The following is a 48,315-nucleotide window of genomic DNA, read 5'->3' on the forward strand; positions in this document are numbered from 1 at the left end:
GGGGGGGGGGGGGGGGGGGGGGGGGGGGGGGGGGGGGGGGGGGGGGGGGGGGGGGGGGGGGGGGGGGGGGGGGAGTGAGCAGCCGCCCGGCCGGGTAGCTGCGCCACTCGTCGGGCCGCCAGGGGGCGATGGTGCCGCGCAGCTGCCAGCCGGTCGGCCGGCCGACCGGGGTCGGGCCCGGGGGTGCGGTGAGCGCGAACTGCACCAGCAGGCCGGCCGTCTCGGGCGCCTCGACGGCGGCGCGCAGCCGGTCCACCAGCGGTGAGCCGGGCGCCCAGTCGAGCGCACCGGCCGGCACCGCGAACTGGTGCACGGCGCACCGCGGCAGCCGGGGCCGGGCGGCCGGGCCCGGCGCGAAGCGCTGCCAGCGCGGCGGCGCGAAGCCCGTCACCTCGCCGCCGCACAGGTAGCCGACCCAGTGCGAGGGGCCCTGCCGGCCGAAGCCGAACCAGCCGATCATCAGCGTGGTGGTCCAGGAGGAGGCGGGGTCGACGTCGAAGACCCGGGCCCGGTTGGCGGTGGTGGCCAGGTACTCGTTGTAGTGGCCGAAGAAGTCCACGCTGCGACCCACCACCGGGTCGGCCGGCGGCGGTTCGCCGGGCGCCAGTTCGGCGCCGACCACGGTGGCGGTGACCGCGAAGTGGCCGTTGCCGGCCAGCTGGGCGCCGGGGTCGGCGAGCAGGCCCAGGTCGGCCAGCTCGTGGTGGTAGGCGGCGGCCGGGCGCTCCGGCGGGACGGGGCGGCGGTCGGCGTCCAGCACGGTGTTGGTCGCCAGGTCGACCAGGCCGGTGCGGGCGCCGGTGGGCAGCCGGGTGGTGGCGGTACCGGCGAAGTGCAGCCGGGGCAGGTCGAAAACGCTCATTGCGCAGGCTCCTTCCCGCGCCGGTCAGGCCGGTTCCTCGATCACGGTAGCTGCCCGGGCACCGTCCACCGGTGCTCCGCCGCGCTGGTGACCGTCGATCAGCCGAACCGCCTGCTGCGCGGACTCGATCGCACCCTCGATCCAGGCCGGGTGGCCCGAGCAGTGCTCGCCGGCGAAGAAGAGCCGCCCCTGCGGCCGGGCCATCAGCTGCCGCTCCTCCTCGCAGGCGTCCGCGTCCTTGCCCCAGCGCACCGCGGCCGCGCCCTGCGCCCCGGGCTCGGTGCCCCAGACCCGGTCGACCACGCCGAGCACCATGCCCGGCCGGCGCAGCTCGGGGTGCACCACGGCGGCCTCCGCGAGCACCGCGGCGAGCCGCGGGCCGCGGCCCAGCCGGGTGAGCCGGTCGGCGTCCGCGCCGATGGTGTAGCTGGCCAGCAGCGCGGCGCCGAGCCCGGGGTCGCCCTCCACCGGCGGGTAGTAGGTCTGCCGGATCAGCCCGCCGGTGAACGAGGCGCCGCCGCGGATGCCGTCCCGCTCCCAGAACGCCTCCCGGCAGTGCAGCGCCACCTTGGTGGCCGCCCAGTAGCGCTGGCCGTGCACGGCGGCCAGCTTCTCCCGGTCCAGGCCGTGCAGTTCGAGGCCGCGCAGCACCGAGAACGGAATGGTGCAGAGCACGTAGTTGCAGGCGCGGGTGGTGCTGCCGAAGCCCTGCCGGACCCGGACCGCGACCTGGTCCCGGCGCACCTCGATGCCGAGCACCTCCTGGCCGAGCCGGACGGGGCCGCGGATCCGCTCGCGCAGCCGCAGCGGGAGCTGGTCGAGCCCGCCGGCAAGCCGCAGCAGGGTGGAGCCGGTCTCGTTGACGATGTCGTCGACGAAGCGGTGCAGCCGGCCGCGGCAGCCGGCCCGGATCTGCGGGTGGTCGGCGAAGAGTGCGGCCAGGTCGATCGGTTCGCCCGCGCTGCCGGGGCGGCGCAGGTAGCGGGTCAGGTCGATGCCGGCGACCAGGTCGAGCAGTTCGCGCTCCAGCCCGGGCCGCAGGCCGTCCCGGAAGTCGCCGGGGGCCAGCGCCTCGACCCGGACCGCCATCCAGGCGCCGAAGAGCAGGGCCTCCGGCGGGTGCGCGGCGGCCTCCGCGGCGGGCAGCCGGGCCCGCAGCTCGGCGACCAGGGCCGGGGTGGCCTCGCGGATCCGCCGGTGGCCCCGGGCGGTCTGCACGTAGGCCGCGTCGTCCTGGAAGAGCGTGGTGAACTCCCGTAACCGGTCGCCGAGTCCGAGCTTGCGCAGGTACCGCAGGGTGCGCTGGTGGCCGGTCGGGATCCGCATCGCGCCGAGCTCGACCGACGGGCCCGGGCGGCCGGGCAGGAAGCGGTGGGTGTGCACCCGGCCGCCGACCCGCAGGTGGCCCTCCAGCACCTCGACACCGTGGCCGAGCCGTTCCAGTTCGTACGCCGCCACCAACCCGGCCACCCCGGCGCCGAGGACGGTGACCTGCTTGCGCGGTTGCCACGGGCCCGGCGGGCGGGCCGGCGTGGCCGTCGGTTCCGGCGACATGGGCGTCCCCTCGATCCGGCCGGGTGTTGCGGACCGCCCCAGTGTCGGGACTGCCGGGGTTCGCCCACATCCCCGGTCCGGCCGGCGGGTTGACGGGTTTCGGCGGTCGCCCGGCCGGCCGGCGGGTGGGCCGGGGGCGCCAACCCGGCCCGACCGGATGGACTTCGCCGGCCCGGCCCTACAACCGACCCGAGGCGTCAGCCGGTGAGCGCGCCCAGCGGCATCAGGCGTCGCGGCTGCTGCTCGGCGAAGAAGTCCAGCAGCAACCGGCCGACCAGCTCCGGCTTCTCCAGCGGCACGGCGTGCGAGGTGCCCGGGACGACCGCGAGTTGACCGTCCGGCAGCGCGCGGGCCATCGCCGCGGCGTGCTCGATGGTGACCCCGTCGTCGTCGCCCTGCAGCACCAGCGCCGGCACGGCCAGCCCGCGCAGCGCGTCCAGGCCGATCTCCGGCTCCTCCCGCCACATCCGCAGCCACTTGGCGAAGACCACCGGGAAGTGCTCGGGCCCGTCCGGGGAGAGCGGTTCGTACTGCGGGCGGAAGAGCGACTCCAGCAGCCCGGTGTTCTCCTCGGCCAGCATCGCCCGGTCCGCCTCGGTGCCGCCGGCCCGGCACACCCCGGTGCCGATGGTCACCACCTTGCGGACCAACTCCGGGTGCCGCAGCGCGAGGTGGAGCGCCACGGTGCCGCCGGCGCTCCAGCCGACCAGGTGCACCGGGCCGGTGTCCACCGCGGTGAGCAGCGCGGCCAGGTCCGCGGCGAGCAGCGCGCTGCTCACCGGGCCGGGCAGGTCGTGGGTGCGCCCGTGGCCGCGCAGGTCGGGCGCGTAGACCCGGTGGTGCTCGGCCAGCTGCGACAGCTGCCCCCACCAGCTGTCGGCGGTGGCGCCGCCGCCGTGCAGCAGCAGCACCGGGTCACCTCCGCTGCCCTGCACCTCGTAGTAGGTCCGCAGACCGTCGACCGTCAGGTACTCCCCCATGTTCCGCCCTTTCCGTGCAGTGCGTCCCGGACGACTTGAGCAGTGCTCAGGTCGATCATAGGCATGCGACCTGAGCTAAGCTCAAGTGTCATGCCGCTGAATCGTGCAGATGTCGTCCGGGGCGCCCTCGACCTGCTGGACGAGGTGGGTCTGGACCGGCTCACCACCCGGGCGCTGACCACCCGGCTCGGCGTGGCCCCCGGCGCGCTCTACTGGCACGTGCGCAGCAAGGCCGAGCTGCTCGCCGCACTGGCGGAGGAGATCATGCGGGAGGCCTTCACAGCCCCCGACGAGCCTGGCCCGAGGGCGGTCGAACCGGTCGGCGACTGGGCCGCGCAGACCGCGGCCTTCGCCCACCGCACCCGGCGCGCGATGCTGGCGCACCGCGACGGCGCCCGGGTGGTGGCCGGCCACCTGCCGCTCACTGCCGCCGCACTGGACGCGAGCGAGGCGGGGCTGACCCTGCTGCGGGCCGCCGGACTGCCGCTGGACCGGGCCGCCTACTTCGGCAACGCGGTGGCCAGTTACGTGACCGGCTTCGTGCTCCAGGAGCAGGCCCAGCCGACGCCGGAGGCCGTGCCGGCCGCAGCGCTCGCCGAGCTGAGCGCGCAGCGGCACCCCAACCTGACCCGGTGGACGGCGAGCCGCCCCACCGACCGGGAGGCGGCCTTCACCGCCGGCCTGGACCTGATCGTCAACGGCCTGCGCGCCGAGCTCGCCACCGGCTGAGCCGCGCCCGGCACCGGGGATCAGGCCGAGAGCAGTTCGGCGGTCTCCGGCTCCACCGGCGCGCAGTGCCGGACCACCTCGTCGAGCGACAGCCCGAGGACCGCGGCCAGGGCCGCGACGGTGAAGAAGGCGGGGGTCGGCGCCCGCCCGGTCTCGATCTTGCGCAGCGTCTCGGCGGACAGCCCCGCCGCCGCGGCGATCTCGACCATGCTCCGCTCGCCGCGAGCGCGCCGCAGCAGCGCGCCGAGCCGTTCGCCGCGTTCGCGTTCCAGGGGGGTGAGGGGGGTGCGCACCATGCCCGCATTCTACGTCCCGCCGAGCCGCCGGAGCGGGGATACAAATACCGCCGACCGTGATACAAATACCGGTATAAGAATTGGTGGATGACCGACGAGGAGACCTGACCATGGTGGAGATCAAGACGGACGCAGCCCTGACGGCGATGCGCGAGGCCGGCCGGGTGGTCGGCGACGCACTCCAGGCCGTGCGCCGGGCCGCCGACGTGGGCGTCACCCTGACCGAGCTCGACCAGGTGGCCCGCGCGGTGCTGCGCGAGGCCGGCGCCGACTCGCCGTTCCTGGGCTACCGGCCCGACTTCGCCTCGACGCCCTTCCCGGCGGTGATCTGCACCTCCGTCAACGACGCGGTGGTGCACGGCATCCCGACCGACTACCGGCTGCGCGACGGCGACCTGGTCAGCGTCGACTGCGGCGCCCGGGTCGGCGGCTGGACCGGGGACGCGGCGCTCAGCTTCACGGTGGGCGAGGCCCGGCCGGCCGACCTGACCCTGATCGAGACCGCCGAACGCGCACTGACCGCCGGCATCGCCGCCGCCGTGGTCGGCGCCCGGATCGGCGACATCTCGCACGCAATCGGCCGGGTGGGCCGCGCCGCCGGCTACGGCATCCCCGAGGACTTCGGCGGCCACGGCATCGGCCGGGCGATGCACGAGGACCCGCACGTGCCCAACGACGGGCGACCGGGACGCGGCCTGCGCCTGCAGCACGGGATGGTGCTGGCCATCGAGCCGATGTTCCTGGCCGGCGGCAGCGGCGACTACCGCACGGCGGCGGACGGCTGGACCCTGGTGACCCTCGACGGCAGCCGCGCCGCCCACGCCGAGCACACGGTGGCGATCACCGAGGACGGCCCGCGGATCCTGACCCTGCCGTCCTGACCGCCCCGCCGCCCCGGACACCCACCCGGCCTGGACACCCACCCGACCCGGACGCCTACCCAGCCCACTCGGCCGTCCGACCCGCTCGCCCGTCCGGCCCAATGTCTCTTGACATCAAGATATCCCGTTGGGCATGCTCGTTCCGGTAGATATCTTGACGTCGAGATACTTGGGAGTGCCGATGACCGCCCCCGCCTGGGACCCGCGCCAGTACCTCCGGTTCGCCGACGAGCGCACCCGCCCGCTGCGCGAACTGCTCGCCCGGGTTCCCGAACTCCCCGCCCGGCCCACGGTGTTGGACATCGGCTGCGGGCCCGGCAACTCCACCGCCGCGATCCGCGAGCGCTGGCCCGCAGCCGAGCTCACCGGGATCGACAACTCCGCCGAGATGCTGGACACCGCGCGCAGCGAGCAGGGCGAGCCGAGCGCGCACTACCTGCTGGCCGACGCGGCGACCTACGACCCGGCCCCCGCCGCCCCCGACCTGATCGTCTCCAACGCCACCCTCCAGTGGGTCCAGGGCCACCTCGACCTGCTGCCGCGGTGGGCCGCCGCGCTGCAGCCCGGCGGCGTGATCGCCTTCCAGGTGCCCGGGAACTTCGACGCCCCCAGCCACCTGCTCCTCAGCGAGCTGCGGACCAGCCCCCGCTGGCGGGCGCAGCTCGGCGCGGAGGCGGTCCCGCCCGGGGTGCACCAGCCGGCGGCGTACCTGGCGGCGCTGCTCGCCGCCGGCTGCACCGCCGACGTCTGGGAGACCACCTACAGCACCCTGCTCACCGGCCCGGACCCGGTGCTGGAGTGGACCAAGGGCACCGCCCTGCGCCCGGTGCTGGCCCGGCTGACCGACCCGGCCGAGCGCGCGGCCTTCCTCGCCGAGTACGCCGCCCTGCTGCGCGAGGCCTACCCGGCCGGTCCGCACGGCACGGTCTTCCCGTTCCGCCGCATCTTCGCGGTGGGCGTGCGGACCTGACGGCCGGCCCCGGCTGACGACCCCGGCGGACGACCCCAGCCGCGAGCGCCGGCCGCGGCCCTGGAGCCTTCAGCCCCCGTGCCCTCAGCCCCCGAGCGCCTTGCCCAGCCGGTCGACGCCGATCGCGATCTCCGCCGGGGTGTGGGTGGTGAAGGAGAGCCGCAGCGTGGCCTGGTCGGCCGGCCCGGCGTAGAACGGCGCCCCGGGCACGTAGGCCACGTCGTGCGCGACGGCCGACCGCAGCAGCTCGGTGGCGTTCCGACCGGCCGGCAGCCGGCACCAGAGGAACATCCCGCCGGCCGGCCGGCTCCAACTGCTGCCGGCCGGCAGCGCCGTGGGCAGTGCGGCGAGCAGGGCGTCCCGCCGCTCGCGGTAGGCGGCCCGGACGGTGGCCAGGTGGGCGTCCAGGTCGTGGTCGGCCAGGTACCGGGCGGCCGCCGCCTGGTCGATGGTGGAGGTGTGCAGGTCGGCGGCCTGCTTGGCGATCACGCAGGCCCGGCGGAGCGCGGCCGGCGCCCGCAGCCAGCCGAGCCGCAGCCCGGGAGCCAGCACCTTGGAGAAGCTGCCCAGCAGCACGGTCCGGTCCGCCACCGCCGGGTCGGCGGCCAGCCACGGCTCGGGCTCGCCCTCGAACCGCAGCTCGCCGTACGGGTCGTCCTCGACCAGCCAGAGGCCGTGCCGCTCGGCCACCTCGGCGACCTCGCGCCGGCGGGCGGCGGGCATGGTCCGCCCGGTCGGGTTCTGGAAGGTGGGCACCAGGTAGAGCAGCTTGGGCCGCTCCCGGACCACGAGCTCGGCCAGCGCCGCCGGGTCCACCCCGGAGGCGTCCGTGGGGACCGGCAGCACCCGGGCGCCCGCGAAGCCGAAGCTCTGCAGGGCGGCCAGGTAGCTCGGGTCCTCGACCAGCACGGTGTCGCCGGGCTCCAGCAGCGCGGTGGCGACCAGGGCCAGCGCCTGCTGCGAGCCGGTGGTGACCAGCAGGTCCTCGCCGGGGGTGAGCAGACCGCGGCCGGTCAGCCGGGCGGCGACCGCGGCCCGCAGGTCGGGGTCGCCCTCCGTGGTCGAGTACTGCAGGACCCGCTCGGGCCGCTCGGCGAGCACCCGGTCGTAGGAAGCGCGCAGGCCGGCCGCGTCGAACAGCTCCGGGGCAGGCAGCCCGCCGGCGAAGGAGATCACCTCGGGCCGGGCGGTCAGGGCCAGGATCTCGCGCACCGGCGAGGCGCCGACCCGGGCGACCCGGGCGGCGAGGGCTGGGGTGTCGGCTCGTCGCGTCATGCCACGGCAGCCTAGGGACACCGACAGTGCGGCATCCCGACTGCCCGCATGGCGGGCGGCGGGGCCACGGTCGCGCACTGACGCGGTGTCAGACCGTGACCGACGCGAGCGGGAGCGCCCGCTCAGTACACCAGGTAGGCCGGCCGCCGCCCCTCGTCGTCGATCTCGCCGGCCGCCTGGGCCCGCAACTTGTGCGCCAGGTCGTCCAGCGCCCGCCAGGCGGCCACCTCCTCGCCGATCCTGGCCAGCGGCCGGTCCTCCGCGCTGCGCAGCGCCTCGCCGTGGCCGGACAGCCCCGGCGCCCGCGACCCGATCAGCCGGGCCTCGCAGCTCGTGTGCACGCCGTCCTCTTCGAAGCTCAGCTCGACATCCCACTGGTTCCGCATGGTGCGCCTCCTGCTCCCTACCAGCGTGAACCCGGCGCCCGGGGGTCGGCAAGCGGCACCGTCTTGTCGGCACCGGGGCCGGGCCGGGATGATCCGAGGACACCTCGCCACCACCACGACCACGACCGCCGCCAAGCCCACGCCCGCCACCAAGCCCACGACCACGACCGCCGGACCAGGGAGCCGCCGTGCCGATCCTGCCCGAACCCCCCGAGCTGCCCGAACCCTCCGACCTTCCGGAGCCGCCCGACCTCCCGGTCCCCGGGCACCTGCCGGACATCCCGCACCCGCAGTTCCGGCACCTGGCCTTCCCCTCCCACCTCCCCGAGCCGCCGGACCTGCCCGAACCCCCCGACCTCCCGGAGCCGCCCGAGCTGCCCGACCCGCCGGAGCTGCCCGAGTAGGGCTGCCGCCGCTGCGGCCACAGCTCAGTCCAGGGCGGGCACCACCAGGCCGTTGGCCCGCAGCAGGTCGGCCAGACCGGCCGGCGCGGTCGCGATCGAACCGGCCCGGTAGGGCGGCTGCGGGTCGTACTCCAGCACCAGCTGGACCGCCTCCGCCGTCCGGTCCCCGGCGATCGAGCCGGCCAGCCGCAGCGCCATGTCCAGACCGGCCGAGACCCCGGCGGCGGTCAGGTACTTGCCGTCCGGCACCATCCGCTCGTCGCCGACCGGCTGCGCCCCCAGCCGGGCCAGTCCGTCCAGCGCCGCCCAGTGCGAGGTGGCCCGACGGCCCGTCAGCAGCCCGGCGGCGGCCAGCAGCAGCGAGCCCGAGCAGACCGAGGTGGTCCACCGGGTGGTCCGGTCCACGCTGCGCACCCACGCCAGCACCTCCTGGTCGGCGAGCTGCGCCGCGGTGCCGGGGCCGCCCGGGACCAGCAGCACGTCGGGCCGGGTCACCTCGCCCAGCGGCCGGTCGACGGTCATTGTCAGGCTGCCCAGGTCGGTGCGGACCGGGCCGGCCTCCTTCGCGGTGAACACCACCTCGACGCCGGGCAGCCGGCCGAGCACCTCGTAGGGGCCGATCGCGTCCAGCGCGGTGAGGTCCGGGTACAGCAGGATGGCGATCTGCACGGTGTCGTCCATTCGTCTCGTCGTCGGATTCCGGTACTGCTCCTGCACGTGCGGTCCCGCTCGCCGCTCAGACCCGCCGGTCGGGCCGGCCCTCGGCCCGGGAGCGCCGGCGGTACTCCAGCGGTGACACCCCGAGGGTCCGCACGAAGGCCCGCCGCAGGCCCTCCGGCGTGCCGTAGCCGGCCGCCCGGGCAACCTGCTCGATGCCCGGCGCGCCGTCCTCCAGCAGCCGGCGTGCGGTCTCCAACCGCACCCGGTCCACATAGCGGCCCGGCGGCACCCCGACCTCGGCCCGGAAGAGCCGAGCGAACTGACGCGGTGACAGCGCCGCCCGCTCGGCCAGCGCGGCCACCGACAGGTCGGCCGCCGGGTGCTCGGCCACGAACCGCTGCACCTCGCGCAGCGGCTCGCGCTCGGCGAACTGGGCCGCCAGCTGGGTGCTGAACTGGGCCTGTCCGCCGGGCCGGCGCAGGTACACCACCAGCCCGCGGGCCACCTGCAGCGCGGCCTCCCGCCCCAGGTCCTCCTCGACCAGCGCGAGCGCCAGGTCGATCCCGGCGGTCACCCCGGCCGAGGTGGCGACCGGCCCGTCCCGCACGAAGATCGGCTCGGGGTCCACCACGACCTCCGGGAACCGCCGGGCCAGCGTGCCGCAGTACGCCCAGTGGGTCACCGCGCGCCGCCCGGCCAGCAGCCCGGCCTCGGCGAGCAGGAAGGCCCCGGTGCAGACCGACACCACCCGCCGCGCCCCGGCCGCCAGCGCCGCGATCCGGGCCACCAGCTCGGGGTCCGGCGCACGGGTGCCGGTCCCCCCGGGCACCAGCAGGGTGTCCGGGGGCGCCGCCCGGGCCAGGTCCAGGTCGGGCAGCAGCCCGAGCCCGGCCGAACTGCGCACCGGGCGGCCACCCGGCGCGGCGGTCCGCACCCGGTACGCCCCGGCACCCTGGAAGACCTCCAGCGGCCCGGTCACATCGAGGCTCTGCACCCCGTCGAAGAGGACGAGGAGCACGCTGCGGTCGTCGGTCACAGGGCCAACTCTGGCTGCTCGGCGCCGCCGTGGGCAAGGTCGGGCTCCCCACCTTTCCTGCCATCGCGGCGGCGCGCGGTGCGGCCGTCGCCGCTCGGATCCCGGGCTGCCGACTGACCGTCGTGCCCGGCGCCGACCACCTGCTGCCGCTGCGCGCCCCCGCGGCCACCACCGCCGCGATCGCCGAGCTGAACCCGTGACGGGCCACGGCTGAGCCGACCACCCCGCCTGCTGCCCGCGCCGACCGTCAGCCGGGCGACGGCGTCCCGTCCGGCGCGCCGACCGCCCCGCCCACCGTCAGGCTCGGTCCGCCACCGGCTCCGTCCCCAGCGCCGCCACCGCGCGGCCGCGCACGGCGGCCACCGCCGGGCAGCCGGCGAAGGCGGTGGCGACCCGGATCAGCCACTCGGCCTCGGCGTCCACCGTGCCCGGGCCGGGCTCCGGGACGGCGGTGACCGTGGCGGTGCGACAGCGCTGCCCGGCCCGGGCCGCCTCCAGGGCGGCGGCCAGGGTGGCGGCCTCCAGTTCGGCGCCGGCCAGCGTGGTGGCCGCGGGGGTCTGGGCGACCCAGGCGGCCACCTGCTCGCCGGCGTAGGGGCGCAGTGCCAGCTGGCCATCGCGGATCTCGATGATCCGCCGGTAGAGCGCGAACTCGGCGTCGCGCAGCGCCGGGCGCCGCCCGCCGCCGGCGCCCTCGCCGAGCGCGATCTGCGGCATCACCAGGTGCAGCGCGGCCCACAGCGGCTCGAGCGCCGCGTACCGGCGCCGCGCCTGCCACCAGCGCACCGGCGCGGTCAGCCGGGCGCCCCACCGGGTGCCGCCCCAGACCGTGGCGGTCGCGCCGCTCACCGTGAGGGCGGCGCAGAGCACGCCGATGGCGTCGGAGACGGTGTCCTCGCCGCCCTTCTGTTCGGCGTACAGCAGCACGTCGCGGACGTCGTCCAGGGTCCAGCAGCTCCACGCCACGCCGACCGCGGCGGCCAGCGTCATCAGGCGCAGCCCGGTGCGCTTCAGCCCGGGGTCGACCCACCGGGCCTGCCGGGCCAGCACCGAGCCGAGCACCACCAGGCAGCAGACCGACCAGCCGCCGAACAGCAGGTTGTAGCCGGCCAGCGGCAGCCGGTGCCACCCGCTGACCACGAACTGCTCCCCGCGGTCGCTGATCCGGGAGCTCCAGAAGAGCAGGGTCAGGCAGAGCGGCACGCAGACCAGCCCGGCCGTCCAGCGGCGCAGCCGGGCCCGGACGGCCGCCGGGTCGCCCGGCGGCCCCTGCAGCAGCAGCCCGATCAGCACCAGCAGACCGACGCCGCCGGTCTTCAGCAGGTCGCCGAGGAGCAGCGTGGCCTCCCGGCTGGAGCCGATGCTGACGGCCGCCAGGGTGCTGGGGGCCAGCGCCACCAGCCCGCCGCCCATGCAGAGCGCGAAGCCGCCGGCGTACAGGCTGACCTGGTCGCCGCGGTTGCGCCGGACGGCGGTCAGCCGCTGGCCGGCGAAGGCGAGGAAGAGCGCGGCGGAGCCGTAGGCGGCCAGGTCGGCCGGTGCGGGCCCGCTCATCGGGGCCCGCCCGCCGGCATGCCGCCCGCCGGTCCCCCGTCCGCACGCCCGCTGTCCGCCGGTCCCCCGTCCACAGGCCCCCCGCCCACCGACCCCCCGTCCACGGCTTCCCCCTCCGCGGCCCCACCGACCGCCCGCCCGAAGACCGACTCGGTCCAGCTGCCGGCCGGCGGCCCGCCGCGGGCCCCGTCCCCGGCGGTGGCCCGGTGCAGGATCATCGAGGCGACCAGCTCCGCCTCCCGCTCCTGCGGCTCGGTGTAGACGGTCCGGCCGAGCACCCGCTGCACCAGGTCGGTGCCGAGGTTGGGCAGCAGCACCCGGCCGGCGGGGGCGCTCTCGTCGTGCCGGCAGATCAGGTGCGCGGCCTCGTGCAGCAGGATGTGCCGCTGGTGCAGCGCGGTGGTGTCGGCGGAGTACATGATGCAGTCGGCCGCGTCGGTGGTGATCAGCAGTCCGCAGGGCAGGTTGGGCCGGCCGCTGACCGGGATCAGCTCGATCGGCCGGCCGCGCCGTTCGGCGAGCGACTCGATGAACCGCACGGCGTCGAAGGGGACGGGTATCTCCAGCGCGTCGACGGTCTCCTGGCACCGTTGCCAGATCCGTCCGCGCCGCGACCGCCGCCCGAACACCCGCGCTCCCCTCCTCCCGGCCGCCGCGCTCCCCGTGCGACCGTCCCCCGTCCCGTGCCGCCCCGCCGGGGCGGCACGGTCAGGCCTTGCCGCTGCTGCCCTCGCGCCGCGCGATGACGTCGATCATGTCGCTGATCGTCCCCACGCCCTCCGGCGAGAGGTTGACGGCGCGCAGCGCCATGCTGCGCACCCCCGCGTCACGCAGCGCGCCCAGCAGCTCGAGCTCCTGGGCGATGGCCGCGCCCTGGTCGTCGTCGAAGAAGTAGGCCACCGGTACCTGGAAGAACTGGGCCAGCGCCTCCAGGTGCCGCTTGGTCGGATTGTCCCGCCGACCGGTGCGCAACTGCCAGAGGTAGGTGGCCGAGAAGGTCTCGCCGGTCGCCTCCCGGCAGGCCTTGGCGACCTCCTCGTGGCTGTACTGCTCGCGGTTGGGCCGGCGGACCACCCGGAAGAGGCCGTCGATCTTCTCGGCCAGGGTGGTGCCGCCCACCGGTGTGCTTCCTCCCACCGGCTCCGCGCCGTGCTGTGCTGCTTCCCCCGTCATCGATCCCCCGGTCGTCGAAGTCCCGGTCCCGGCGTCAGGCGCCGTTCCCCGTCCCGTGTCCTCGGCTTCCGCCATTCCGCACCTCCTGGCCCGTCTGGCGTGCACGGGCCCGACGTCAGATGCCGTTCATCCTAGTTCACGTGGTGACCCGCTGTCATCGTGGTGGTTCCGGTACTGTCGAACCGCTCCAGCAACGCGCGTAGCCCGTCATCCAGGGGCGGCAAGTGATCCGACCAGTGCTGCTGACACCGCGTCAGCGGGAGATCCGGATACCGAGCGTAGACCTCCCGGCGGAACCCTAGGCCCTTCGCTGCCATCCGGCGCAGGTTCGCCACAGTCTCCTCACCGAGTCGCTGCGCGATCGCCCCCAGCTCTCCGCGCCCTGCGCGTCCTGCGCGTCCTGCGTCCGCGCGCCCGTCAGCGCGGGGTGTCCTCCCGGTCCGCCGGGTAGGCCAGGTACGGGTAGCGGGACCGGTGCTCGCGCAGGAAGCCGAGCAGCGGGGCCGCGAAGCGGGTGAACGGCACCGGAGTGAAGCCGAGTTCGGCGGTGGCCCGGGTGTTGTCGAAGACGGCGTTCCAGGTCAGGTGGGACCAGGAGGCGCGCAACAGCCGCACCGCGCGCGAGCGGTCGGCGCCGGGCAGCGCGGTGAGGCCGCGCACCAGCCGACCGGCGGCGGGCAGGAAGCGCGGATCGGCGCCGAGCGCGGCGGTGACCTCGCGCAGGGTCGGCGCGGCCTGCCCGGCGGTGAGGTGGTAGGCCTGGTGCCGCAGCTGCGGGCGGCGGTGCAGCTCGGCCACTGCGGTCGCGACGTAGTCCACGCCGACGGTGTCCAGCCGGTGCTCGCCGGCCAGCGGGAGCACCGGCAGCCGGACGAGCGCGGCCAGCAGCCGGGCGAGGTCCAGCTGGGTGGTGGCCGCCCGCCGGCTGTCGCCGAGGATCACGCTGGGCCGCAGCACGGTGCGCGGCACCTCGGGCGGCAGCAGCCGGGCGGCCAGCTGCTCGGCGAGCAGCTGGCTGCGGCCGTGCGGGCCCAGGTCGGGCCGGTCCCAGCTGCCGTCGGCGGTCTCCTCGGTGACCAGGTCGTCCTGCCGCCGGCCGGCCACCGCCGTGGTGGAGAGCTGGGTGAACCGGCGCAGCCCGTGGTCCAGGTGGGCCAGGTGGGCCAGCCGGACCAGCTCGATGGTGCCGCCGACGCTGTTCAGCTGGCAGTTGCGCTCGGCGCGGCGGCCGGGGGCGGCCGCGCAGTGCACCACCGACTCGGTGCCGGTGATCAGCTCGACCAGTTCCTGGTCCGGCAGCCCGAAGCCGGGTTCGGTCAGGTCGCCGCAGTGGATCCGCACCCGGTGGCGCAGCAGCTCCCGGAAGGTGGCGAAGTCGTACTCGACCTGCCAGGCCCGCCAGAGCCGCTGCCGCGCCTGCGCCGGACTCGGTGCCCGCACCAGCACGGCCAGCTCGACCGGCTCGGCGGGCTCGATCCGCTCCACGGGCGCGATCCGCTCGGCGGGCTCGACCGGCCCACTCGACGCGGCCGCTGCGGTCGCCGCGCCCGCCCGGCCCACCCCCGGCGCCAGCAGCCGGGCCGCCACCTGGGCGCCGAGGAAGCCGGTGGCCCCGGTCAGCAGCGTCCTCACCCCGTCACCGCCGCACCGTCGTCGCCACGCCCATGCCCGACACCCTCCCGTTGCCGCCGTTGCTCCCGTTGCCGCCGCTCGCCGGGGCGGTTGACACAGCGTCGGGCAGCTAGGGCCGACCCGGCCGGGTGGGCCCCGCTCCGGACAGGAGGGTGCCGCGCCCGGCGACGGCCCGGCGCGGCGATCTTGAGTCTAGGAGCCTGCTCCCGGTGGCCCATCCGGTCCCACTCGGACGAGTGACCGTCCGACCCGAAATGGTGAAAGGCGAGAGAAGTTGACCGATCATCCTTTCTCCCGACGGATCGACGTCCGAAGCGCCCCCGGCCCTTGCCACCGGCAACCGATCGGAGTTGTATTGACCGGTACGGGACGAAAAGCGCCGATTGGCCCGACCGGCGCCTGCCCGGCCCCGAGGAGTGTCGCCATGATCACCGAACTGGCCGTGGAACACGTCGAGTTCACCTGCGGACACTGCTGGCACCGGTGGACCGCGGACTACGACGTCCAGCACTACCGCGACGAGGACGGGACGGACTGGGAGAGCTTCTACCGTTCCGGCATCCCGGCCGCCTCCCCGTACTCGACCGCCGGCGCCCCCGCCTGCCCGCAGTGCCACCGTCACTGGGTCGGCCACCTGACCGAGCGGCACCTGCTGCCGCTGCCGGACGCCAAGGCCTGAACACCCGATCCCGAGGCCCGAGCGCCGGACACCGAGGCCCGAGCGCGCCCGCCGGGCCGGCCGCGGCGGCCGACCCGGCGGGCGGGGCTCACCCGGCGAGCGCGGCGCACGCGGGCGAGTGGGCTCAGACGGCGAGCGCCTGCTCCTCCTCTTCCATGACGTCCTCCGCGACGTCCTCCGCCCCGGCAGCCTCCGCCGCCGCGCCCGCAGCCCGATCGGCGGTCGTCCCGAGCGCCGCCGCCCGGCGCCGCTCGACCCACGCCGCACCCGCCAGCGCCAGCAGCCCGGCCACCAGCCAGCCGACCAGCGAGAGCACCCGGCCGCCGAGACCCGCACCGCCGTCGAAGTAGAGGATCGAGCGGGCCCCCTCGACGAAGCCGGCGCCGTTCCAGAACCGGTGCAGCCCGCCGAAGAGCCCCGGCTGCAGCTCGGGCCGGAAGATGCCGCCCGAGCTGGTGAAGTTGAGCATCACGAAGAGCACCATCAGGGTCAGCGTGGTCCACCGCTTGAGGAAGGTGTGCAGCCCGATCCCGAGCAGCACGATGCCCGTCGCGTAGAGCCAGGCCAGCGCCCAGATCGCCGCGTAGTCGTGGTCCACCACGTGGAAGACCGGTCCCGCGGTGACGATGCCGATCACGCTGATCACCAGTGCGGTGGCCACCCCGACCGCCGCCCGGCCCCGCACGCCGAGCGCCGCACCCGCCGTGCCGAGCACCGCCACGCTGCCGTAGGCACCGACACTGAGCGCCACCAGCAGGAAGAACAGGCCCTGCCCGGTCGGGTCGCCGGGTGCGGTCGGCACCAGGTCGACCACCTTGAGCGGGGCCCCCTGTACCGCCGCGACCTGCTGGAACACGTCCTCGACCGCGGTCGCCGAGGTGGCCGAGGAGGCACTGGCGACCAGCAGCTCGGGGCTGGGGGCCCGGCCCGTGCCGTCGTCGACCAGGTAGGCGCCGGTCAGCGTGCGGTCGCGCAGCTGCTGCTCGGCGACCGCCCGGTCCGGCAGCGTCCGCACGTCCAGCGCCGGGCCGGCCTTGGCCTGCAGGCCCGCGGCCAGCTGCGCCGCCTGCGGCGACCGGCCGACCACGGCGACCTGCAGGTGGTGCGGGGTCGGCTGGTGGAAGGCTCCTTGGTAGGCGAGCGCCATGCCGAGGCACATCAGCACCGGGGTGAGCAGGTGGGTGACCAGGTGGCGCAGCGTGTGGCGGAGATCGGCGGCGCCGGCCGGGGCGGCGGGGGCGGGGGCGGTCATGGGGCACGACCTTTCGAACAGCAGCGGAACAAGTAGGTGGTAAATACAACCTATGCAGATGTACTTTACAACCACTTCCTCCCGGTGGCCATTCCCGGCCCGGATCGCGGCCAGGGCCTCGGTGGGTCCGATCCCGACTCGGTGAGAAAATGGGCCAGGCGGGGAGCGCGCCTCCGGAGGGAGGGCCCGGGCATGACCGAAGTCGAGCACGAGAGTCACGGGGGCGCTGCCGAGACCCGTCCCGAGCCGCTGCTCATGGTCCCGATCGCCACCGCCCTGGTGCAGTACGACGGCCGGATCCTGCACTGGAGCGACGACGCGCGGGCGCTGCTCGGCTACACCGCCGAGGAGGCGGTCGGCGCCCCTGCCGCCCAGCTGCTGGCCGGGCCGGAGCACCGGGCCGAGGTGCTCGAGCTGTTCGAGCGGATCCTGGCCGGCGAGTCCTGGTCCGGCGTCTTCCCGGTCCGCCACCAGGCCGGCCACTACGTCAACCTGGAGTTCCGCACCCATCCGGTGACCGGCCCGGACGGCCTGCCGCTGGTGCTCGCGGTGGCCTCCGACGTGACCGCGCTGCGCCGGGTGCAGGCCGACCTCGCGGTGCTGGACGGCTTCTTCACCCAGTCGCCGGTCGGCATGGCGGTCTACGACGACCAGCTGCGGTTCGTCCGGCTGAACGAGGCGCTGGCCCGGATCAACGGCGTCCCGGTCACCGACCACCTGGGCCGCAAGGTCACCGAGATCCTGCCCGGGATCAACGCCGCCGAGATCGAGGGCGTGATGCGGCACGTGCTGGCCACCGGCGAGCCGGTGCTGGACGCCCGTTCGCACGGCCGCACCACCGCCGACCCCGGCCACGAGCACGCCTGGTCGGCCTCCTACTTCCGGCTGGAGGACCCGCCTGGGCGGGTGCTCGGCGTCAGCTCCACCATCGTCGACGTCACCGGCCGCTACCTGGCCGAGTCCCGCGCCGCCCGGGCCCAGGAGCGGCTCACCCTGTTGGTCGATGCCACCGCCTCGATCGGCACCACGCTCGACCTGCACCGCACCGCCCGCGAGCTGGCCGAGGCGATGGTCCCCCGGGTGGCCGACCTGAGCGGCGTCTTCGCGCTGGAACGGCTGGTCACCGGTGACGCCGACGACACCGACAGCAGCATCACCCGGGTCCGCCGGCTGGCGCTGGCCAGCACCGATCCCACCTACCCCAACGAGTTCCTGCCGGTGGACGCGGTCTACACCATCGACCCCGGCTCGGCCTACGCCCGGGCGATGACCACCGGGCGGACCGTGGTGGTGCCGTCCTGGGACCTGCCGCCGCTCACCCACGACATGCGGGTGGAGTCGCTGCAGGGCTACTGGGGCGGGCGGTCCCGCTCGGTGCGGATCACCCCGCTGACGGCCCGCGGCACGGTGCTCGGCATGGTGGTCTACTCCCGGCGCGGCGAGCGCGAGTCCTTCGCCGAGGCGGACATCACGCTGGGCGACGAGCTGGCCTCGCGGGCCGCGGTGGCGATCGACAACGCCCGCCTGTACACCCGCGAGCGGGAGGCCGCCGAGGACCGCCGCCGGGCGCTGGACGCGGCCCAGACGGCCACCGAGCGCCTCGCCCTGCTGAACGAGGCCAGCTCGCGGATCGGCACCAGCCTGGACCTGGCGCGCACCGCCGAGGAACTGGTCGAGGTGGTGATCCCGCGGTTCGCCGACTTCGTCACGGTCGACCTGCTGGACGCGGTGCTGCAGGGCGAGGAGTCGCCGACCGTGCCGGCCTTCGGCAGCGCCACGATGCGCGCGGTGGCGGTCGGCGAGCTGGGCCCGGGCGGCACCCTGACCGGGGCGGCCGACCCGGTGGGCGGCACCTCGCAGTCGGCCCAGCTGTACGCGCAGAGCCTGCGCAGCGGCCGCTCCATCCTGGTCGCCGAGGTGGACCGGGAGAGCCTGGCCCGGATCGTCGCCTCCCCCGACCGGATCCAGCCCGCGCTGGACGCCGGGATGCACTCCTACCTGATGGTCCCGCTGTTGGCCCGCGGCCGGGTGCTGGGCGGGGCCGAGTTCATGCGGCTGCGCAACCCCGAGTCGTTCACCGCCGCCGACGTCGCGCTCGCCGAGGAACTGGCCGCCCGGGCGGCGGTGGCGATCGACAACGCCCGGCTCTACCGCCGCGAGCGGGACACCGCGCTCACCCTGCAGCGCAGCCTGCTGCCGCAGCGGGTGCACAACCCGCCCGGCCTGGAGATCGCCTACCGCTACCTGCCGGCCAGCCAGCTCAGCGAGGTGGGCGGCGACTGGTTCGACGTGGTGCCGCTGTCCTGCGGGCGGGTGGCGCTGGTGGTCGGCGACGTCACCGGGCACGGGCTGCGGGCGGCGGCGACCATGGGTCAGCTGCGCACCGTGGCCCGGACGCTGATCACCCTGGACATGGACCCGGCCCGGGTGCTGCGCCGGCTGGACGAGGCGGCGGAGATCGCCGGCGAGGGCGCGGGCGAGGGGCAGTACGCGACCTGCGTCTGCGTGGTGCTGGACCCGGTGGAGCGGGCCTGCACCGCGGCCTGCGCCGGGCACGTGCCGCCGGTGATCTCCGCCCCGGACGGCTCGATCCAGGTGCTCGACCTGCCGCCCGGCGCCCCGCTCGGGGTGGGCGGGGTGCCGTTCGAGAGCGTGGAGTTCGCGCTGCCCGAGCACGGCCTGCTGGTGCTCTGCACCGACGGGCTGATCGAGCGCCGGGACCGCGACCTGGACGCCGGGCTCGACCTGCTGCGCGAGACCGTGGCCGCGCAGCGCGACGGCGGGCTGGAGCGCTCCTGCGACGCGGTGCTGGCCTCGCTGGTCACCGGCAGCCGGGAGGACGACATCGCGGTGATCATGGCCCGGTCGCGCCCGATCGGCCCGGACCGGATCGCCACCCTGGCGCTGACCGGCGACCGCGCCATGGTCGGCCACGCCCGCCGGTTCGCCCGCCGCACCCTGGCCGACTGGGGCCTGACCGCGCTCACCGACCAGACCGAGCTGCTCACCAGCGAACTGATCACCAACGCCCTGGTGCACGCCGGCGCCCCCACCCAGCTGCGGCTCTTCCGCAACCAGGCGCTCACCGTGGAGGTCGCCGACGTGGACAGCCACGCGCCCAAGCTGCGCCGCGCCCTGGAGGACGACGAGGGCGGGCGCGGGATCCACCTGGTCAACGAGCTGGCGCACCGCTGGGGCAGCCGGGCGACCCGGCTGGGCAAGGTGGTCTGGTTCGAACTGGAACTGCCGTTGGGCGTGCCGGACTGACCTGCCGGCGGGCGCGCCGGGCCGAACCACCGCGGGGCGTGCCGGACCGAACCACCGCGGGGCGTGCCGGGCCGAGCCGGCGCCAGGCCTGCCGGAGTAGGCGTGCTGAGCGTCGGTCAGTCCGCCCCGCCGGGCGCCGACCCGCCCAGCCGCTCGCGCAACTCGCGCTTGAGCAGCTTGCCGGAGGCGTTCTTCGGCAGCTCGGTGGCGAAGTGCACCGCCTTGGGCGCCTTGTAGCCGGGCAGCCGCTCGCGCGCGTAGGCGATCAGCTCCTCGGCGCCGACCGGCTCGCGGACCACCACCACGGCGGTGACGGCCTCGACCCAGCGCGGGTGCGGGGTGCCGATCACCGCGGCCTCGGCCACCGCCGGATGGCCGTAGAGCACGTCCTCCACCTCGCGCGAGGAGACCAGCACGCCGCCGGTGTTGATCACGTCCTTGAGCCGGTCCACCACGAAGAGGTAGCCCTCGGCGTCCCGGCGCACCAGGTCGCCGGAGTGGAACCAGCCGCCGTCGAAGGCGGCCACGGTCTCCGCGGGCTTGCCCCAGTAGCCGGTGCAGAGCTGCGGCGAGCGGTAGAGCACCTCGCCGACCCGGTCCGGGCCGACCTCCGCGCCCTCCTCGTCGACCACCTTGACCTCGACGAAGAGCACCGGGCGCCCGGCCGAGTCGGGCCGCTCGGCGTGCTCCTCCGGGCGCAGCACGCAGGTCAGCGGGCCGGCCTCGGACTGGCCGAAGGCGTTGTAGAAGCCGGTGGCGGGCAGCGCCGCGCGCAGCCCGGCGAGCACCGGGGCGGGCATGATCGAGGCGCCGTAGTACGCCTTGGTCAGCCGGGTCAGCCCGGCTGCCGCGGCTGCCGGGAAGTCGGGGTGGTTCAGCAGCGCGGTCCACACCGTGGGCGGCGCGAAGAAGCTGGTCACCTGCTCGCGCGGCAGCCGCCCGAGCAGGTCGGCCGGGTCGGGTGCGGCGATCAGCCGGTTCTCGGCGCCGAGCGCCAGGTAGGGCAGCAGGAAGACGTGCAGCTGCGCGGAGTGGTAGAGCGGCAGCGCGTGCAGCGGGCGGTCCCGCTCGGTCAGGTCCAGGGCGGTGATGGCGGACAGGTACTCGTGCAGCAGCGCCCGGTGGGTCATCATCGCGCCCTTCGGCGCGGCGGTGGTGCCGGAGGTGTACAGCAGCTGCGCCAGGTCGGTGTCCGCCACCGCCACGTCGAGCGCGGGGACCGGTCCGGCGGACGCGGCGGTGCGCAGCTCGTCCAGGTCGGCCGTGGGCAGCGGGGCCAGCGCGGCGGCCGCCGCGGCGAACTCCGGGTCGTGCAGCAGCAGGGAACTGCCCGACTGTGCGGTGAAATAGCGCAGTTCGTCCGCGGTCGCGTGGAAGTTGACCGGTACGTGCACCAGGCCGGCCCGGCCGCAGGCCAGGAAGAGGATCAGGTAGCCGTCGGAGTTGCGGCCGAGCGCGGCCACCCGGTCGCCCGGGCGCAGGCCGCGGGCCAGCAGCCAGGCGGCCGCCCGGGTGACCGCGGCGTCCAGCGCGCGGTAGGTCCAGCGGCGGTCGGCGAAGTGCAGGGCGGTCCGCTCCGGCACCCGGGCAGCAGAACGGCGCAAAACGTCCGGAACAGTACTTGCGTGCGTCAGATCCATGCCGGTGGGTATATCCGCCCGCACCACGGGTGACGCCTGATCGAGGGGGTCCGCCATCCCCGCTTGGCCTGACGTTCCGTCAGCGTACGGGAGAACGTCATCGTCACCATATTGCGATCTTCATAAAAAACTCACGGCGCGTCGGACTGCGACAGGGCCTCTGATCTGCAATTGTCCGTCTATCGGACGGTCAACTCCGCTCTGCCTGCCGTTTCGTGTCGGTCAACCCTCTTGTCGTGGCGGGCGTGGACACGATGGAATGCGTGAGCTTGTCGGGACGGGCGTTCCAGAAGCACGCGTGCGTCCGACCCCGGTACGCGCGATCTGGCTCACGCCCCCTGACGTCTTATCAGACGAAGGGATGTTCATGATCGGCTGGCGCAAATCGCAGCTCGCAGCCGTCACGCTCACCGCCTCCGCCGTCGTCCTGGCCTTCGGGACCAGTGCGATGGGCGCCCCCGCCGTCCCCACTCCGAACGCCCAGGCGGCGTCGGACAATGGTGCGCCGGCCCCGGTGATCGTGATCCTGAAGGACCAGCTCTCCAGTGCCCCGGCCGACGCCGGCCACCTGGACGCGCGCAAGCAGGACGCCGCCAAGGCCCAGGCCCCGCTGCTGGACCAGGTGAAGAAGTCCGGCGGCACCGACATCAAGAGCTTCGTGGTCGGCAACGCCTTCTCGGCCACGGTCAGCCCGGCCCTGCGGGCCCAGCTCGCCGCCAACCCGGCGGTCGCCTCGGTGGTCGACGACCAGACCATCAAGGTCACCCCGCCCGCCCCGACCAAGCCCGGCACCGACAACGGGACCAGCACCGGCACCGCGCCCGCCGCGGGCAATGCCCAGGCTGACACCAAGGCCGCGGCCGCGCCGGACACCAAGGGCAGCTCCTACGACCCCAACGCGGTCTGCCCGAGCGACCCCAGCCAGCCGCTGCTGGAGCCCGAGGCGCTCTACTCCACCCACACGGAGAGCACCCCCGGCCAGCCGGGTGCGCACGAGATCGCCGACGGCAAGGGCGTCAAGGTCGCCTACATCGCGGACGGCCTGGACCCGAACAACGCGGACTTCATCCGTCCCGACGGCACCCACGCCGTGGTGGACTACCAGGACTTCTCCGGTGACGGCTTCTTCGCCCCCTCGGGTGCGGCGGAGGCCTTCGGCGACGCCTCGGCGATGATCGCGCAGGGTCGGCAGAGCTACGACGTGTCGAAGTTCGTCAACCCGAGCCACCCGCTGCCGGCCGGCTGCAACATCCGGGTCGAGGGCATCTCGCCCGGCGCCTCGCTGGTCGCGCTCAAGGCCGGTGGCGAGCTGTTCCCGAACTCGGCGATCCTGCAGTCGATCGACTACGCCGTCACGGTCGCCCACGTGGACGTGCTGAACGAGTCCTTCGGCAGCAACATCACCCCGGACAGCGGCGCGCACGACACCATCTCGCTCTTCAACGACATGGCGGCCAAGGCCGGTGTCACCGTCACCGTCTCCTCCGGTGACGCGGGCATCAACGGCACCATCGGCACCCCGGCGACCGACCCCAACGTGATCACCGCGGGCGCGTCGACGGACAACCAGAACTACGCGCAGACCGGCTACGCGGCCTTCCAGTTCTCCAACGGAACCTGGGCCAACAACCGGATCTCGGCGCTCTCCTCCGGTGGTGTCACCCAGGCCGGGCGGACCGTCGACCTGGTCGCCCCGGGTGAGTCGGACTGGGCGCTCTGCTCGCCCGACATCACCATCTACACCGAGTGCACCGACTTCAACGGCAAGGGCTCGGGCATCCAGCCCTTCGGTGGCACCAGCCAGGCCGCCCCGATGACCGCCGGCGCCGCGGCCGACGTCATCCAGGCCTACCGGGACAGCCACAACGGCGCCTCCCCCTCGCCCGCCCTGGTGAAGCAGTTCATCACCGGCACCGCCAGCGACCTCGGCCTGCCGGCCGACGAGCAGGGCGCGGGCCTGCTGAACGTGCGTGCCGCCGTCGAGGCCGCCCGCGGCTACAAGAGCCCGGCCGGTTCCCAGGACAGCAGCACCGTCGCGGTGACCACGGGTCAGCTCGACGTGACCGGCCAGGCCGGTTCGACCCACACCGAGAACGTCACGGTGGTGAACACCAGCGCGAAGCCGCAGACGGTCACCGCCAGCACCCGCAGCTTCGTGGCGCAGGGCGACGCGCAGCAGACGGTCCAGATCAACTCCTCGACCGACCCGCAGTTCCCCTACGCCACCAACGGCGCCCCGTGGGTCGCGCACAAGGTCACCTTCAACGTGCCCGCCGGCGCCGACCGGCTCGCCGCGTCGATAGCGTGGCAGGGCGCGCCGCAGGCCTCCGGCAGCAACACCGTGACCCCCGTGGTCCGGCTCACCCTGCTGGACCCGTCCGGCCGCTTCGAGACCAACACCCGCCCGCAGGGCGGCGCCACCTCGCCGAACTTCGGCATCGTGGACGTCCCGCACCCGGCCCAGGGCACCTGGACCGGCATCCTCTACACCCCGGCCGGCACCAACGGCTTCACCGGCCCGGTGCTGTTCGACGCCTCGACCCAGCGCGCGGTCCCGGCCAGCGAGGTCTCCCCGCAGGTCACCGACCTCAAGCCGGGTCAGACCAAGACCCTGCACGTGCAGGTGACCACCCCGGCCGCCGGCGGTGACGACACCGAGTCCGTCGTCGTCGCCAGCTCCAACGGCACCACCACCAGCGTCCCGGTCGTGCTGCGCAGCCTGGTCCCGCTGAACGGCGACACCGGCACCTTCACCGGCACCATCACCGGTGGCAACGCCCGCGCCTCGTCCCCGGCCCAGTCCTTCGCCTGGTCCTTCGACGTGCCGAAGGGCAAGAAGGACATCCGGGTCGGCGTGACCGTCGCCCAGGACCCGAAGCTGGTCATGCAGGGCGTGCTGATCAGCCCGAACGGCACCCCGATCGACGCCGAGAGCAACGCCGTCGCCGACGCCTCCGGCAACATCACCTCCACCGGCGCGGGCGTCTCGGCCACCACCGTCGACCCGGCCGCCGGCCGCTGGCGGTTCGTGCTGAACGTGCTCAACCCGGTCAGCGGCGCCGAGCTCGGCCAGTCCTTCACCGGCACCGTCGGCCTGGACCAGAACCAGGTCACCGCCACCGGCCTGCCGAACAACAAGGCCGACAAGCTGGCCGCCGGCCAGCCGGTCACGGTGAACGTGCAGTACACCAACAACACCGCGGCGACCCAGCAGGTGCAGGCGGACGGCCGCCTGACCAACCGGGTCAACCTGCCGCTGGTGCCGATCGGTGCCTCCGCCACGGTCGCCCTGCCGCTGACCACCAGCACCCCGGTGCCGAGCTTCCTGGTGCCCCCGGGCACCGACGCGCTGACCGGTGTGGCGGCCTCCACCACCCCGGGCCAGTTCGAGTTCAGCGGCCCGACCGGCTCGCCGGACATCTTCGGCGACCTGAAGAAGGCCCAGGACGGCTCGACCATCTCCACGGTCACCGACAAGGGCAACGCTTCGCAGCCGATCGTCCCCGGCTTCTGGGGCACCTACGTGCAGCAGATCGGCCCGTTCCCGACCACCGGCGCCCCCAAGGGCAGCTCCACCATGACCGCCTCGGCGCACACCCTGGCGTTCGACCCGGCGCTGACCTCCAGCACCGGTGACCCGTTCGCCGCGGCGTACAACGCCACCGCGCCGGCCGTGACCCCGGTCGCGGTCAAGCCCGGTGACACCGGCACCCTGCAGGTCACCCTGACCCCGAAGGGCGCCAAGGGCAGCGTGGTGCACGGCGTGCTCTACCTGGTCTCCGGCCCGGGCGGCGGCGTGCTGTCGAACAACCAGTACGCGACCACCGGCTCGGTGCTGGCGGAGATCCCGTACAGCTACACCGTCAACTGACGACGCACCACCCGGCAGTCCGTACCAAGCCGAGGCCGTCCCCGCAGCTCGCGGGGGCGGCCTCGGCCGTTGTCGGAGACAGCCTCGGCCGTTGTCGGGGCCGTCTCGCGGGGCGGCCTCGGCCGTTCTCCCCGGCCGCCGCTGTGGCACCCTTCTGGGGTGAATCCCGCAGCTCAGACCCCCAGCGCCGACCGGCTCCGCAACCCGATCGGCGCCCACGTGCCGGTGGCCGGGCGCGGCCTGGTCGGCACCGGGCTCGCCTACAACGAGAAGATCGGCGGCGAGGCGGTCCAGGTCTTCGTCGCCAACCCGCGCGGCTGGGCCACCCCCACCGGCGACCCTGCCCAGGACGAGGCCTTCCGGGCCGCCTGCGCCGCGGCCGCGGTCCCCGCCTACGTGCACGCGCCCTACCTGATCAACTTCGGCTCCGACAGCGCCGCCACCCGGGAGCGCTCCACCGCCTCGCTGCGCCACTCGCTGCTGCGCGGCCACGCCATCGGCGCGCTCGGCGTGGTGGTGCACACCGGCTCGGCGGTCGGCAGCGGCCGGCGCCGCGAGGCGATGGCCCAGGTGCGCGCCGACGTCCGCCCGCTGCTGGCCGAACTGGACGGGCTCGGTCCGGACGCACCCTGGCTGCTGCTGGAGCCCACCGCCGGCCAGGGACAGTCGCTCTGCTCCCGGCTGGAGGACCTGGCCGAGTACGCCGAGGCGCTGGACCACCACCCGCGGGTCGGGGTCTGCCTGGACACCTGCCACGCCTTCGCCGCCGGCCACGACCTGGCCGCCCCGGGCGGGGTGGCGCAGGCCCTGGACGCGCTGGAGGCGGCGATCGGCCCGGACCGGCTGAAGCTGATCCACGCCAACGACTCCAAGGACGTGGCCGGCGCCCGCAAGGACCGGCACGCCAACATCGGCGACGGGCACATCGGCGCCGACCCGTTCCGCGAGCTGCTGGCCCACCCCGCCACCGCCGGCGTCCCGCTGATCCTGGAGACCCCCGACCGCAGCGCCGCCCCCGGCTTCGGGCACGCGGCCGACGTGGCGACGCTGAAGCGGCTGCGGGCGGAGGCCGCGGCGGGGGTTCCAGCGGCGAGCTGACGGCGACGGGGCTGCCGGCGGCGGAGCGCGGGTCGCGCCGTAGCGCCGGGCGACCGGGGTGGTACGCCAGCCGGCCGGTCGACCACCCGCCGCACTCCCCCGTGCTTCCGGTACGCCCGACCCGGCACCTGCGGTGCAAGGATTCCGCAAGGCTCCGGCAGGGCTTTCGCCAGCCCGCCGGGAAACCCCCCTCCCGGCCGCGCGTCCGGCGGCCGACCTCCGGGGCTCCGTGCGAGCCCCACCGTTCGAGGCTCCAGAGGGGGAGATGACCATGTCGTCGGTCCAGCAGTCGTCCGGCCCGGCCCAGCGGGACCCGGGGCAGTGGGCGACCGTACCCGACTGCAAGAAGGTCCTGGTGGTGATCCACACCCTGGTCTACGGGATGCGGATCAGAGACCTGCTCGTGCTCTTCCACGGCGACCTGCGGGTCAACGTGGTCTTCACCGTGGCCCCGCACGCCTTCAACGACGGCACCGAGCGCGTCCTCGCCGACCTGGGCGGCGCCGTGCTGCCCTGGCAGCGGGCCGTCGAGACCGAGTTCGACCTGATCCTGACCGCCGGCTCGCAGGGCATGGAGCAGTTGCGCGGACCGCTGGTCCGGCTGCCGCACGGCGCCGGCCACATCAAGCTGTCCCGGCCGGTCGACGGCCTCGCGGGCACCATCGGGGGGATGGGCCGCGGCTACCTCACCTGGGACGGCCGCCTGGTGCCGCGCGCCTTCGCGCTGGCCCACCGCGAGGACCTGGCGACCCTGGCGGACTCCTGCCCCGAGGCGCTGCCGATCACCGAGGTGGTCGGCGACGCCGGCTACGACCGGCTGGCCGCCGGGCTGCCGCACCGCGCCGCCTACCGGCGCGCCCTCGGCCTGCGCGCCGACGAACGCTTCGTGCTGGTCTGCTCCACCTGGGGCCTGGGCTCCGCCTTCCACCGGCTGGACGCGCTGCTGCCCCGGCTGCTCGGCCTGCCGCCGGAGCGCTACCGGGCCGCCCTGCTGGTGCACCCCAACGTCTGGTCCGGGCACGGTGGCTGGCAGGTGCGCTCGTGGCTGTCCGGCGGCGCCCAGGGACAGCTCACGCTGCTGCCGCCGGAGACCGACTGGCGACCACTGCTGATCGCGGCGGACTTCATCATCGGCGACCACGGCTCGGTCACCCTCTACGGGGCGATGACCGGCGCGCCGATCCTGATCTCGCAGTACCCGTTCCGCACCGTCAACCAGCGCTCCCCCGGGGCGCAGCTGGCCCGGACCGCGCCCGCGCTCTCCCCGGGCCGGCCGCTGGAGGAGCAACTCGCCTACGCCGCCGAACGGTACCGCCCGCAGGAGTACGCCGAGATCGCCGCCCGGATCTCCTCCGAACCGGGCGCCTTCCATGCGAACATGCGCCGACTGCTGTACCGGATCCTGGAGTTGGGCGAACCCGCGCACCGGCCGGAGACCGAGCCGCTGCCGCTGCCCGGGCGGCTCGACGGAAAGGCGGAGTGAGAGCTGATGTCCAGTCAACTGACCGGCCACGTCCGCGTGCTGCTCGGCGCGCCGGCCGACGCGCCGGAGGGGCTGCTGGCCCATCTGGAACCGCCGGTTGCCGCCGATGCCGCGCCGCTGCTGGTGCGGGTGGACTGCGGGGCGCCCTACCGCGGGGCGGGGGTGGTCGACGAGCACCTGAGCGTGGGCCTGGCCGGCCCCGCCGGGCTGCGCCCGCTGGCCGACGTGCTGCACGGCGACGGGGCGGGCGGGGGTCTGGTGGCCGGGGGCCTGGTGGCTACTGATCTGCCGGCCGGGGGTCTGGTGGCCGTTGATCAGCCGGACGTTGATCCGCCGGTCGGGGACCTGCTGGCGGTGCACCCCGGCGCGCTGGTGGTGGCCACGGCGCAGCCGGACGGCGCGGTGCTCACCCGGGCGCGGGGCCACGCCCCCGTGCGCTGGGTACCCCGGGCGGACGGGCCGGCGGTGCCCCCGGGGGTGCTCGGCTCGCTGCTGCACGCCTGCCTGGTGGCGGGGCTCGCGCCGCGGGTGCTGCGCTCGGTGGCGGTGCTCGGGCCCGGCGGGGTGCGCTGGGCGGACGTTCAGCCGGTGGGCGGGCCGGGCGGGGCGGGTGGGCCGGGCGGGGCGGGTTCACCGGCGGTGCCCGCGGTGCCCCCCAGCCGCTCCAGCCTCCCCGCCAGCCGGGCCACGTCCGGGGCGCCCGCCTGCTGGTAGAGCGCCAGGGCGACCCGGTAACAGTCCCCGGCCCGCTGCGGGGCACCGGCGGCCTCCGCCGCCTCGCCCCGCAGCTCCGCCGTCCGGGCCTCCCAGGTGCGGGAGCCGGCCGTGCGGAACATCGCCCCGGCTTCCTCCAGCACCTCCTCGGCGGCCGCCGGACGACCGAGCGCGGTGTACGCGCGGCCCAGGTGCGCCAGCGCCCGGGCCGCCTCGTAGGGCTCGCCGATCGCCAGCAGCGCCCGGTGGGCCTCGGTGAGCTCGGGCAGTGCCTGCTCGGGTCGGCCCTGGGAGACGTAGACGTCGCCCAGGGTCACCCGGGTCAGCGCCGCACCCCTGGCGTAGCCCACCGAGAGCCGCAGCTCCAGGTCGCGGCGGAAGCAGCACACCGCCGCCTCCAACCGCCCGGCCAGCAGGTGCGCCTGGCCGATCCCGTGCAGCGCCTGCGCCTGGGCCTTGGCGTCACCGTCCGCCTCGGCCAACTGCTGCGCCTCCTGGTACCACTCGATCGCCTCCGCCGGGCGACCCAGGTTGCGCAGCCGCCCGGCGCCGTCGGTGAGCATCCGCGACAGCGCCGCGCGGTCGCCGGTCCGCCGGGCCGCCGTCAGGCCCAGGCGGTGCGCCTCGTCCTGGAGTTCGAAGGCCCGCAGGCGGTGGAAGAGCGGGTACATCGCGTCCACCAGCTGCCAGGTGAGGGCGTCCCAGCCCTGCTCGTCCGCCGCCCGGACGGCCTCCAGCAGGTGCCGCCGCTCCTGCTCCAGCCAGCGCAGCGCCGCCGGCTCGTCGGCCGGGTCGAAGGGCGCGGGCGGGCGCTCGGCCGTGAAGTGGCGGGCCAGCCTGGCGTGGTTGGCCGCCAGCAGCTCCTCGGCGGTGGTCGCGGCGGCCAGGTAGTGCTCCAGCAGCCGGCGCAGCGCGGCCTGCCGGTCGGCCGGGGTCTCCCGGGCCCGGGCGCGTTCGGCGGCGTGCAGGCGGACCAGGTCGTGGAAGCGGAAGCGGCCGGTGCCCAGGTCCTCGACCAGGTTGGCCTCGGCGAGTTCGTCCAGCTCCTCCGCCGCGTCCAGTTCCTCCGCCGCGTCCGGGGCCGGGACCGCGAGCAGGGCGGCCGCGTCATCGGCGGTGAAGTCGGTGAACGGCAGCAGGCCGAGCAACTGGTAGAGCCGGGCGGCCGCGGGGGCCAGCCCGGCGCAGGAGGCGTCCAGGGCACCCTGCACGGCGAGTTCTCCCTTCAGGCGCAGCGCGGCCAGCCGTTCGCCGTCCCGCTCCAGCGCGGCCGCCGTCGCCGCCAGGGTGAGCCGCGGGCGGGCCGCCACCCGGGCGGCCACCAGCGCGACGGCCAGCGCCAGGCCCCCGCAGCGGGCCGCCACCTGCCGCACCGCCTGCGGCTCCAGGCGGGCCCGCTGCTCGCCGATCCGCTGCACCAGGATCTGCTCCACGGCGCTCGCGTCGAGCAGGCCGAGCGGGTGGAAGACCGCACCGTCCACGCCCAGCCCCGAGAGCCGGTAGCGGCTGGCGACCACCACCAGCGCGACGTCGGTGCCCGGCAGCAGCTGGCGCACCTGGGCGGCCGTCACCACGTTGTCGAGCATCACCGCGATCCGCCGCCCGGCGCTGACCGACCGCCAGAGCGCCACCGCCTCCGCCTCGTCCCCGGGCACCCGCTCGACCCCGAACGCGCGCAGGAAGGCCCCCAGCGTCTCCACCGCCGGCGCCGGCCCGCCGGGCGCGTGGCCGCGCAGGTCGGCGTAGAGCAGACCGTCCTGGTAGGCGGGGGCCAGGGTGCGCAGCCAGTGCAGCACCAGGGCCGTCTTGCCGACCCCGGCCGGCCCGTTGACCACCACCAGCCCGCGGGCGGCCCCCAACGCGGCGAGCGCGGCCAGCTCGGCGGTGCGCCCGACGAACGGACCGGTGGGCGGCGGCAACTGGCGCGGCACGGGCGGCGGCGCGTGCGCGGGCGCGGGGGCGGCGTGCAGGTGGACGGTGCCGTGCACGTCCCGCGCCTGCAGCACGCCACCGGCGAGGTGGGCGGCGCCGGCGATCCGGTTGTGGGTGGTGGCGGCGGGCTCTTCGTCCGTCGTTCCCATGAGCGTTCCCCCCGGTCCACTCAGTCGGCGGTCACGGTCCTTCCAGTTGGCGCTCCGTCCCGGTCGATTCAGATTCAGTACTGTTCACAACTCGCAAGAGGTGATGCAGTGTTCTCTACCCCGCACGCACACGTGATATAGCCACGGCCGCCCGTCAATCCGTCATGCACACCATCAGGACCGGGCGGCACCGACCGAAGGGGGGAGCACCTTGCTCGAAGTACGACTCCTGGGGACGGTCGAACTCAAGGCCGCCGGGGAGCGCTGCCCGGTCGGCCCCGAGAAGATCCGCTGCCTGCTGGCCGCCTTCGCCTGGGACGCGGGGCGGCCGCTGTCCGTCGGTACCTTGGCGAACCGGCTCTGGGACTCCCAGCTACCCGCGGATCCGGCGGCCGGTATGTACGTGAACGTCTCCAAGCTCCGCCGAGCGCTGCGCACTGCGGCCCAGACCGACGGCGCCGCCGCCACCTCGCTGATCGTCTCGCACGGTCACGCCTACACCCTCGACATCGACCCGGGCATCGTCGACTACCACCGCTTCCGCCGACTCGCCGGCCGCGCACGGGAGGCCGCCGACCAGGGCGACGACCCCACCGCGCTGACCTTGCTCACCCAGGCCGACGCCCTGTGGACCGGCGAACCGCTCGCCGACCTGCGCGGCGACTGGGCCAACGCCGCCCGCGCCACCATGAACCGCGAGTGGCTGGCCACCACCCTGGCCCGAGCCGAAGTCGAGATGCGCCTCGGGCGCTTCTCGGACCTGGTGACCGTCCTGGCGCCGCTGGTCTCGGCCCACCCGACCCACCAGACCCTGGTGGCCCGGCTGATGCTCGCCCTGCACGGCGCCGGCCGCCAGGACGAGGCCCTGGCCAGGTACCGCGGCACCTATGAGCTCCTGGGCGACCAACTCGGCATCGCTCCGGGTCCGGAGCTGACCGAGCTGCACGCCCGCATCCTGGCGGGAGCACCGGCAGCGGACCTGGTCCCACGCTCGGCGGCGAAGCCCACGGAGCCGTCGGCGCCGCCGACCACGGCCGCTCCCTCCAACCTCCGCCCGCTGCGCCCCCTGATCGGCCGCGAACGCGAACTGGCCGAGCTGACGGCCGGCTCGGGCGTCGTCTCCATCAGCGGCATGGGCGGCATCGGCAAGACCGTGCTGGCCCTGCACGCCGCCCGGCTGCTGGCCGAGCGCTACCCGGAGGGCCAGTACCTGGTCAACCTGCACGCGAACTCGGCGGCACAACCGGCGCTCACACCACAGGCCGCCCTCGCCGAGCTGTTCCGCGCCCTGGGCTTCCCCTCCGGCGCGGTGCCCGCGGAGCAGGAGGAGCAGCTCGCCCTCTGGCACCGCGTCCTCGACACCCACCGCTACGTGATCGTCCTGGACGACGTCGCCGACGGCGCTCAGGTCCGCAACCTGATCCCCGCCAATCCACGGTCCTTCGTGATCCTCACCAGTCGGCGCCGGCTGAACGAACTGACGGGTGTCCAACAGCACCTCATCGACGGCCTGGCCTGGGAGCACGGCGTCGCCCTCTTCCAGCGCCTGGTCAACAACGAGCGCGCCGATGACGGTGACAAGATCCAGGAGGTGCTCGGCCGCCTGCGATACCACCCGCTCGCGACCGAGATCCTGGCCAGCCGCTTCCGGGGGCGGACGTCCTGGGACCTGGCCTACCTGGCCCAACGACTGGCCTCGTCAGCCCGCCTGGTCGACGAGATCCACGATGCGGAACAGGACCTGCGCCTGGTGTTCGATTTCTCCTACCGGTCCCTGACGCCCGATCACCAACGCGCCTTCCGCATGCTCGCGGACTTTCCCGGGCCCCGGTTCGCCCTGCACTCCGCGGCGGCGCTGCTCGGCCTGCCGCCCGCCGAGGCAGAGCGGTCCCTGGAGGAACTGGTGGACGCCAGCCTGCTGGAGGAACCGTCCCCGGAGCTCTACGCGTACCACGACCTCCTCGCCGCCTTCGCCTCGTCCCGGGCCGAGACCGAGGACACCGAGTCAGCGCGCGCCGAGGCGCTCTCCCGACTGCTGCGCTTCGAACTGGCCGCGGTGGACCGCGCCGACCGGCTCCTGTACCCGCACCGCCTGCGCCTCGACCAACCACGCTGGGACCGTACCGGCCTGCCCCACTGGGACTCCCCCGCGGAGGCACGTCGGTGGCTCGCAGCGGAACTGCCGGCGCTCCTGGCGATCCATCGCCGCACGATCACCGACCGGACGGCCGAGGCAACCTGGCTCGCCTGTTCGCTGGCCGGCTTCCTGGACGTCGAAGGCTTCTGGCAGGAGGCGATCGAGCTGCACCAGAGCAGCGTCGAGCACTTCCGGGCCGTGGCCGACCAGCGGGGCCAGGCCCGGGCGCTGCTGGATCTGGGCAACGCCTACCAGCGGGCCGCTCAGCCGCACAACGCGTTCGCCGCGACCCACCAGGCGCTGCGACTGGCCCGGCTGGTGGACGATGCCGGCGGAGAAGCCGAGGCCCTGAGTCAGCACGGGGTGCTGCACGGAGCCACCGGGGAGTTCGAAGCCGCCCTCGCACTGCAACGGGAAGCACTGGCGATCAATCGCGCCGAAGGCGACCGCCGTCAGGTCGACCGCTCGCTCAACAACCTCGGCATCCTGATGATCTTCCTGGGAGACCTCTCCGCTGCGCTCGCCTTCCTGGAAGAGGCCTTCGCCGGGTTCCACCGGCGGGGCGACCTGCGCCTGGCGGCCAGGACGCTGAGCAACATCGGTCAGGTCCTGCTGGAACAGGGCGACAGCAGTGCGGCCCGGGCCGCCCTGGAACGCTGTCTGACCGTCGGCGCCGACACCCTCTCCGCCATCGACCAGGCTATAGCTCGCAGCAACCTGGCCGCCGCCATGGACCACCCGGACGACCTGCCGACCGCTCTCGCCCTGGCCGAGGACGCCCTGGTCACCTTCCGGCAGTTCAACGACCGCCAACACGTGCTCCCCGCGCTCATGACCCTGGGCATGGTCCAACTCCGGTCGAGTCGGGGCAGGGTGGCGACAGAGACCCTGCAGGAGGCACTCGTCCTGGCCACCGCCATGGGAGCCGACCGGGAGCGTGCGATCACCGAGCGAGCCCTTGGCGTCGCCGAGATCTCTATCAACCAGTACCGGTCCGCCGAGGGACACCTCAGGTCAGCCCTTGCGCTCGCACAGCGCCTTCACGATCAAAAGACGGCAGCCGAGGCCTTGCAGGCCCTGGAATCGCTAGCCTCCCAGCAGGCGGGGTGCGACGGTGATCCAAGCACGGCCAACCCCCGCTTCGAGACCTGAAGTCAGGGCGGTCAGGGCCTCGCCGATCCGAGCCCTGCACCCGCACCGGCCCTGACAGTTGATCAAGCCTCCGACCAGACAAACCTTCTCCGCAAAGGGCCATTGTCGATCACTAGGCAGTGCGCTAGGGTGCGATCACTCTCAGTGAAAGCATCAAAAAGTAGAAGGAACTGGTACCCATGACCCGGATCGAGGGCAGCGCCCCCGTCGCTGGCCCCGTCACCGAACACCGGTCGGCCCTCCCGGCAAGGATCGGCACGCGAACGACCCGCCTCAGGCGGGCCGCAGGGCGCTTGCTGCTGCTCACGCCCGCCATCGCTCTCACGGCCGCGGTGTGCTACTGCACCTGGTGTTGGATTCCCTGCTGGAGCTGACCGGCAGGACGTGCGGTTCCCGACGGGTGGTCGGCGGAGCTTCCTCCGCCGACCACCCGCCGCGTTTGAGCCCCCACGAGGGCTCAGCGATCGCGGCCGTCGAACACACCGGCGCGAACACCCGCCAGGAAGGCCCGCCACGCGCCGGCCGAGAACGCCAGCGTCGGCCCGCCGACATCCTTGCTGTCCCGCACCGGCATGACACCGGGGAGCCCGTCGGCCACCTCCACACAGTTGTTCGTCGACCCGCTGTGACTCGACCTGCGCCAGGCCATCGACCGCTCTGCGGCGTCCATCAGCTCGCCCCTCTCATCTCTGCCAGAATGCTACGGATCACGTCACAGCTGTCGCGCGGATTCAGGGCGGCCGACCTCAGGTTCTCGAAGACGGTCCGATACCTCTCGGCTTCGTCCGGGCCGTCCAGGTAGAGCGACGAGGTCAGGTTCTCCAGGTACACCACGTCCCCGGCAGTGGGGAGCGGGTAGGAGAAGACGACGAACGGCCCGGACATCCCGGCGTGTGCGCCGACCTCGAACGGGAGCAGCTGAACCGTGGTGTTCTGCAGCTCCGCCACGGCCAGCAGATGCTCCAGCTGTTCGCACATCACCTCCCGCCCGCCGACCGGTGTGCGTAGCGCGGCTTCACCGATGATCGCCGACAGCCGCACGGGAGTCGGCGACGTCAGAACCTCCTGACGCGCCAGCCGGACAGCGGCGAAGGCCTCCAACGCACCCTCGTCGAGAATCGAGGGATTCGCGCGAGTCACCGCGCGGGTGTACTCGGCCGTCTGCAACAGCCCCGGCACCAGCGCCGTTTCGAACGTCCGGATCTGCGAAGCCTCCGCCTCCAAGGCGATCAGATCCGCATACTCCGGCGACAGGGTGTCCGCGTACTGCTGCCACCAGCCACGCTTGCGACTGTCCCGCGCCAGGGCCTCCAGGGCCCGTGCCGCCTCGGGGTCCGCGACGCCGTAGTAGCCGAGCAGCGGAGCGATGTCGCGCGGCCGGATGCCGGTCTGGCCGAGCTCGACCCTGCTGACCGTCGCCTTGTGGACCTCCAGGTAGCCGGCCACCTCCTCGACGGTCTTCCCGGCCGCCTCGCGCAACCGCCGGAGCTGCGAGCCGAGCCTGCGCCGCCGGAGCTCCGCCATGCCCGAAACGCCCGCCCGACCGCCCTCCCCCGCCACCCGCGAGCGCTGCTGGCTCCCGCGCAGCCGCCGCGCCCCGGCCACGGCCAGGGTCCTGCTCCGCTCCTTCCTCAGCCGGCAGCAGGACGGCGAACACTTCATCGACAAGGCCGAGTTGCTGGTCAGCGAACTGGTCACCAACGCACTGGTGCACGGCACCCGCGCCGACCAGCTGATCCGCCTCACCCTTGAGGTCGAGGACCGCCTGCTCCGGATCTCGGTCGAGGACGCATCAGCCGACCCGCCCTGCCTGGGCAGCGGCATCGAGGCCGAGACCGAGGCCGTGTCGGGACGCGGCCTGCTGCTCGTCGACCGGCTCGCCGAGAAGTGGGGCTGGGGCCCGCGTGACGGCATCGGCAAGCTGGTCTGGTGCACCTGCACGCCCGCGTCGGACGTCGGGTAACGCCCTGCAAGTTCGCGCAAGCCGCTGGCACCGCTGTTGCTCCCCCTGCAAGCCTGAACACGGGTATCGTCTGCCTCACCGCGGAGGTCGTCATGGCACTGCACAAGCTGGGCAAGGACCCCGAGTCGCCGGTCAACAACTCGCCGACCCTCTACTACGACGACGAGACCGACACCTACCTGGTCCAGTCCTGGAAGGTCACGGACCAGAAGCGACTCGAGCAGTTGGACATCCCGGACCACGAAACGGTGATCGAGTGGCCCAGGCGCATGATGCAGTTCTTCCCGGAGGTGAGTGGTGACGCTGGACCCGAACAGGTTTGACGACCTGCTGCGGCAGTGCGGCCGCTCCGCCCTGCACCTGGAGATGCGCGACGGGTACATGCACTCCGATCCGGCGTTCGTCGACTGGAGGGCGGGCCGGCCGGTGGACCCCGCGGCCCGGTGGCCGCAGTGGTTCGCCATGGTGGCCGAGGCCGGCGAACGTGGCGTCGTCGTCCGTCGACTCCGGATCGTCTCCGAACCGGTCAGCGACTACGTCCGCTTCGAGTACGAGATCACCGATGGCCTGAACGTCGCCGCCGGCGAGGAGGTTCGCTGGCTGCCTCGACGACTGGCCACCGACATCGCGCTCCCCGGCAACGACTTCTGGCTGTTCGACGGCCGGTTGCTGCTGGTCAACCACTTCGACGGCAACGGGGAGCCGACACCACCGGAGCTGACGAAGGATCGGCACGTGCTGCAGCTGTGCGCTGCCGCCTTCGAGACAGCCTGGGCACGAGCCACCCCACACGCGGAGTACCGACCCGCGTGACGGGCATCAGCCGACCGTGACCCCGCAGTACTCGACCGTGCAACAGGCCCGGCAGGACCTGGGCCGACGCCTGCGCGAGATCAGGAAGGACTCCGGTCTCACCGCACGCGCACTGGCCCTTCGGGCCGGCTGGCACGAGTCGAAGTGCTCGCGGATCGAGCACGGCCGCACGCCGCCGTCGGATGCCGACCTCAGGGCGTGGACGCTGCACTGTGCGGCCGAAGACCAGCTGGCCGACCTGATCGCCACGGCCCGCGGGATCGAGGGCACGTACGTCGAGTGGCGACGGTTGGAGCGCGCAGGCCTCAAACGTGCCCAGGAGTCCGCAAGCCCGCTGTTCGAACGGACCCGACGGTTCCGCTCGTACTCGTCGTGGTTGATGCCCGGCCCCTTCCAGACCGCCTCCTACACCCGGGCGGTGCTCCGCGGAACCGCGCGTCGGCGCGGCCTGTCGGAGGACGTCGAGGACGCGGTTGCGGTGCGGATGCAGCGGCAGCGCGTGCTGTACGAGGGCGCGCACCGCTTCGCGGTCCTGATCGAGGAGTCCGCGCTGCGGAAGTCCGTCGGTGGAGCGGATGTGATGCACGGTCAGCTCGACCGCCTGTACGGCGCCGACGCGCGTCAGCTGATCGCGGCAGCAGCCACTGCCCTCGGGTGAACGGGTGCAAGTTCGTGCATGCTCCTGGAGGGCCTGCGCAGCTCGTCCTTACCGTCATCGGCATGACAGATCCCGCGGCGTCCGCCCCGCAGCACCCCACCCTCGGCGACCGCCGGCACGCCGACCTGCACGCCGCCGTGCACACCTGGTTGGAGACCCACCGCCTGCATCCCGACCCCGGGACCTACCTGTCCCACGGATACCTGCGGCTGTGCCTGCGGGCCTGGCCCGCCGCGAGCGGCGCCCCGCTGCTGCTCGCGGCGACGTGGGCGGTCTGGACCTGGCTCGCGGACGACGTGCTCGAGGTCTGGGTCGTCGCGGCAGGAGAGAGCCGCTGGGTCCTTCGAGATCACCTACCGCGGCGCCGTTCCGGCCTGCGGCCCGTAACCAGGCCCAGCCGGCGACAAGAGGGCGGCCCGACCGGCCGTCGGTAGGATGACTGGTATGGCAACAAAGAAGTACACCGTGACACTGCCCGAGGAGCTGGCAGAGGAGATCCGCGCCGAGGTGGGGTCCGGTGGATTCAGCCGGTACGTCACGCAGGCCATAGAGCGCCAGCGCGAGCGCGACCACCTGCACGAGTTCGTCGGTTGGTGGGAGGGCGAGCACGGCAAGGTGACCGACGAGGAGCTGGCGGCAGCAGAGGCGGAGCGGCTCGCGCTCCAGCGGCAGCATGCGGAACGCAAGGCTCGCTCAGCTCCTGAACGCAAGGCGGGTTGATGTCAGAGCTCGTCTACCTGCTCGACAGCGAGGGTCTCTCCCAGGCGGTCCTCGGGCATCGCGGGATGGGTGCCCGGCTCAAGGACGCGGATCGATCCGGTATCCGGGTCATGACCACGTCGATGACCCTCGTCGAGGCCCATCACGGGCGCGTCAAGAGGGCAGCATGGACCTGGACCCTGTCCAGGATCGCAGTCGAGCCGGTGACCAGAGAGATCGCCGGAGAGGCGATCGAGCTGCTGGCGACCGCGGGTCTACACGGACACAAGTACGCCATTGACGCCGTCCTCGCCGCCGTAGCGCTGCGTCAGCGCGGGGACGTCACGATCTTCACCTCCGACGAGGAGGACATGCGCCTGCTCTGCGGGGACCGCGTCGTGGTCAGGGCGATCTGACGCGCGTGTCGGGTGGGCGTAGCCCGGCGGGCGGGACGAGGCTGGGTGGGTGGGGGTCGACCTAGGAGGTAGTGATGGCTGGCGACGGGTTCACCACGTGTCTGTGGTTCGACGGGCAGGCGGAGGAGGCGGAGGAGTTCTACCTGTCCGTGTTCAAGGGTGGGAGGCTCGGGCGGGTCGGGCGGTACACCGAGGCCGGGCCGGGGCCGGCGGGGAGTGTGATGGCGGTCGAGTTCGAGGTCAACGGGCAGCGGTTCGTGGGGCTGAACGGTGGGCCGCAGTACACGTTCAGTCCGGCGATCTCGTTCCAGATCGAGTGCGCGGACCAGGCCGAGGTCGACTACTACTGGGACCGGCTGACCGACGGCGGGCAGCCGGTGCAGTGCGGGTGGGTGACCGACCGGTACGGGGTGTCGTGGCAGGTGGTTCCGGCCGGGGTGGTGGAGCTGGTCGGGGATCCGGATCCGGAGAAGGCCCGGCGGACCACGGAGGCGATGTTCAAGATGGTCAAGCTGGACATCGCGGAGCTGCGGCGGGCGCACGACGGCGGGTGAGGGAAAGCGGGTGAGGGAAAGCGGTGGCCGAGTGCGTCGACGGGTCGACGCACTCGGCGCCGGCTCAGCCCACCGGCTGCACCTCAGGGGCCGACGCCGCCTCCGAGGCCGCCGCGGACGCCCCCGCGCCGCGCCCCCGCCCCAGGTGGTTGAAGAGCAGGTTGAGCACGATCGCCGAGAGGCAGCCCGCCGAGATGCCCGAGCTCAGCACGGTGGCGACCTGCTGCGGGAAGGCGTGGTAGAAGCCCGGGTAGGCGATCGGGAAGATGCCGAAGGCCAGGCTGGCCGCGACGATCAGCGCGTTCGAACCGGCCGACAGGTCGGCCTTGCTCAGGGTGCGCAGCCCGGCCACCGCCACCGAGCCGAAGAGGACGATCCCGGCGCCGCCGAGGACCGGCTGCGGCACCAGCGAGACCAGGCCGCCGACCACCGGCATCAGGCCCATCACGACCAGGAAGCCACCGCCGAGGGCGACCACGTACCGGCTGCGGATCCGGGTCAGCGCGACCAGGCCGATGTTCTGCGCGAAGGCGGAGCAGATGAAGCCGTTGAACACGCCGCCGAAGGCGGTGGCCAGGCCGTCGGCGCGCAGGCCGGCGGCGATGGTGCGGTCGGTGGCCGGGCGTTCCACCACCTCGCCGAGCGCGATCATGTCCGCGGTGGACTCGGTCATCGAGACCACCATCACCACCAGCATCGAGATGATCGAGGCCACCTCGAACCTGGGGGCGCCGAAGGCGAACGGGTGCGGCAGCGCGAAGACCGGCAGTGCGGCGAGCGCGTGCAGGTCGACCTTGCCGAACGGGATCGCCACCAGGGTGCCGGCGAGCAGGCCGAAGAGGATCGCGATCCGCTGCAGGAAGCCGCGCAGGAAGCGGTTGAGGAGCAGCACGGCGAGCAGGGTGAAGCCGGCCAGGCCGAGGTTGCCCACCGAACCGTAGGAGTGCGCCGCGGCGTTGCCGCCCTGCGCCCAGTTGCCCGCCACCGGGAGCAGGGAGACGCCGATCAGGGTGATCACCGTGCCGCTGACCACGGGCGGGAAGAATCTGATCAGGCGGCAGAAGAGCGGCGCGGCCAGGAAGCAGCACAGGCCGGCCACGATGGTCGAGCCGAAGATCAGCGGCAGCGCGGCGCCCTTCTTCGCCTCGACCACGGCGAGTACCGGCGAGACGGTGGCGAAGGAGACCCCGTTGACGAACGGCAGCCGGGAGCCGACCCGCCAGAAGCCCAGGCACTGCAGCAGGGTGGCGACGCCGGCGATGAAGAGGGCGGCCGCCAGCAGCGCGGTCAGTTTGGCCGGGCTCAGGCCGACCGCGCCGCCGATGATCAGCGGCGGCGCGGCCACGCCGGCGTACATGCTGGCCACGTGCTGCACCGCGACGGCCGACATCCGGCCGACCGGGAGCAGTTCGTCCACCGGGTGCACGGGCGCATCCGACGCCGACGGCGAGGACGCCGACGACGGCGGCGATGACGGCGACGGCGGGGCGAAGTCCTGACGGGCCATGGCTGTGGTCCCTCCACATCTGACGGTGGCTTCGGGCCCGGGAACGACGACCGAAGTGCGGGACGGGGCACGGTGCCGCTGGGACGACCCTGGCGGACGGCGCGGCCGTCGCCCACCGCCGGCTCCTGCGGCGAACAGGAGCCGGCCCATGCGGTGTCACATGCATTGCTAAGACAATATGTAGATATCCACGATGCGGAATCCGATTTCCGCGTTGCAGAGAATCTAGGAAGACCCTCCCCGCTCGTCAATAGCTCCTGCCGGATCCCACCCGAGGTCCACATACTCTTGGAGGTTTATCCAAGAGCGCCCGTCCAGCCCGTCCAACCCGTCCACCCCGCCCACCCCGTCCAGCCGACCTCAGTACGTCATGCCCATCACCGTCCGCACCTGGGCCAGCGTCACGTCCGCCACCTCGTTGGCCCGCGCGTTGCCCCGGGCCAGCACCTCGCGCAGGTAACCACGGTCCCCGGCCAGCTCGGCGCGGCGCTTGCGGATCGGGCGCAGGTGCTCGTTGACCGCCTCGGTGACCAGCGCCTTGAGCCTGCTCGCCCCGCCCTCGCCGATCTCCTCGGCCACCGCGTACGGGTCCCGGCCCTGACAGAGCCCGGCCAGGCTGAGCAGGCTGGACACCTCGGGACGGTGCTCCGGGTCGAAGGTGATCCGGCGCTCGGTGTCGGTCTTGGCACCGCGGATCAGCTGCGCCGTCTCGTCCTCGCCCGCACCCAGCGCGATGGCGTTGCCCCGGCTCTTGCTCATCTTGCCGCCGTCGGTGCCGAGCAGCAGCGGCATCGCCGACAGCAGCGCCTCCGGCTCCGGGAAGAGCGGCGAACCACCGCGGGTGTAGCGGGCGTTGAAGCGGCGGGCGATGGTCCGGGTGGCTTCCAGGTGGGGCAGCTGGTCCTGGCCGACCGGGACCAGGCGCGCCTTGCAGAACAGGATGTCGGCCGCCTGGTGCACCGGGTAGGTCAGCATCAGGCCGCTCACCTGGGCCTGCCGGGAGTGCTGGATCTCGTCCTTGACCGTGGGGTTGCGGTGCAGTTCGGCGGTGCTGATCAGGGAGAGGAAGGGCAGCAGCAGTTGGTTGAGCGCCGGCACCGAGCTGTGCGTGAAGATCACCGCGCGCTCAGCGTCGATCCCCACCGCGAGGTAGTCCAGCATCAACTCCTCGACCGTCTCGGGGAGTTTCTCCGCGGTGTCGCGGTCGGTGAGCACCTGGTAGTCGGGGATCACGATGAACAGCTCGGCGCCCTCGCTCTGCAGGCGCACCCGGTTCTGCAACGAACCGAAGTAGTGGCCCAGGTGCAGCGGGCCGGTCGGGCGGTCACCGGTCAGCACGCGGGGGCGGAACGCGGCGGTGGTCATGGCGGCTTCTCCTCGGGACACGGGCGGGGCGGCCGTTCGGCGGGCGGCCCGTGCTGGGAGCAAGCGAAAGGGCCGTCCGTCCGGACGGCCCTGGGCATGCGGGATGCGCGGCCGTCCTAGGACGGCCACCAGCTGAGAGTGAGCAGTGGTGTGCGCATGGGCACCACTGTAACCCCTGCGCCCGGGCGCCGGGCAAGCGTTCAAGGGGTCGCCGTTTCACGTTCACCACAGCACCCGCGGATCCGGCCTAACCTGAGCGGCTGTCAATCGACCCGAGGCGAGGAGTTTCCGTGGACCAGCCCTTCGATGCCCCCGAGCCCGCAGCCGGCCCGGCGGGCCCGGCAAGCCACGGCACGGCAAGCCACGGCACGGTGAGCCGCCGCGCCGCGCTGCGGCTGACCGCCGGCATGGGCGGCGCCGCGCTCGCCGCGGGGCCGCTGCTCGGCGCCTCCCCCGCGCAGGCTGACGACGGCTCAGCTGACGACTCGTCGGACCCCACGGGCGCCGGCTCGCCGCTGCTGCTCACCCGTCCCGAGTCGCTGGGCGCCCCGGCGGTCGAGGGCCTGCACCTGACCTTCGGCGCCGACCCGGCCCGGCAGATGACCGCCTCCTGGAGCACCGACGGCCCGGTGCGCAACCCCCGGGTCCAACTGGGCACCCTGGAGGGCGGCTTCGGCCGCACCGTGCAGGCCGAGACCCGCACCTACACCGACGGCGTGAGCAACCGGATGGTCTACACCCACCACGCCCGGATGGAGAACCTGCGCCCCGGCACCTACTACACCTACGCCGCGCTGCACGACGGCGGCCGCCCGGACGCCGGCACCTTCCGCACCGCCGAGCGCGGCCGCCAGGCCTTCACCTTCACCAGCTTCGGCGACCAGGCCGTGCCGAGCACCACCTGGCAGCCGGACGGCAAGGGCGGCTACACGGTGGTGCCCAGTGGCATAGCCTCGCCCGCCTCCGCCGACATCGTGGCCGGCATCGAGCAGGTCGACCCGCTCTTCCACCTGCTCAACGGCGACCTCTGCTACGCCAACATCTCGCCCGACCGGCTGCGCACCTGGCAGGGCTTCTTCGCCAACAACACCCGCTCGGCCCGGTTCCGTCCGTGGATGCCGGCGGCCGGCAACCACGAGAACGAGAAGGCCAACGGCCCGATCGGGTTCACCGCCTTCCAGACCCGGTTCGACCTGCCGGACAACGGCGGCGACGACGAGACCCAGGGCCTCTGGTACTCCTTCACCGTCGGTTCGGTGCACGTGGTGGTGCTGCAGAACGACGACGTGGCCTACCAGGACGCCGGCGACGCCTACGTGCACGGCTACAGCGGCGGCGCCCAGCGCGCCTGGCTGGAGCAGGACCTGGCCCAGGCCCGGTCCGACTGCTCGATCGACTGGGTCGTGGTCTGCATGCACCAGGTCGTGATCAGCTCCTCGGACGCCAACGGCGCCGACCGCGGGGTGCGCGAGCAGTGGGGCCCGCTCTTCGACCGCTACCAGGTGGACCTGGTGGTCTGCGGCCACGAGCACGACTACGAGCGCTCGCTGCCGGTGCGCGGCACCGTCTCCGGTTCCGAGACGCTGACCCCGAACCCGGTCTCCACCGCCACCGACGTGATGGACACCTCGCTGGGCACGGTGCACATGGTGCTGGGCGGTGGCGGCACCTCCTCGCCGAGCAACAAGTCGTTCTTCCAGCCGGCCAAGGCCAAGGTGATCACCGGGGTCGGCGCGGTGGGGGCCAACGGCAAGCGGACCCCGGTGTACGTGTACGAGGACGCGCCGTGGGTGGGTGTGCGGGACGAGGACCACTCGTACGGGTTCGCCGCGTTCACCGTGGACCCCGGCACCCACCCGGGCGGCACCACCAGCATCCACGTCACCTACTTCCGGGTGGCCCAGCCGGACGGGTCGATCAGCCCGATGGAGAACTTCGTGCTGCACCGCAAGCGCTCCGACGGCAACTGAGCCGTCCGACGCACCAGCAGCCGCGCCCGCCACTTCCCCGGCGGGCGCGGCTTTTTCGTCTCCCTCCTTCGTTGACATCGGCCGCCTGCGGGGAGAGGCTAAGCAAGCGCTTAGTCACCCGCCTTCGAAGGAAGCCCATGACAGAGACTCCCCCGGGCCTCGACCTCGCCGCCCTCCAGGCCCACCTGGGCACCGGCCCGCTGCGCGCCGAACTGATCGAGGGCGGCCGCTCCAACCTCACCTACCGCCTCACCGACGGCACCGAGCGCTGGGTGCTGCGCCGCCCGCCGCTCGGCCACGTGCTGGCCACCGCGCACGACATGGCCCGCGAGTACCGGGTGATCGGCGCGCTGCACGGCTCGCCGGTCCCGGTGCCGCGCCCGGTGCGGCTGACCGAGGACCCGGCGGTGATCGGCGCGCCGTTCTACCTGATGGAGTTCGTCGAGGGCACCGCCCACCGGGACAGCGCGGCGCTGGCCGCCCTCGGGCCGGCCCGGGTGCAGGCGCTGGCCGGGCACCTGGTGGACACCTTGGTGGCGCTGCACGCGGTCGATCCGGCGGAAGTCGGCCTGGCCGACTTCGGGCGCCCGGACGGCTTCCTGGCCCGGCAGGTGCAGCGCTGGGGCAAGCAGCTGGCCGCCTCGCGCAGCCGCGAGGTGCCCGGCATCGACGCGCTGGCCGGGCAGCTGGCCGACCGGCTGCCCGCCTCGCCGGCGCCCACCCTGGTGCACGGCGACTACCGGCTGGACAACGTGCTGGTCGGCCCGGACGACCGGATCACCGCGGTGCTGGACTGGGAGATGTCCACCCTGGGCGACCCGCTCACCGACCTCGGCCTGCTGGTGATGTACACCGAGCTGGCCGCCGAGTTCGCCGGGGTGATCCCGGGCGTGGCGCTGGCTCCCGGCTTCCCGAGCGGCGCCGAGCTGGTCGAGCGGTACGCGGCGGGCACCGCGGGCAGCGGGCGCGAGGTCGGCCGGGTCGCCTGGTACGTCGCCTTCGCCTCGTTCAAGCTCGCCGTGGTGCTGGAGGGCATCCACTTCCGCTACCAGCAGGGCCGCACCGTCGGCGCCGGCTTCGACCGGGTCGGCCAGCTGGTCCCGCTCTTCGTCGCCCACGGCCTGACCGCACTCAAGGAGCACTGACCCCCATGGACTTCGCCTTCGACGCCCGCACCGAGGAGCTGCGCGGGCACCTCACCGCCTTCCTGGAGGAGTGCGTCTACCCGGCCGAGCAGCGCCTGGTGGTCAACGACGACTGGTCCACCCCGGCGGTCGTCCGCGAGCTGCGCACCGAGGCCAGGGCGCGCGGCCTGTGGAACCTGTTCTGCGAGCTGCCCAACCTGCAGTACGCGCCGCTGGCCGAACTCACCGGCCGCAGCATCCTGTTGGCCCCGGCGGCCACCAACTGCGCCGCCCCGGACACCGGGAACATGGAGCTGCTGGCCCAGTTCGGCGACGAGGCGCAGCGCAAGGAGTGGCTGGAGCCGCTGCTGGCCGGCGAGATCCGCTCGGCCTTCGCGATGACCGAGCCGGCGGTCGCCTCCTCGGACGCCGGCAACATCGAGACCCGGATCGAGCGGGTCGGCGGCGACTACCTGGTCAACGGCCGCAAGTGGTACATCACCGGCGCGATGAACCCGGAGTGCAAGGTCTTCATCGTGATGGGCAAGACCGACCCGGACGGCGATCCGCACCGGCAGCAGTCGATGGTCCTGGTGCCGCGCGACACCCCCGGGGTCACCGTGAAGCGGGCCATGACGGTCTTCGGCTACGAGGACCGCGACCACGGCGGCCACGCCGAGGTGCTCTTCGAGGACGTCCGGGTGCCGGCCGGCAACCTGATCGGCGAGCCCGGCTCCGGCTTCGCGATCGCCCAGGCCCGGCTCGGCCCGGGCCGGATCCACCACTGCATGCGGGCGATCGGGATCGCCGAACGGGCGCTGGAACTGATGTGCCGCCGGGTCAGCGAGCGGGTGGCGTTCGGCAGGCCGCTGGCCACGCAGGGCGTGGTGCAGGACTGGATCGCGGAGTCCCGGGTGCGGATCGAGCAGGCCCGGCTGCTGGTGCTGAAGACCGCCTGGCTGATGGACACCGTGGGCAACAAGGGTGCGCACACCGAGATCCAGGCGATCAAGATCGCGGTGCCGCAGACCGTGGAGTGGATCCTCGACAAGGCGGTGCAGGCGCACGGCGCGGCCGGCGTCAGCCAGGACACCCCGCTCGCCCAGCTCTGGGCCGGCAACCGCACCCTGCGGCTGGCGGACGGCCCGGACGAGGTGCACCGCCGCTCGCTGGCCCGCCGGGAGCTGCGGAGGTACCAGGCGTGAACGAGGACGACCTGCGCGCACTGACCCAAGAGCTCCTGGCCACCCACCCGCACGCGGACGTCGACCCGCTCGACTTCCAGGCCCGGCTCGACTTCCTGCGTGCGAGGTTCGACGCCGGCCTGGCCTGGGTGCACTTCCCGGTCGGCCTCGGCGGGCTCGGCGCCCCGCGCGCCCTGCAGGCGGTGGTCGACGCCGAACTGGCGGCCGCCGGCGCCCCGGACAACGACCCGCGGCGGATCGGCATCGGGCTGGGCATGGCCGCCCCGACCATCCTGCGTTACGGCACCCCCGAGCAGCAGCGGCGCTGGCTGCGCCCGCTGTGGACCGGCGAGGAGGTCTGGTGCCAGCTGTTCAGCGAACCCGGCGCCGGCTCCGACCTGGCGGCGCTGGCCACCCGCGCGGTCCGCGAGGTCGACGGCTCCTGGCGGGTGGACGGCCAGAAGGTGTGGACCTCCTCCGCCCACACCGCCCGCTGGGCGATCCTGCTCGCCCGCACCGACCCCGACCTGCCCAAGCACCAGGGGATCAGCTACTTCGTCTGCGACATGACCGACCCCGGCGTGGAGGTCCGACCGCTGCGCCAGCTCACCGGTGAGGCCGAGTTCAACGAGGTCTTCCTGACCGGCGTGCGGATCCCCGACACCGACCGGCTCGGTGCCGTCGGCGAGGGCTGGCGGGTGGCGCAGACCACGCTGAACAACGAGCGGGTCGCGATCGGCGGCCAACCGATCCCGCGCGAGGGCGGGTTGATCGGCATGGTCGCCGAGACCTGGCGCAGCCGACCGGAGTTGCGCACCCCCGAACTGCACCAGCGACTGCTCGGCCACTGGGTCTCGGCCGAGGTGCTGCGGCTGGCCGGCGAACGGCTGCGCCAGCAGCTCGCGGCCGGCCAGCCCGGCCCCGAGGGTGCCGGCGGCAAGCTCGGTTTCGCCCGACTGGCCCAGGAGTTGACCGGCTTCGAGGTCGAACTGCTCGGTGAGGAGGGCCTCGGCTACGACGACTGGACGCTGCGCCGCCCCGAACTGGTCGACTTCACCGGCCGCGAGGCCGGCTACCGCTACCTGCGGGCCAAGGGCAACTCGATCGAGGGCGGCACCAGCGAGATCCTGCGGAACATCATCGCCGAACGGGTGCTCGGCCTGCCGCCGGAGCCGCGCGGCGACAAGGACCTCCCGTGGAAGGAGCTCTCCCGGTGAACCTGCTGTACGACGAGGTGGAGGAGGAGCTGCGGGCGGCGGTGCGCAAACTGCTGCACGACCGCAGCCCGGCGAGCGCGGTCCTGGCCCGGGTCACCACCGGCGCCGGCGACGACCTGGCGCTCTGGCGGGCACTGGCGGTGGACCTGGGCGCCGCCGGGGTCCGGGAGGGCGGCGGCTCGCTCCGCGAGGTCGCCGTCGTGCTGGAGGAGCTGGGCCGGGCGGTGGCGCCGGTGCCGTACCTCGGCAGCGCGGTGCTGGCGGCCACGGCGCTCGGCGAGCAGGCGGGGCTGCTGGCGGACGGCGAGCGGATCGGGGCGCTGGCGGTGCCGTTCAGCCGCGGGCCGGGGCGCGGCGGCACCTCGCCGGTCACCGTCTCCGACGGCCGGCTGACCGGGCGGATCACCTCGGTGGCCGACGCCGGCTCGGCCGACCTGCTGGTGGTGCCGGGCCCGCACGGCGAACTGTGGCTGGTGGAGCGCGGGTTCACCGTGCAGCCGCGGACCTCGTTGGACCTCACCCGGCCACTGGTGGACGTGCTGCTGGACGGCACCCCCGGCCGGCTGCTCACCGAGGACCCCGCGGTCCTGGAGCACGCGTTGCGCACCGGGGCCGGGCTGCTCGCCGCCGAGCAGCTGGGGATCGCCGAGTGGTGCCTGGCCACCACGGTCGAGTACCTGAAGGAGCGCCGGCAGTTCAACCGTCCGGTGGGCTCCTTCCAGGCGCTCAAGCACCGGTTGGCCGACCTGTGGCTGGAGGTGGTCGGCGCCCGCGCCGCCGCCCGGGCCGCGGCCGACGCCCTGGCCACCGGGGCCGCCGACGCCGCGGTGCTGGTCGCGGTGGCCGCCGCGCACTGCGGCACGGTCGCGGTGCGGGCCGCCGAGGAGTGCGTGCAGCTGCACGGCGGCATCGGGATGACCTGGGAGCACCCGGCGCACCTCTACCTGAAGCGCGCCAAGGCGGACCAGCTGGCCCTCGGCACCCCAGGGCAGCACCGCGCGACGCTGGCGGAGCTGGTGGACCTGCCGGCGGCGTGAGCGGCGGGGCCGGGCGGCGGGGCGCAGCGAGCGACCCGCCGC

At 74.0% G+C, this 48,315-nt stretch carries 42 protein-coding genes and 1 pseudogene; 24 read left to right on the forward strand and 19 right to left on the reverse strand.

The features are described from left to right. From ACQRUO_RS16170 to ACQRUO_RS16180, 3 genes and pseudogenes are all read right to left on the reverse strand, one after another. Positions 1-862 (reverse strand): annotated as a pseudogene (locus ACQRUO_RS16170) (ferritin-like domain-containing protein); the annotation flags it as partial. 24 nt (positions 863-886) lie between these two features. Beyond that, entirely contained in the window at positions 887-2,416 is a 1,530-nt protein-coding gene (locus ACQRUO_RS16175; protein WP_428316607.1) for a flavin monoamine oxidase family protein, read from the reverse strand. 197 nt (positions 2,417-2,613) lie between these two features. Further along, on the reverse strand, positions 2,614-3,396 hold the full coding sequence (locus tag ACQRUO_RS16180) for an alpha/beta fold hydrolase (protein WP_428316608.1): 783 nt from the start codon (positions 3,394-3,396) through the stop codon (positions 2,614-2,616). Between the two features lie 90 nt (positions 3,397-3,486). On the opposite strand from ACQRUO_RS16180, the gene ACQRUO_RS16185 reads away from it, so the two are divergent. Next, positions 3,487-4,125 carry a TetR/AcrR family transcriptional regulator C-terminal domain-containing protein gene (locus ACQRUO_RS16185; protein ID WP_428316609.1) on the forward strand — a complete coding sequence of 213 codons (639 nt, stop codon included), beginning with the start codon at positions 3,487-3,489 and terminating at the stop codon, positions 4,123-4,125. 20 nt (positions 4,126-4,145) lie between these two features. Here ACQRUO_RS16185 and ACQRUO_RS16190 read toward each other — a convergent pair whose 3' ends face one another. Continuing rightward, positions 4,146-4,421, reverse strand: coding sequence for a helix-turn-helix domain-containing protein (locus ACQRUO_RS16190; protein ID WP_428316610.1), 276 nt, complete (start codon positions 4,419-4,421; stop codon positions 4,146-4,148). Between the two features lie 110 nt (positions 4,422-4,531). On the opposite strand from ACQRUO_RS16190, the gene map reads away from it, so the two are divergent. Both map and ACQRUO_RS16200 read left to right on the forward strand, forming a co-directional pair. Beyond that, positions 4,532-5,302, forward strand: a complete 771-nt coding sequence (gene map / locus ACQRUO_RS16195) for a type I methionyl aminopeptidase (protein ID WP_428316611.1) — start codon at positions 4,532-4,534, stop codon at positions 5,300-5,302. 181 nt (positions 5,303-5,483) lie between these two features. Then, a complete protein-coding gene (locus tag ACQRUO_RS16200) occupies positions 5,484-6,272 on the forward strand; it encodes a methyltransferase domain-containing protein (RefSeq protein ID WP_428316612.1) in 789 nt (262 codons plus the stop codon). A gap of 84 nt (positions 6,273-6,356) precedes the next feature. On the opposite strand, the gene ACQRUO_RS16205 is transcribed toward ACQRUO_RS16200, so the two are convergent. Continuing rightward, the gene (locus tag ACQRUO_RS16205; RefSeq protein ID WP_428316613.1) at positions 6,357-7,547 is read right to left on the reverse strand and encodes a PLP-dependent aminotransferase family protein; all 1,191 of its coding nucleotides are present in this window, start codon (positions 7,545-7,547) and stop codon (positions 6,357-6,359) included. Positions 7,548-7,669: 122 nt separating this feature from the next. After that, a complete protein-coding gene (locus tag ACQRUO_RS16210; RefSeq protein ID WP_428316614.1) occupies positions 7,670-7,933 on the reverse strand; it encodes a dsRBD fold-containing protein in 264 nt (87 codons plus the stop codon). Between the two features lie 188 nt (positions 7,934-8,121). On the opposite strand from ACQRUO_RS16210, the gene ACQRUO_RS16215 reads away from it, so the two are divergent. After that, positions 8,122-8,337 carry a hypothetical protein gene (locus ACQRUO_RS16215; RefSeq protein ID WP_428316615.1) on the forward strand — a complete coding sequence of 72 codons (216 nt, stop codon included), beginning with the start codon at positions 8,122-8,124 and terminating at the stop codon, positions 8,335-8,337. Between the two features lie 24 nt (positions 8,338-8,361). Here the strand turns inward: ACQRUO_RS16215 and ACQRUO_RS16220 are convergent, their stop codons facing one another. Together ACQRUO_RS16220 and ACQRUO_RS16225 are read right to left on the reverse strand one after the other, a co-directional pair. Further along, a complete protein-coding gene (locus tag ACQRUO_RS16220) occupies positions 8,362-9,006 on the reverse strand; it encodes a DJ-1/PfpI family protein (RefSeq protein WP_428316648.1) in 645 nt (214 codons plus the stop codon). Between the two features lie 67 nt (positions 9,007-9,073). Continuing rightward, positions 9,074-10,033, reverse strand: a complete 960-nt coding sequence (locus tag ACQRUO_RS16225; RefSeq protein WP_428316616.1) for a GlxA family transcriptional regulator — start codon at positions 10,031-10,033, stop codon at positions 9,074-9,076. A 29-nt stretch (positions 10,034-10,062) separates the two neighbouring features. On the opposite strand from ACQRUO_RS16225, the gene ACQRUO_RS16230 reads away from it, so the two are divergent. Then, positions 10,063-10,233, forward strand: coding sequence for a hypothetical protein (locus ACQRUO_RS16230; RefSeq protein WP_428316617.1), 171 nt, complete (start codon positions 10,063-10,065; stop codon positions 10,231-10,233). Positions 10,234-10,330: 97 nt separating this feature from the next. On the opposite strand, the gene ACQRUO_RS16235 is transcribed toward ACQRUO_RS16230, so the two are convergent. The 4 genes from ACQRUO_RS16235 to ACQRUO_RS16250 all read right to left on the reverse strand — a co-directional run bounded on the left by ACQRUO_RS16235 (position 10,331) and on the right by ACQRUO_RS16250 (position 14,392). Further along, complete coding sequence (locus ACQRUO_RS16235; RefSeq protein ID WP_428316618.1) at positions 10,331-11,587, reverse strand: MAB_1171c family putative transporter; 1,257 nt, start codon at positions 11,585-11,587, stop codon at positions 10,331-10,333. After that, positions 11,584-12,216 (reverse strand): ParH-like protein, encoded by a 633-nt coding sequence (locus ACQRUO_RS16240; RefSeq protein ID WP_428316619.1) that lies wholly within the window; start codon positions 12,214-12,216, stop codon positions 11,584-11,586. The genes ACQRUO_RS16235 and ACQRUO_RS16240 overlap by 4 nt, the downstream gene beginning before the upstream one ends. Before the next feature lie 79 nt (positions 12,217-12,295). Further along, the gene (locus ACQRUO_RS16245) at positions 12,296-12,706 is read right to left on the reverse strand and encodes an XRE family transcriptional regulator (RefSeq protein ID WP_428316620.1); all 411 of its coding nucleotides are present in this window, start codon (positions 12,704-12,706) and stop codon (positions 12,296-12,298) included. 471 nt (positions 12,707-13,177) lie between these two features. Further along, entirely contained in the window at positions 13,178-14,392 is a 1,215-nt protein-coding gene (locus ACQRUO_RS16250; RefSeq protein ID WP_428316621.1) for an SDR family oxidoreductase, read from the reverse strand. A 424-nt stretch (positions 14,393-14,816) separates the two neighbouring features. On the opposite strand from ACQRUO_RS16250, the gene ACQRUO_RS16255 reads away from it, so the two are divergent. Next, entirely contained in the window at positions 14,817-15,071 is a 255-nt protein-coding gene (locus ACQRUO_RS16255; protein WP_428316622.1) for a hypothetical protein, read from the forward strand. 124 nt (positions 15,072-15,195) lie between these two features. On the opposite strand, the gene ACQRUO_RS16260 is transcribed toward ACQRUO_RS16255, so the two are convergent. Next, positions 15,196-16,323: a hypothetical protein gene (locus tag ACQRUO_RS16260; protein WP_428316623.1), complete on the reverse strand. Its 1,128-nt coding sequence runs from the start codon at positions 16,321-16,323 to the stop codon at positions 15,196-15,198. Between the two features lie 192 nt (positions 16,324-16,515). Between ACQRUO_RS16260 and ACQRUO_RS16265 the strand changes: the two genes are divergently transcribed. Further along, on the forward strand, positions 16,516-19,590 hold the full coding sequence (locus ACQRUO_RS16265; protein WP_428316624.1) for a SpoIIE family protein phosphatase: 3,075 nt from the start codon (positions 16,516-16,518) through the stop codon (positions 19,588-19,590). A gap of 116 nt (positions 19,591-19,706) precedes the next feature. Here the strand turns inward: ACQRUO_RS16265 and ACQRUO_RS16270 are convergent, their stop codons facing one another. Further along, entirely contained in the window at positions 19,707-21,230 is a 1,524-nt protein-coding gene (locus ACQRUO_RS16270) for a fatty acyl-CoA synthetase (RefSeq protein WP_428316625.1), read from the reverse strand. A 367-nt stretch (positions 21,231-21,597) separates the two neighbouring features. Here ACQRUO_RS16270 and ACQRUO_RS16275 point away from each other — a divergent pair, with 367 nt between their 5' ends. From ACQRUO_RS16275 to ACQRUO_RS16285, 3 genes are all read left to right on the forward strand, one after another. Further along, entirely contained in the window at positions 21,598-25,101 is a 3,504-nt protein-coding gene (locus ACQRUO_RS16275; RefSeq protein WP_428316626.1) for a S8 family serine peptidase, read from the forward strand. A gap of 159 nt (positions 25,102-25,260) precedes the next feature. Next, positions 25,261-26,199: a deoxyribonuclease IV gene (locus ACQRUO_RS16280; protein ID WP_428316627.1), complete on the forward strand. Its 939-nt coding sequence runs from the start codon at positions 25,261-25,263 to the stop codon at positions 26,197-26,199. Between the two features lie 271 nt (positions 26,200-26,470). Beyond that, positions 26,471-27,682 carry a hypothetical protein gene (locus tag ACQRUO_RS16285; protein ID WP_428316628.1) on the forward strand — a complete coding sequence of 404 codons (1,212 nt, stop codon included), beginning with the start codon at positions 26,471-26,473 and terminating at the stop codon, positions 27,680-27,682. 581 nt (positions 27,683-28,263) lie between these two features. Here ACQRUO_RS16285 and ACQRUO_RS16290 read toward each other — a convergent pair. After that, positions 28,264-30,477 (reverse strand): tetratricopeptide repeat protein, encoded by a 2,214-nt coding sequence (locus ACQRUO_RS16290; RefSeq protein ID WP_428316629.1) that lies wholly within the window; start codon positions 30,475-30,477, stop codon positions 28,264-28,266. Between the two features lie 211 nt (positions 30,478-30,688). Here ACQRUO_RS16290 and ACQRUO_RS16295 point away from each other — a divergent pair, with 211 nt between their 5' ends. Continuing rightward, the gene (locus ACQRUO_RS16295; protein ID WP_428316630.1) at positions 30,689-33,766 is read left to right on the forward strand and encodes a BTAD domain-containing putative transcriptional regulator; all 3,078 of its coding nucleotides are present in this window, start codon (positions 30,689-30,691) and stop codon (positions 33,764-33,766) included. Between the two features lie 457 nt (positions 33,767-34,223). On the opposite strand, the gene ACQRUO_RS16300 is transcribed toward ACQRUO_RS16295, so the two are convergent. Then, a complete protein-coding gene (locus ACQRUO_RS16300; RefSeq protein ID WP_428316631.1) occupies positions 34,224-34,436 on the reverse strand; it encodes a DUF397 domain-containing protein in 213 nt (70 codons plus the stop codon). Next, positions 34,436-35,290, reverse strand: coding sequence for a helix-turn-helix domain-containing protein (locus ACQRUO_RS16305; protein ID WP_428316632.1), 855 nt, complete (start codon positions 35,288-35,290; stop codon positions 34,436-34,438). Before ACQRUO_RS16305 ends, ACQRUO_RS16300 begins: the two co-directional genes overlap by 1 nt. Here ACQRUO_RS16305 and ACQRUO_RS16310 point away from each other — a divergent pair. The 8 genes from ACQRUO_RS16310 to ACQRUO_RS16345 all read left to right on the forward strand — a co-directional run bounded on the left by ACQRUO_RS16310 (position 35,289) and on the right by ACQRUO_RS16345 (position 38,869). Beyond that, positions 35,289-35,729, forward strand: coding sequence for an ATP-binding protein (locus ACQRUO_RS16310; protein ID WP_428316633.1), 441 nt, complete (start codon positions 35,289-35,291; stop codon positions 35,727-35,729). The two genes, ACQRUO_RS16305 and ACQRUO_RS16310, sit on opposite strands and share 2 nt — an antisense overlap. Positions 35,730-35,821: 92 nt before the next feature. Further along, the gene (locus tag ACQRUO_RS16315; RefSeq protein ID WP_428316634.1) at positions 35,822-36,052 is read left to right on the forward strand and encodes a hypothetical protein; all 231 of its coding nucleotides are present in this window, start codon (positions 35,822-35,824) and stop codon (positions 36,050-36,052) included. Continuing rightward, complete coding sequence (locus tag ACQRUO_RS16320) at positions 36,027-36,542, forward strand: DUF6879 family protein (protein WP_428316635.1); 516 nt, start codon at positions 36,027-36,029, stop codon at positions 36,540-36,542. The genes ACQRUO_RS16315 and ACQRUO_RS16320 overlap by 26 nt, the downstream gene beginning before the upstream one ends. Before the next feature lie 16 nt (positions 36,543-36,558). After that, a complete protein-coding gene (locus tag ACQRUO_RS16325; protein ID WP_428316636.1) occupies positions 36,559-37,200 on the forward strand; it encodes a Scr1 family TA system antitoxin-like transcriptional regulator in 642 nt (213 codons plus the stop codon). Positions 37,201-37,262: 62 nt separating this feature from the next. Next, entirely contained in the window at positions 37,263-37,634 is a 372-nt protein-coding gene (locus tag ACQRUO_RS16330; RefSeq protein WP_428316637.1) for a hypothetical protein, read from the forward strand. A 10-nt stretch (positions 37,635-37,644) separates the two neighbouring features. Further along, positions 37,645-37,920, forward strand: a complete 276-nt coding sequence (locus tag ACQRUO_RS16335) for a hypothetical protein (RefSeq protein ID WP_428316638.1) — start codon at positions 37,645-37,647, stop codon at positions 37,918-37,920. Continuing rightward, positions 37,920-38,315 (forward strand): PIN domain-containing protein, encoded by a 396-nt coding sequence (locus ACQRUO_RS16340; RefSeq protein ID WP_428316639.1) that lies wholly within the window; start codon positions 37,920-37,922, stop codon positions 38,313-38,315. The genes ACQRUO_RS16335 and ACQRUO_RS16340 overlap by 1 nt, the downstream gene beginning before the upstream one ends. A 74-nt stretch (positions 38,316-38,389) precedes the next feature. Beyond that, positions 38,390-38,869 (forward strand): VOC family protein, encoded by a 480-nt coding sequence (locus ACQRUO_RS16345; protein ID WP_428316640.1) that lies wholly within the window; start codon positions 38,390-38,392, stop codon positions 38,867-38,869. Positions 38,870-38,933: 64 nt separating this feature from the next. Here ACQRUO_RS16345 and ACQRUO_RS16350 read toward each other — a convergent pair whose 3' ends face one another. Together ACQRUO_RS16350 and trpS are read right to left on the reverse strand one after the other, a co-directional pair. Further along, positions 38,934-40,376: a nucleobase:cation symporter-2 family protein gene (locus ACQRUO_RS16350; RefSeq protein ID WP_428316641.1), complete on the reverse strand. Its 1,443-nt coding sequence runs from the start codon at positions 40,374-40,376 to the stop codon at positions 38,934-38,936. A gap of 360 nt (positions 40,377-40,736) precedes the next feature. Beyond that, the gene (gene trpS / locus ACQRUO_RS16355) at positions 40,737-41,741 is read right to left on the reverse strand and encodes a tryptophan--tRNA ligase (protein WP_428316642.1); all 1,005 of its coding nucleotides are present in this window, start codon (positions 41,739-41,741) and stop codon (positions 40,737-40,739) included. A 290-nt stretch (positions 41,742-42,031) separates the two neighbouring features. Here trpS and ACQRUO_RS16360 point away from each other — a divergent pair, with 290 nt between their 5' ends. The 5 genes from ACQRUO_RS16360 (at position 42,032) to ACQRUO_RS16380 (ending at position 48,273) form a co-directional block, all read left to right on the forward strand. Continuing rightward, positions 42,032-43,711 (forward strand): purple acid phosphatase family protein, encoded by a 1,680-nt coding sequence (locus tag ACQRUO_RS16360; RefSeq protein ID WP_428316643.1) that lies wholly within the window; start codon positions 42,032-42,034, stop codon positions 43,709-43,711. A gap of 137 nt (positions 43,712-43,848) precedes the next feature. Continuing rightward, on the forward strand, positions 43,849-44,856 hold the full coding sequence (locus ACQRUO_RS16365) for a phosphotransferase family protein (RefSeq protein ID WP_428316644.1): 1,008 nt from the start codon (positions 43,849-43,851) through the stop codon (positions 44,854-44,856). Positions 44,857-44,861: 5 nt separating this feature from the next. Further along, complete coding sequence (locus tag ACQRUO_RS16370) at positions 44,862-46,040, forward strand: acyl-CoA dehydrogenase family protein (RefSeq protein WP_428316645.1); 1,179 nt, start codon at positions 44,862-44,864, stop codon at positions 46,038-46,040. Then, a complete protein-coding gene (locus tag ACQRUO_RS16375) occupies positions 46,037-47,236 on the forward strand; it encodes an acyl-CoA dehydrogenase family protein (RefSeq protein WP_428316646.1) in 1,200 nt (399 codons plus the stop codon). The genes ACQRUO_RS16370 and ACQRUO_RS16375 overlap by 4 nt, the downstream gene beginning before the upstream one ends. Then, a complete protein-coding gene (locus ACQRUO_RS16380; protein WP_428316647.1) occupies positions 47,233-48,273 on the forward strand; it encodes an acyl-CoA dehydrogenase family protein in 1,041 nt (346 codons plus the stop codon). Before ACQRUO_RS16375 ends, ACQRUO_RS16380 begins: the two co-directional genes overlap by 4 nt. The last annotated feature ends 42 nt before the right edge of the window (positions 48,274-48,315 follow it).

The sequence above is a fragment of the Kitasatospora sp. LaBMicrA B282 genome (genome assembly GCF_050325825.1).
GTDB lineage: Bacteria > Actinomycetota > Actinomycetes > Streptomycetales > Streptomycetaceae > Kitasatospora.

What these genes read in the sequence shown, in the direction of transcription:
- ACQRUO_RS16175 (WP_428316607.1), bottom strand. Translation starts at nt 2,416, where the DNA reads ATGTCGCCGGAACCGACGGCCACGCCGGCCCGCCCGCCGGGCCCGTGG.
- ACQRUO_RS16180 (WP_428316608.1), bottom strand. Translation starts at nt 3,396, where the DNA reads ATGGGGGAGTACCTGACGGTCGACGGTCTGCGGACCTACTACGAGGTG.
- ACQRUO_RS16185 (WP_428316609.1), top strand. Translation starts at nt 3,487, where the DNA reads ATGCCGCTGAATCGTGCAGATGTCGTCCGGGGCGCCCTCGACCTGCTG.
- ACQRUO_RS16190 (WP_428316610.1), bottom strand. Translation starts at nt 4,421, where the DNA reads ATGGTGCGCACCCCCCTCACCCCCCTGGAACGCGAACGCGGCGAACGG.
- map (WP_428316611.1), top strand. Translation starts at nt 4,532, where the DNA reads ATGGTGGAGATCAAGACGGACGCAGCCCTGACGGCGATGCGCGAGGCC.
- ACQRUO_RS16200 (WP_428316612.1), top strand. Translation starts at nt 5,484, where the DNA reads ATGACCGCCCCCGCCTGGGACCCGCGCCAGTACCTCCGGTTCGCCGAC.
- ACQRUO_RS16205 (WP_428316613.1), bottom strand. Translation starts at nt 7,547, where the DNA reads ATGACGCGACGAGCCGACACCCCAGCCCTCGCCGCCCGGGTCGCCCGG.
- ACQRUO_RS16210 (WP_428316614.1), bottom strand. Translation starts at nt 7,933, where the DNA reads ATGCGGAACCAGTGGGATGTCGAGCTGAGCTTCGAAGAGGACGGCGTG.
- ACQRUO_RS16235 (WP_428316618.1), bottom strand. Translation starts at nt 11,587, where the DNA reads ATGAGCGGGCCCGCACCGGCCGACCTGGCCGCCTACGGCTCCGCCGCG.
- ACQRUO_RS16255 (WP_428316622.1), top strand. Translation starts at nt 14,817, where the DNA reads ATGATCACCGAACTGGCCGTGGAACACGTCGAGTTCACCTGCGGACAC.
- ACQRUO_RS16260 (WP_428316623.1), bottom strand. Translation starts at nt 16,323, where the DNA reads ATGACCGCCCCCGCCCCCGCCGCCCCGGCCGGCGCCGCCGATCTCCGC.
- ACQRUO_RS16265 (WP_428316624.1), top strand. Translation starts at nt 16,516, where the DNA reads ATGACCGAAGTCGAGCACGAGAGTCACGGGGGCGCTGCCGAGACCCGT.
- ACQRUO_RS16270 (WP_428316625.1), bottom strand. Translation starts at nt 21,230, where the DNA reads ATGGATCTGACGCACGCAAGTACTGTTCCGGACGTTTTGCGCCGTTCT.
- ACQRUO_RS16275 (WP_428316626.1), top strand. Translation starts at nt 21,598, where the DNA reads ATGATCGGCTGGCGCAAATCGCAGCTCGCAGCCGTCACGCTCACCGCC.
- ACQRUO_RS16285 (WP_428316628.1), top strand. Translation starts at nt 26,471, where the DNA reads ATGTCGTCGGTCCAGCAGTCGTCCGGCCCGGCCCAGCGGGACCCGGGG.
- ACQRUO_RS16290 (WP_428316629.1), bottom strand. Translation starts at nt 30,477, where the DNA reads ATGGGAACGACGGACGAAGAGCCCGCCGCCACCACCCACAACCGGATC.
- ACQRUO_RS16300 (WP_428316631.1), bottom strand. Translation starts at nt 34,436, where the DNA reads ATGGACGCCGCAGAGCGGTCGATGGCCTGGCGCAGGTCGAGTCACAGC.
- ACQRUO_RS16310 (WP_428316633.1), top strand. Translation starts at nt 35,289, where the DNA reads ATGCCCGAAACGCCCGCCCGACCGCCCTCCCCCGCCACCCGCGAGCGC.
- ACQRUO_RS16305 (WP_428316632.1), bottom strand. Translation starts at nt 35,290, where the DNA reads ATGGCGGAGCTCCGGCGGCGCAGGCTCGGCTCGCAGCTCCGGCGGTTG.
- ACQRUO_RS16315 (WP_428316634.1), top strand. Translation starts at nt 35,822, where the DNA reads ATGGCACTGCACAAGCTGGGCAAGGACCCCGAGTCGCCGGTCAACAAC.
- ACQRUO_RS16330 (WP_428316637.1), top strand. Translation starts at nt 37,263, where the DNA reads ATGACAGATCCCGCGGCGTCCGCCCCGCAGCACCCCACCCTCGGCGAC.
- ACQRUO_RS16335 (WP_428316638.1), top strand. Translation starts at nt 37,645, where the DNA reads ATGGCAACAAAGAAGTACACCGTGACACTGCCCGAGGAGCTGGCAGAG.
- ACQRUO_RS16340 (WP_428316639.1), top strand. Translation starts at nt 37,920, where the DNA reads ATGTCAGAGCTCGTCTACCTGCTCGACAGCGAGGGTCTCTCCCAGGCG.
- ACQRUO_RS16345 (WP_428316640.1), top strand. Translation starts at nt 38,390, where the DNA reads ATGGCTGGCGACGGGTTCACCACGTGTCTGTGGTTCGACGGGCAGGCG.
- ACQRUO_RS16350 (WP_428316641.1), bottom strand. Translation starts at nt 40,376, where the DNA reads ATGGCCCGTCAGGACTTCGCCCCGCCGTCGCCGTCATCGCCGCCGTCG.
- trpS (WP_428316642.1), bottom strand. Translation starts at nt 41,741, where the DNA reads ATGACCACCGCCGCGTTCCGCCCCCGCGTGCTGACCGGTGACCGCCCG.
- ACQRUO_RS16365 (WP_428316644.1), top strand. Translation starts at nt 43,849, where the DNA reads ATGACAGAGACTCCCCCGGGCCTCGACCTCGCCGCCCTCCAGGCCCAC.
- ACQRUO_RS16370 (WP_428316645.1), top strand. Translation starts at nt 44,862, where the DNA reads ATGGACTTCGCCTTCGACGCCCGCACCGAGGAGCTGCGCGGGCACCTC.